The organism is Petralouisia sp. (assembly GCF_056822245.1).
The window spans coordinates 57672-115342 of sequence record NZ_JBQIOP010000001.1 but is presented as its reverse complement, the minus strand read 5'-3'; the positions used below and the strand labels follow the sequence as shown (position 1 = coordinate 115342).

Sequence of the window (57671 nt, the reverse complement as noted above, 5' to 3'; positions counted from 1 at the left end):
GAATATTGTCACCGATGATGAGAATACCGCCAAGAAAATGATTGGCTATCTGAAACAGAACCGGTTTGGGCGGGCTACTTTTCTGCCCTTAACCAGTGTGGGCAAGCGGCCGGTTTCCGTCAATCAGGCTGCCTTAAAGGAGCCCGGCGTCATTGGAATCGGAAGCGAGCTGGTGCGGGCGGACCGCCGGTTTGCGGGACTGAAAACATATCTTTTAGGCAGAACCTATGTGGTGGATACCATTGACCATGCTGTTTTACTGGCCAGGAAATACCAGTACAGCCTGCGGATTGTCACCCTGGAGGGAGAATCCTTAAGCCCCGGCGGTTCCATGACAGGCGGAGCTTTTAAAAATACCAGCAATCTGTTGGGAAGAAAACGGGAAATTGAAGATCTGCAGCGGGAAACGGAGAAGTTAGAGCATACGCTGGCCGGGCACAAAAGCCGGCTGGAGGATATCAGTACGGCAAGAGAGCTGCTGAAGGAAGAGATCCGTCAGAAAGAAGAAAATTTGAAGCAGGCAATGCTGAAGCAGAATACAGAAGAAATGAATCTGGAACGGATCAGAGAGCAGAAAGCGGAAAATGACAGCCGTTTTATCTCCCTGCAGCTGGAAAGCAGAGAGATGGAACGTCAGTTGTCAGAAATCAATGAAAGCCGGGAGCAGATTCGGGAGGAGCTTCAGGCCGCCGGCAAAAGAGAGAGGGAAATTGAAGAAGAAACCGGAGAGTACCGGCAGATTTTGGAGCGGCAGCATAAATTTGCCCAGGAGAGCCAGAATGACGTTTCCCGGGTGCAGCTAGAGGAGGCCAACCTGCAGCAGAAAGCAGAGTTCCTGAAGGAGAATCTCTCCCGTATTGCATCGGAAATCCGTAAGCTGGAAGAGGATTTGCGGGAGGCAGATCAGGAAAGGGGCCAGTCACAGACTGATATTTGCCAAAAAGAGCGGGAAATTGAAGAGCTTGCAAAGGCCATGGAGGATTCGGAAATCAACCGCCGGAAACTGGAAGAAGAAATGGTCCGGGGACAGAAGGCCAGAGAAGAGATGTCTGTGAAATACAAAGGCTTTTTCCAGAAGCAGGAGGAGCTTTCCAAACGCATCCATGATCTGGATAAAGAAATGTACCGGTTGGGCAGCCAGAAAGAGAAGCTGAATGAATCGGCGGAACATCAGAACAGCTATATGTGGGAAGAATATGAACTGACCTTCCACAACGCCATGGCGCTGCGAAGGGAAGAACTGAACAATCCGGGAGAGATGAAAAAGAGGATCGCCCAGATCAAAGACGAGATCCGCAAGCTTGGAGATGTGAATGTCAACGCCATTGAGGATTACCGGAATCTGTCAGAACGGTATGTGTTTATGAAAACCCAGCATGATGATCTGGTGGAAGCAGAAAAAACGCTGCTGGATATTATTGAGGAACTGGATACTGGCATGCGCCGGCAGTTTATGGAGAAGTTCGCCCAGATACAGAAGGAATTTGACAAAGTATTCAAGGAGCTGTTCGGCGGCGGAAAGGGAACTTTGGAACTGGTGGAGGATGAGGACATTTTGGAATGCGGCATCCGTATTATTGCGCAGCCTCCCGGCAAGAAGCTGCAGAATATGATGCAGCTTTCCGGCGGGGAGAAATCCCTGACGGCCATTTCCCTGCTGTTTGCCATCCAGAATCTGAAGCCTTCGCCCTTTTGTCTGCTGGACGAGATAGAGGCGGCTCTGGATGATTCCAACGTGGGGCGGTTTGCCAGGTATCTGCATAAGCTGACCAGTCATACCCAGTTTATTGTAATTACCCACAGACGTGGAACCATGGCGGCGGCAGACCGGCTGTATGGAATTACCATGCAGGAGAAGGGCGTGTCCACTTTGGTGTCCGTCAATCTGATTGAAGAAGATCTGAGCGCGTAACATGCGGGATATTTAACGCCGGAGTAATATCCATTACGGAGAGCAGGAAGGAGAGAACAGAAATGGGAAGTGAAGAGAAAGAAAAGAAAGGGTTTTTTAAACGTCTGGTACAGGGATTAACCAAGACCAGAGATAATATTGTGTCCGGGATAGATTCTATTTTCAGCGGATTTTCCAGTATTGACGATGAATTTTACGAAGAGATTGAGGAAATTCTCATTATGGGCGATCTGGGCGTCCATGCCACAGAGGAAATCATTGAAAATCTCAAAGTGAAGGTAAAGGAGCAGCATATCAAAGAGCCTGCCCAGTGTAAGGAATTGTTGATTTCCAGTATCCAGGAGCAGATGGATGTGGGAGAGACGGCTTACCGGTTTGAAAATGAGAAATCTGTGGTACTGGTCATCGGCGTTAACGGCGTGGGCAAAACCACTTCCGTGGGAAAACTGGCCGGCAAGTTAAAGGCCCAGGGCAAACGCGTGGTGCTTGCGGCGGCAGATACGTTCCGGGCGGCTGCCGGAGAACAGCTCAGCGAATGGGCCAACCGGGCCGGGGTGGAAATGATCGGCGGCCAGGAGGGCGCAGATCCCGGAGCAGTGGTCTATGACGCCGTGGCGGCGGCAAGGGCCAGAAATGCAGACGTACTGCTGTGCGACACTGCCGGGCGTCTCCACAACAAGAAAAATCTGATGGAAGAGTTAAAGAAAATCCATCGGATTCTGGAAAAGGAATACCCGGAGGCTTTTCGGGAAACTCTGGTGGTGCTGGATGGAACCACAGGCCAGAATGCCCTTTCCCAGGCCAGGCAGTTTTCAGAGGTGGCGGACATTTCGGGAATTATCCTCACCAAGATGGACGGGACGGCCAGAGGCGGCATTGCAGTGGCCATTCAGTCAGAACTGGGCATTCCGGTGAAATATATCGGAGTGGGAGAAACCATCGACGATCTGCAGAAATTTGATTCCGGACAATTTGTAAAAGCGCTGTTTGACACAGGCGATAAAACCGAGGAGGAAGAGTAAAATGTTGACTCTGGAGAGATTTGAAGAAGCCAGTAAAATTGTAAGAGAGGTAACTTTGGAAACAAAGCTGATATACAGTGACTTCCTTAGCGAGCAGACCGGGAACAAGGTTTATCTGAAGCCGGAAAATATGCAGTTTACCGGAGCTTACAAGGTCCGGGGAGCCTATTACAAAATGAGCACCCTGACGGAAGAAGAAAGGGAAAAAGGACTGATCACCGCCTCTGCCGGCAACCATGCCCAGGGGGTGGCTTATGCGGCAAAGTGCTACGGGGTGAAGGCAACCATTGTGATGCCTACCACCACGCCGCTGATTAAGGTGAACCGGACCAAGGGATACGGCGCAGAGGTGATTCTCTATGGGGATGTGTACGACGAATCCTGCCAGAAAGCCTATGAACTTGCTGAGGAGCATGGATATACCTTTATCCATCCCTTTGACGATCTTGCGGTGGCCACCGGACAGGGAACCATTGCCATGGAGATTTTCAAGGAGCTGCCTCTGGTGGAATATATTCTGGTGCCCATCGGAGGCGGAGGGCTGGCAGCGGGAATTTCTGTGCTTGCCAAGCTGCTGAATCCTAAAATCAAAGTAATCGGCGTGGAGCCTGCCGGAGCAAACTGCATGCAGGAGTCCATCAAGGCCGGAAAAGTGATCACGCTGCCCGGAGTAAGCACCATTGCGGACGGCACCGCGGTGAAAACGCCGGGAGAGCAGATTTTCCCCTATATCCGGGAAAACCTGGACGAGATTATCACGGTGGAGGATGATGAACTGGTGGCGGCGTTTCTGGACATGGTGGAAAATCACAAAATGGTTGTGGAGAATTCCGGCCTGCTGACCGTTGCGGCCATGCGCCACCTGAATGTGGAGAATAAGCGGGTAGTTGCGATTTTAAGCGGCGGAAATATGGATGTGATTACCATGTCCTCGGTGGTGCAGCAGGGATTGATTTTCCGGGATCGGATTTTCACGGTGTCGGTTCTTTTGCCGGATAAGCCGGGAGAATTGAGCAAGGTTGCGGACGCCATTGCCAGAGAACAGGGAAATGTCATCAAACTGGAGCATAACCAGTTTGTTTCCACCAACCGGAACGCAGCGGTGGAGCTTAGGATTACCATGGAGGCTTTCGGCACAGAGCATAAGGAACAGATTCTGGAAGCGCTGGAGCAGAAAGGATATCAGCCGAAGCCGGTAAGGACAAGCCTGTAACGACGGCGCCCTGCAAATTCCGGTAGTTCTGTCCGTATCCAAATATAAAACGTTCGCTGTAGGATTAGTGTTTCTTATATTTTTGAGGGCGAAAGAGAGTTGGCAGCTTCGGTAAGCCCATCAAGACAGGCATCAAAAAACATGCGGTAGCTTTGGCAGAAGTAATTTTGGTATGTCTTTGTTTCCGGGTTCCAGTCCCGGTTACGCTGGCATCCGCCTTTGCACAGAGAATAATATGTACAGAGCTTACAGCTTTGGTCCAGAAGAAGAGAACGCTCCAAAAAGGAGATTTCTCTTCTTTTTGCGTCGATTTCATCTAATCGGCGCTCATTGAAATTTCCCAGGCGGTATTCGTCCGTCATATAAAAATCGCAGGGATATACGCTGCCATCTGCCTCCACTGCATACTGGATACTGCATGTGCCGCGCTGATCGCAGGATTCCGGGAACTGTCCAAGCAAAATGGCTATATAATTTTCAAATTGGCGGATGTAGGGCTGCCGGTTCTTTTTCCAGTCTTTATACCACAAGCGGAACAGTTCGGTAAGGAACTGTCCATAGCTTTCCGGAGGTATGGAATAACTGTTTTGTCCATGAGGTTCCTTTAAAGGGTCCAGGCAGGCGATATACTGCTGGAAATTCCATTTCTGCCGTTTGTAAAAAGCATAGATTTCCTGGATATTTTGGGACACTGTCTGATTGACAACGGTGAGAATGTTGAACTCCACATGGTGCGTTTCCAGCAATGCAATGGATTTGCATATGCGGTCAAAGGTGGGGGCATTGTCTTTTCTGCTGTGGCGGCAGGCGTCGTGGGTTTTTTGGATTCCATCCAGAGAAATTCCGGTCAGAAAGCGGTTTTCCCTGAGGAACCGGCACCAGGTTTCGTCCATGGAAAGTCCGTTGGTCTGCAGGGAATTATATACCTGAACACCCTTTTTATTATATTGTTTTTGGTAGAACAGGACTTTTTCAAAAAAATCCAGTCCCCGCAGGGTTGGTTCCCCTCCCTGGAAGGTGTAGCAGGCCGTACCCTCGGCCCGCAGCATAGTTTTCCGAATCACATTTTTTAAAGTTGCCTCGCTCATGAACCCGTAGGATTTCTGAGTACGCTTTTGAGTCTCGTCACAGTAAAAACAATAATCGCACGTCATGTTGCACATGCCGGAAGATGGTTTGATCAATACGCTGATGGGCGGCATAATGAGTCCTCGCTTTTCTTTCTAGTATAACATATTAATTCCCAGATAAGATACCCCGCACAGGGCCATAATAAGGATGGGATTGCATTTTCGTTTGCGCAGGATTACAAACGCTGCAAGAAAAATGACTGCGCCTGTCCAGTCTGTATTTTGCAGCCTTAGCTCCCTTTCTGCGAACAGGGCGGTTTGGGCAATGGAGAGTCCTGCTGAGAAGATCAGGGCGACCACCGCCGGGCGCAGGCAAAAAAGCACACTTTGAATCAAAGATGAACCTTTATAATGGCAGTAAAGAAATGCAAGAAAAGTCACAATCATTAATGAGGGAAAAATGCACCCAAAGGTTGCAGCCAGGGCGCCGCCGATTCCGGCAATGCGGATGCCGACAAAAGTGGCGGAATTGACGGCAATGGGCCCCGGGGTCATTTCGGCAATGGTGATCAGATCTGTAAATTCGCCCATGGTCATCCAGGAGTGCAGTTCTACGATCTGATTCTGGATCAGCGGCAGGGCAGCATACCCGCCTCCGATGCTGAACAGCCCTACCTGGAAAAAACTGATAAATAATTGAATGTAAATCATGCTTCTCCTTTCTTTCGGCGAAAAATTTCCCGGATGATCCCAAAGGAAGCTGTGGCCAAAATGATGTAAATGACGTTGATATGACAGAAAAAGGCAGCGATAAAAGCAATGGACATCAAGAGGATACTGGCGATTGACTTTTCCTCCCATACATTTTGTCCCAGGTTCCATACCACGTCAAAAATTACGGCGGCAACCCCGGCCTGCATACCCTTTAATGCCAGAACGATATATGGGTTTGAAATAAAGGAGGCATAAAAAAAGGAGATAACTGAAAGGAGACCCAAGGGCGGAAGGATGGTCCCGGCAACTGCGGCTGTAATCCCGGCGGCGCCGGCAGTGCGCCAGCCCACAAGGATAGCTGCATTTATTGCAATTGCCCCTGGGGAAGCCTGGGACAGCGCGGTGAGATCCAGCATTTCCTGTTCATCGAGCCAGCCCAGTTCATCTGCAAATTTCTGTTTCATCAATGTGATGATCACGAAGCCGCCGCCGAAGGTAAAAGCGCTGATATAAAGCATATTGAAAAAGAGCTGCAGTAATTTTTTGCCTGACATGTATCTGCCTCCTGAGATTTAAAATATATTTTAATTATAAGGCTTGCAATGATATATGTAAAATGTTATTATTTTATGGTAATCATATCAATTTTGGTATAAATAGTGAAATGGAGATGAGATATGACGATCCGACATATGAAAATCTTTCTTCAGGTCTATTCTCTGGAAAGCATTACAAAGGCTGCAGAAATTTTAAATATGACCCAGCCCAACGTTACCCGCGCCATCCAGGAAATGGAACGCTACTATGGCGTTTGCCTGTTTGAGCGGATTGGCCATCGCTTAAGCCGTACGGCTGTTGGACAGGAGTTTTATGCGCATGCTTTGCACATCGTGGAAGCGTTTGACAGAATGGAAAAGGAATTGCGGGATTGGGATGAAATTGGGAAAATCCGGCTTGGGGCCACCAATACCCTGGGCTGCTTTTTTTTGCCGGATCTGCTGCTTCAATTTCAGAAACAGTACCCCAAATTGGAGATCGTTTCTACGGTCACCAATGCGGACGCGCTCCAAAGCGGCCTTTTAAACAATCAATATGATCTGGCGCTGATTGAAGGAATTGTCAGTATGCCTGGGCTGCATGCCGAGCCCTTTGCCGCAGACAAGCTGCTGCTTGTTCTTCCGCCCGGACATGAGCTGGCAAAGAAAGAAAAGATTTTTCCTTTCGATATAGAGAAATATCCGCTGCTTCTCAGGGAACAAGGGAGCACAACCCATTCCCTGTTAGAGCATTTTTTCTTTCTGCACCACATAGAAGCAGCGCCTGTGTTCGAAAGCTGTAATCCCCAGGCCCTGATCCAAGCGGTCCAATGCGGGCTTGGCATTTCATTTTTACCGGAACGGTGGGTAAAAGAATTGGCAAAGGAAGGGAAAATTGTGTTGCGGGAGATGCCGGAGGAGAGTTTTAAAAGAGAGAATTATGTGGTATGGCATGAAAACAAATTTTTAACGAAAACAATGAAAATGCTGATTAACGTAATCAAAGAGAAAGGACAGGGATACTTAAATGAATAAACCCAATATTTTGTTTTATTTTTCGGATCAGCAGCGCCCGGACACGTTAGGATGTTACGGGCAAAGGATGGACATCAGTCCGAATTTGGACAGGCTGGCAGCAGAAGGAGTGGTATTTGAAAATGCGTTTACCGCTCAGCCTGTATGCGGCCCCTGCAGGGCATTGTTTCAGACAGGGCGTTATCCGACGGAAATCAATTGCTATCGAAATGGACAGCCTCTTCCGGCCAACGTGAAAACGGTGGCAAATTACATGGATGAAGCAGGCTATGACAATGCCTATGTGGGAAAATGGCATCTGGCAAGTGAGCGGAACAGTTATTCGGCTCCTCCCAGTATTGATTATGAGACGGCTCCTATTCCTCTGGAGCGGCGGGGCGGCTATCATGGGTTCTGGAGGGTTTCTGATGTGCTGGAAGCCACTTCCCATGGATATGACGGATATGTTTTTGATGAAGATATGCAAAAAAGAGAATTTAAGGGATACCGTGCAGACTGCATCACAGATTTTGCCATGGAATATTTGAATCAGTACAACGGCGAAAAACCATTTTTTCTGACCATATCCCATATTGAACCCCACCATCAAAACGACCGGGGCTGTTATGAGGGACCCAATGGTTCAAAAGAGCGGTTTGCAGGCTATGAGATTCCTGAGGAGCTGAAAGCCCTTGGCGGAGATGCAGCTGAAATGTATCCGGATTATTTAGGCTGCTGTAAGAGCCTGGACGATAACTTAGGGCGTATCATAGAAAAGCTTAAGGAAAAAGGGCTTTATGATAACACAGTGATTATTTATGGTTCAGATCACGGCTGCCATTTTAAAACCCGCAATAAGGATGAACATCTTATGGGGGCGGACGACTATAAACGCTCCTGTCATGATTCTGCTCTGAAAGTGCCCCTTGTAATTTCGGGACCCGGATTCAGAGGAGGGAAGAGGGTCAGGGAGTTGGTAAGTACAGCCAGTCTCCCCAAAACATTCCTTGCCATGGGAGGCATAGACATTGGAAATCTGATGATAGGAGAAAACCTGAAAGACGTAGCGGATGGAAAAACCCATCACAGGGAAAACAGAGTTTTTGCCCAGATCAGTGAAAGCCGTACCGGAAGATGTATCCGGACAGAAGATTATCTTTACAGCGTATATGCCCCGGACTCAGATGGATGGCAGGAGGGAAGCAGCGATTACTATGCTGAGGATTTCTTATACGATCTGAAAAAGGACCCATATCAATTAAAAAATCTGGTGGGCGATTCAGAATATAACGAAATAAAGAAGGAGCTGTCCAGGCAGCTTTTGGATGAAATTGAGAAGGCGGAAGGGGTGCGGCCTGTGATTGAGTACAGATCAGACCTGGAGGGAGATTTGTGCCGAATATAGGGAGGCGTAGAGGGCTGCGTTGACCAAATGAAGTATAAATGTCACGCAAATTGGGGGATGCAGATGTCCGGAATGATTTTTTAAACATGTTTTAGTACTACAGCGAACAATCCAAATATAAAACGTTCGCTGTAGTATTAGTGTGAGTTATTAGATACAGGCATTGTCTAAAAAAGAAACGCGTGCTATACTTAGAATATGGGAAACCATAGAGCCAGGCGGCTGCCCTCCGAAACGGAGGGGCTGACCCTCCAGACGAAAGAAAGGAGGGCGTTGCTAATGATGATTACATATTCTGATTTGGTTCAGACTGGAATATTCATTGTTGCCCTTATTGGATTGTGTTACACAGTTTTTAAGGGAAAACGAAAATAGCCGCCACTACTGCGAATAGTGACGGCTGACACCATGTGTTAGTTTGATTTGTTCGAGGGTAGCCGCTTCTATGGCTTTCCCTTTTTATATCTCTAATATAGCATATTCGGCAGCAGGATTCAAGAGCTGAACGCAGAATTGCGACAAATTCAAAAAAGGCAGATAAATACAAACAACAGTTCGTAAAGAAAAAACACTTGACACCCGCTTTCTTTTATAGTATGATACCCAAGGTGATAGAAATGGAAAGAAAATTGATGCAGACGTATCTGTATGATTTTTATGGAGAGCTGCTGACGGATCACCAGAGAGAAGTTTATGAGGATTTTGTGCTGAATGATTTATCCCTCAGTGAGATTGCCCAGGAAGAGGGAATCAGCCGCCAGGGCGTGCATGATCTGGTGAAACGCTGTGACAGGATTTTAGAAGGATATGAGGAAAAACTGCATCTTTTAGAGCGGTTCTTAAGCACAAAAGAGAAGGTCAGCAGAATTCAGTCACTCAGCCGGAATTATCAGCAGCAGAAGGAAGCCGTGGTGATGGCAGAGATTGAAGCTATTTCCAATGAGATATTAGAGGAGTTATAAGATGGCATTTGACAGCTTATCGGAGAAATTACAGAATGTATTCAAATCTTTGCGGAGCAAGGGGCTTTTGACAGAAGATGATGTGAAAACAGCATTGAAGGAAGTAAAACTTGCGCTGTTGGAAGCGGACGTCAACTTTAAGGTTGTAAAGCAATTTGTGAAATCTGTACAGGAGCGGGCAGTAGGACAGGATGTGATGAACGGCCTGAATCCGGGGCAGATGGTAATTAAGATTGTAAACGAGGAACTGGTTACTCTGATGGGGTCTGAGACAACGGAGATTGCCTTAAGGCCGGGCAGTGAAGTGACAGTGATCATGATGGCGGGCCTGCAGGGAGCAGGTAAGACCACAACCACCGCCAAGATTGCCGGAAAGCTGAAGCAGAAGGGAAGAAAACCTCTTCTGACAGCCTGTGATATTTACCGTCCTGCAGCGATTCAGCAGCTTCAGATTAACGGTGAGAAGCAGGGGGTGGAAGTGTTTTCCATGGGCGACAGCCATAAGCCTGCCAATATCGCCAAAGCAGCCATTGAACATGCCAGGGCAAAAGGATTTAACACAGTGATTCTGGATACGGCGGGACGTCTCCATGTGGATGAAGAGATGATGCAGGAGCTGCAGGAAATCAAAGAGCAGGTGGAGGTGCATCAGACCATTCTGGTGGTGGACGCCATGACAGGCCAGGACGCAGTGAACGTGGCCACAACCTTTAATGACAAAATCGGCATTGACGGCGTGATTCTCACCAAGCTGGACGGAGACACCAGAGGCGGAGCAGCATTGTCCATCCGGGCAGTTACCGGCAAACCGCTGTTGTACGTTGGTATGGGTGAGAAATTGTCTGACCTGGAGCAGTTTTATCCGGATCGGATGGCCAACCGGATTCTGGGCATGGGAGATGTTCTGACCCTGATTGAGAAGGCCCAGGAAACCATTGACGAAGAGAAGGCAAAAGAACTGGAACAGAAGATGAAGAAGGCGGAATTCGGCTTCGACGATTATCTGGAATCCATGAACCAGATGAAGAAGATGGGCGGGATTTCCAGTCTGCTCAGTATGATGCCCGGAATCGGAGGCTCCCAGATTGCCGAGATTGAGAATGCCATGGATGAAAAGAAAATGGCAAGAATTGAAGGAATTATCTATTCCATGACCCCAAAGGAACGGGCCAATCCCTCAATCCTGAATCCCAGCAGGAAGCGCAGAATTGCCAAAGGCGCAGGCGTGGATCTCAGTGAGGTAAACCGGCTGGTAAAGCAGTTTGAGCAGAGCCGGAAAATGATGAAGCAGATCCCGGGACTGATGGGCGGCAAAGGAAAGGGCAGGCGCAGAGGCGGGTTCAAGTTGCCCTTTGGCTTTTAACATAACAGTCAGTAACAGGACAATATGTTCTGATTACAGAATAAATAGAAAGATATATCAGGAGGTGATATGCGATGGTAAAGATCAGATTAAAGAGAATGGGCCAGAAGAAAGCGCCTTTCTATAGAATCATTGTTGCTGATTCCAGATCTCCGAGAGACGGTAAGTTTATCGAGGAAATCGGAACATACGATCCAACGAAAGATCCAAGTGAATTTCACGTAAATGAAGAATTGGCGAAAAAATGGTTAGCAAATGGTGCGCAGCCTACAGAAGTAGTAGGGAAGATCTTTAAGGCAGCCGGTATCGAAAAATAATCTTCGTGAGGTGACGTAATGAAAGAATTAGTAGAAGTAATTGCAAGAGCGCTTGTGGATTATCCGGAAGAGGTTGCAGTTACAGAGACTGAGAACGACAAATCCATTGTGATAGAGTTACGTGTTGCCCAGGCAGATATGGGAAAGGTAATCGGAAAGCAGGGACGGATTGCAAAAGCAATTCGTTCCGTTGTAAAAGCAGCAGCGGCTAAAAGTGATAAAAAAGTAGTAGTGGATATCATGCAATAAGATGGTATTGCTCCGACATTGAACCGCCGGAGTAAAAGTAGCTGTACGCAGAAGAATCGCAGTGAGTTCTGGCTCATTGCGATTTTTTTGGGAAAGGAAGTTCTATGGAAGATTTGTTTCAGGTGGGCGTGATTACAACCACCCATGGCGTGCGGGGAGAGGTAAAGGTATTTCCCACTACCGACGATCCGGCACGGTTTAAAAAATTGAAAAACGTATTGCTGGACACAGGAAAAGAAAAACTTGCACTGGAAATCAGCCAGGTGAAATTTTTTAAAAACCTGGTTATTCTGAAATTCCGGGGCATTGACAATATAAATGATGTGGAAAAGTATAAAGGAAAAAGCCTTCTGATCGCAAGGGAACAGGCGGTAAAATGCGAAGAAGGGGAATACTTCATCGCGGATTTGATTGGCCTTGAGGTTAAGACAGAGGAGGGACAGTTGTTAGGAGAAGTGAAAGATGTGCTGCAGACCGGAGCCAATGATGTGTATATCATCCAGGTAGCCCCGGATTCTCCCTATAGTTCCAGAGTATCGAATAAAAAGAAAGAGCTTTTGCTTCCTGCCATTCAGGAATGTATCAGGAAGATTGACATTGCTGACAAAACCATGCAGGTGCATCTGATGGCAGGATTACTGGAAGAAGGAATGGAATGAGTATGAAATTTTATATTTTGACATTGTTTCCGGAAATGGTTGCAAACGGGCTGAATACCAGTATTATCGGCCGGGCGGCAGAGGCGGGGCTTCTGCAGATAGAAGCGGTAAATATCCGGGACTATTCAGCGAATAAGCATCAGAAAGTAGACGATTATCCCTATGGCGGCGGCGCGGGAATGCTGATGCAGGCACAGCCGGTCTATGATGCCTGGCGCTCGGTGGTGGAGCGGAGCGGCAAAAAGCCCCGGTGCGTCTATGTAACGCCCCAGGGCAGAACCTTTACGCAGCAGGACGCCAAAGAGTTTGCCAAAGAAGAGGAGATGATCCTTTTGTGCGGTCATTATGAAGGGATTGACGAGCGGGTACTGGAAGAAATCGTGACGGATTATATGTCCATCGGAGATTATGTGCTCACCGGCGGAGAGCTTCCGGCCATGGTAATGGTAGACGCTGTTTCCCGGATGGTGCCGGGAGTGTTAGGCAATGAGGAATCTGGCTCTTTTGAGTCTTTTGAGGGAAATTTACTGGAGTATCCTCAGTATTCCCGGCCGGAGGAATGGAACGGAAGAAGAGTGCCGCCGGTTCTTTTGTCCGGCCATCACAAAAATATTGAACAGTGGCGCAGGCAGCAGTCCATTCTGCTGACCGGCAGAAGAAGGCCGGATTTGCTGGAAAAAGCAGAGCTGACAGAGGAAGAGAGGAATTGGCTGAAAGAAGCAGGCCTTTGAAATATTTCAGCAGAGGGGCGGCAAATATTTCTTGCATTTCCATTGGGCCTGTGCTATAATACAAATCTGTGAAAAGAAAATGATGGTCCTCTGTTACGAAGCGTATTAAGAACATCTAAATGAATCAGGAGGTCACAAATGAACGCAACAGACATTATTAAAAGCATTGAACAGGAACAGTTAAAGGCAGAAGTAGACGAATTCCGTGTGGGCGATACCGTGAAAGTTTACGGTAAGATCAAAGAAGGAAACCGTGAGAGAATTCAGGTTTTTGAAGGAATTGTTTTAAAGAGACAGGGCGGAAGCAACAGAGAGACTTTTACCGTAAGAAAGTTTTCCAACGGCATTGGCGTAGAAAAGACATGGCCGCTGCATTCTCCCAATGTAGAGAAGATTGAAGTGGTTCGCCGCGGTAAAGTAAGACGTGCGAAGCTGAACTATCTGAGAGGACGCGTAGGTAAGAGAGCTAAGGTAAAAGAACTGATGAAATAATTCAGGCAGAAGCAAATACCTGTGAGAGCAGCCATGGGGCAGTTTTTCTCAGGAAGGAAGCAAGGGACAAATACGATGGTAGTTGTCCCTTGCTTTGTATACATGCAGGTCGGAAAATGGCAGAAGGGGCCGTTATACAGAGGGAACTATGAGAAGAACATCGGGATTGAATTTTAATCGGAAAAAGAAAAAAGTAAACACCGGACTGGTGCAGGAAGTGATTGTCTGGATCGGAGAGATTCTTCTGACAATTGCGCTGGCAATACTTTTTGTGCTGTCTGTGGGCTTTCGCGTGTCTGTGGTGGGGCCTTCCATGTCGCCTACGTTAGAGAGCGGGGAGAAGATTCTGGTGAACCGCATCGGCTGCAAGCTGTTCGGCCCGGGTCGGAATGATCTGATTGTTTTTTTGCCCAACGGAAATGAGAAATCCCATTACTATATCAAACGCGTCATCGGCCTGCCGGGAGACCGGGTACAGATTAAGGACGGCATTATCTATATCAATGGAGAACCCTTTGAGGAAAAAATAGAAGTTTCCGCCATTGAGAATCCCCTTCTGGCAGAGGAGGAGATTGTGGTGGAAGAGGATGAATATTTCGTATTGGGAGACAACCGGAACAACAGCGAGGACAGCCGGTATGCCAGTATCGGCAATGTGAAAAAAGAATATATCGTTGGGAAAGCATGGTGCATTGTGTATCCCTGGAACCGGTTCGGATTGTTGAAATAAAGGAGATAATATGAATTTTCAGTGGTATCCCGGGCATATGACGAAGGCCAAACGTCAGATGCAGGAAGATATGAAGTTGATAGATTTGGTAATTGAACTGGTGGACGCCAGAATTCCCTTAAGCAGCCGCAATCCTGACATTGATGAGCTGGGGCGGCAGAAAGCAAGGCTGATTCTGATGAATAAGGCGGATCTGGCCAGTGAGAAGCAGACGCAGCGCTGGTCTGATTTTTTCCGGAATAAAGGATATTTTGTGGTGAAATTAGACGCCAGAACCAGGTCAGGAATGAAAGGCATCAATGATGTGATTATGGAAGCCTGCCGGGAGAAAATGGAACGGGACAGAAAGCGGGGCATCAAAAACCGCCCGGTGCGCGCCATGGTGGTTGGAATCCCCAATGTGGGAAAGTCCACGTTTATCAATACTTTTGCAGGAAAAGCCTGTACGAAAACCGGAAATAAGCCGGGGGTCACTAAGGGAAAACAGTGGATTCGGCTGAACCGGAACGTGGAACTTCTGGATACGCCGGGAATTTTATGGCCCAAGTTTGAGGATCAGCGGGTGGGGCTGCACCTGGCGCTGATTGGCTCCATTAAGGATGAAATATTGAATATCGACGAGCTTTCTCTGGAACTGATTAAGATTCTGAAAGAATATTATCCCGGAATTTTGAAAGAGCGGTACGACGCGGCGGAAGAAGCCCAGCCGCCGGAAATTTTAATGCAGATTGCGGAGAACAGAAATTGTATCAAAAAGGGAAATGAGCTGGATTACAGCAAAGCGGCCGCTCTGGCCCTGGATGAATTCCGCAGCGGGCGTTTGGGGAAAATAACGCTTGAATTTCCAGAAGAGCAGCAGTAAAATAGCAGTATGGAAACAGCGGAGTATTATAAATTTTAGCAGATGGCGGGAAGAGAAATTATAGATATGAGTAAAAGGGAAAACGACAATAAGATAGAAGTGAAGCAGGAATCCAAAAAAGACGCTTCAGAAGGAAAATCGGGTGTGCTGAAAGAAACAGTCAGCTTTATTTTGTATATAGCGGTTGTATTTCTGGCCACCTATCTGGTGATTCATTACGTAGGGCAGAGAACCCAGGTAAGCGGAACCTCTATGGAATATACCCTCAGCGACGGGGATAATCTGATTGTGGACAAAATCAGCTACCGGTTCCACGCGCCGGAACGTTTTGATATCATAGTATTTCCCTTTCAGCAGGAAGAGGATACCTACTATATTAAAAGGATTATCGGGCTTCCGGGAGAAACGGTGCAGATTGACGAAGCAGGCAGCATTTTTATTGACGGTGAAGTGTTAGAGGAATCTTACGGCAGGGAAGTGATGCTGGATCAGGGGCAGGCGGCAGTACCCATTGAACTGGGAGAAGATGAATATTTTGTGCTGGGAGATAACCGGAATGCAAGTTCTGACAGCAGAGACCCCAGAGTGGGCGTGGTGCATAGAAAAGATATTATCGGCAGAGCCTGGCTTCGGATTTATCCCTTTGACAACGCCGGGTTTATCAAACACCAGTAGAGGAGAAGCAAGTGGGAGAACAAAAGAAAATCAGTTTGATGAAAGAAGAATTACAGGCGGCAGAGGAGACGATGCTGCCTTCTTTTATATCCAAATACGAAGAAGATGAAAGAGCCGGCGCAAGAAAACTGGTGCAGCAGGCCAGAAACCGTATGGAAGCTCTGGAACGGGAGAGACAGCGGATTTGGAACTTAAAAGAGTACGAAAGAAAATATGAGAGCGCGGGCCTTGTGTGCGGAATTGACGAAGCGGGAAGGGGGCCGCTGGCAGGGCCGGTGGTTGCCGGCGCCGTGATACTGCCCAAAGACTGCAGTATTTTATATATCAATGATTCCAAAAAGCTCAGTGAGAAAAAGCGGGAGGAGCTGTATGAGGTGATTATGAACGAGGCTCTGGCAGCGGGGATCGGAATGGTCAGCCCCCAGCGGATTGATGAAATCAATATTCTGCAGGCAACTTATGAGGCAATGCGCGAAGCTATTCAAAAATTGTCTCTGACGCCCGATATATTATTAAATGATGCGGTGACAATTCCGCAGATTTCCATTCCCCAGGTTCCTATCATCAAAGGGGATGCAAAAAGTATTTCCATCGGTGCGGCAAGCATCATTGCAAAAGTCACCAGGGACAGACTGATGGCAGAGTATGATAAAATTATGCCGGAATACGGATTTGCCAAGAATAAGGGATACGGCACCAAAGAGCATATGGCGGCGATACAGCTCCACGGGCCCTCTCCGATTCACCGAAGGACGTTTATAAAATAAGGAAGGCGTGATGAAATATGTCGTTAGGAGGCATTTTACAGTATCAGACTAATACAGCGTCAAATACACAGACTTTGGGAAGCGTAAAAGAAACGATTGCGGCAAAGCCTGTGGCTCAGGCCCAGGAGCTGATGCCGGGAAAAGTTTTTGAAGGCATGGTGACAGACATAAAGAACGGCCAGGTAACCCTGGGATTAAGCGACGGAAGAACCATATCCGCCAGAATGGAGGCGGGGGTAAGTCTGGAAAAGGGTCAGCCCATGCTGTTTGAGGTGAAGGCAAACACGGGGGATCAGATTTCCATTCGCCCGGTGACCTTAGAAAGCGCGCAGAATCCCACGCTGATGAAGGCATTAGAGGCAGCGGGACTGAAGGTAACGCCCCGGAACCTTTCTATGGTCAATGAGATGATGATGGAGCAGCTTCCCATAGATAAAAGCAGCCTGATGCAGATGGCCCGGGCAGCGGCCAGTTTTCCGGAAGCGAATATGCAGACTTTGGTGCAGATGCAGAAGCTGGGAATTGCCATTACGGAGAATTCCCTGAATCAGTTTCAGAATTATCAGAACGGTCAGCAGGCGGTTTTACCCCAGATGCAGGAGCTGATGGAAGGGATTGCCAACCTTCCGGAGCAATTGTTCGGAAAAGACGGAATCGGGCAGAATACGGCTTTTTCTGAGAATTTTACATTGGGAAATCCGGCGGCGGAAAGCGGCCAGAGTCCGGAAACAGGACAGTTATTGGGACTGCAGCGTCAGCTTTTGTCCATTCTTCTGGGCGGCCAGGAAGCCGGGAATCGGGACGGTGTTCAGGCAGCTCCCGGCCAGGGCCAGGGAATGCAGAATGAAGCGCTTACCCAGACCGTCCCAAAGGGAGGGCAATCCGGAGAGGGAGCCATAACCGGAGAGCAGGCAGTCCAGAATCAGCTGCTGCAGGAAGGAAATGCCGGACAGAACCAGACAGTCTCCAGTCTGTCTCAGCAGAATCCGGAGTCGGTACTGGTTGGCGGTCAGAATCCGGAGTCAGCAGCGGTTGGCGGTCAGCAGCAGAATCCGGAATCTTCAGCAGTCAGCAGTCAGAATCCGGAGCCGGCAGCGGTTGACGGTCACCAGCAACCCCCCATAGACGCTGTTTTAAGCAGGGAGCAGCAGGGAAATCTGGCCAATATGCTGAAAGGATTTCCGGGAGCGGCGGGAAATGAGCAGCTGTTGCCCCAGGGCCAGCTGAACACCAGTCTTTCTGCCGGGGAAATGCTGCAGCAGATTATGAAGTCTCTGGACAACGGCGGGAATCTCAATGGAAATGAGGTAAAGAAGCTGTTTTCTTCCAGGGAATTTAAGGGACTGATGAAGCAGGCGATGACAGAGCAGTGGATGCTCCGGCCGGAACAGCTGAAAGAAGAGGGAGCGGTGAAAGAGCTGTATCAGCGTCTGACCAGGCAGATGACAGAGCTGCAGCAGGCTCTTTCCCAGGCGGGAAAAGAGGGAACGGCCCTTGCCAGAACCGCCCAGTCCGTACAGAGCAATCTGGATTTTATGAATCAGCTGAATCAGATCTATACTTATGTGCAGCTTCCGCTGAAATTGCAGCAGCAGAATGCCCACAGTGATTTGTATGTGTATACCAACAAGAAAAACCTCAGGGATAAAGAGGGCGAACTGTCTGCCCTGCTGCATCTGGATTTGGAGCACTTAGGCTCCACGGATATCTATGTAAAAATGCATGGCTCCTCTGTGCAGACGGATTTTTACCTGGCGGATGATTTGTCGTTTCGCCTGATTGGGAATTTTACCGAACAGTTGGTGGAACGTCTGAAAGAGAAAGGATATAGCTGTGAGGTTAACGTGGAAAACCGGAAGCTTAAGAAGAATACGGTGCAGGATTTTCTGGAACAGGAGAAGCCGGCCGGAAAGCTTCACCGGTATTCCTTTGATGTGAAAGCATAATATAACGAAGGGACGCGAGGGAACCCATCGTCAAAGTTGGCATGTTCCATTTGCGTTTCTGTATCATAGCGGCACAGGGGGCGTGAGGAAATCTATGGCAGAAACAAGATATAAGAATACCCAGGAATTGGTAACCATGGAGACCCTGAAGGGACAGAGGCAGAAAACGGCTGTGGCCATCGCATACAATCCGGGAGAGGCTGCGCCGAAAATTATCGCCACCGGAAAGGGGCATCTGGCAGAAAAAATTATTGAGAAGGCCAAGGAAGAGAATATTCCCTTTTACCGGGATGATAAGCTGGCGAAAACCCTTTCCAAGTTGGAAATCGGAGATATGATACCGCCGGAGCTGTATGAGGTGGTGGCGGAAATCCTGGTATTCGTGGATGATATGGAACGAATGAGAGAAAAAATAAAATAAACGGAGGAGAATTGCATTGGCCAAAACAGGGAATCAGAACCGCCGTCTGGGGATGGGGTATGAACAGCAGGCGGCAGATTTTCTGGAAGCCCGGGGATATCAGATTTTACACAGGAATTTTTACAGCCGGTACGGAGAAATTGATTTGGTGGCCAGGCAGGAGAAAACACTGGTATTCCTGGAAGTGAAATACAGAAAAAGCGAAGCAGGCGGCCATCCCCTGGAGGCAGTGGATCGAAGAAAACAGCGGAGGATCTGCAAAACGGCGGTTTATTACTGTCTGCATTACGGATATGGGGAATATATGCCCTGCCGTTTTGATGTAATCGGGATACTGGGAGAGGAAATCATTCATGTGGAGGATGCGTTTCCTTTTCAGGGGTGATATAATACTACGGCGAATATGTTTTTTGAATACGGACGGAACTGCCGGATTGCCCTTTGGCACGCAAACGGGGCAGCGTTTCGGCAAACTAACTGCTAACTTCGGCTAAGGAAGTCAGGAAAGCCTTCCTTCCTAAGTCTCTGTAAGCAGTGGATTTTGCCTGCACTTAAGAATGCCCGTGAACGGTTTGCTTAGCCAAAGGGCAATCCGGCAGTTCCTGTGTATTGAAATGATAAAAAGTTCGCCGTAATGTTAGATTGTGTTTTAGCAGTTTTTAGGTTAAGAGAGGAGGAAGGATGGAAGATTTTATTATAGAACAAAGGGCGGGTGGAAAGGAGCCGATGCCGGCGCTTGGGCAGGCGGAGACGGGGGAAGGGATGTTTCCCTACCTGTATTTTCCACTGCTGGAGGAAACAGGGATAGTAAAACACTGTTTTACCACCAGAATGGGCGGAGTGAGCCAGGGATATTTTGAGAGCCTGAATTTGAGCTTTGCCAGAGGAGATGACAGGGAAGCGGTAAAAGAGAATTTCCGCCGGGTGTCTCTTGCCCTGGGAACGGATTACGAGGATTTTGTCTTTACCGATCAGACCCATACTGCCAATGTGAAGCGGGTGGGCCGGGACGACGCAGGAAAAGGGCTTACCAGAGAACGGGACTATTCCGATATCGACGGCCTGATTACCGATGAGCCGGGACTGGCGCTGTCTGCTTTTTATGCGGATTGTGTGCCTCTTTATTTTGTGGATCGCAGGCAGCGCGCCATTGGACTGTCCCATTCCGGCTGGCGGGGGACGGTAAGACGCATGGGAAGAGAAACGCTCCTTGCCATGGAACGGGAATTCCGGACCGATCCAAAAGACGTGCTCTGTGCCGTGGGCCCCTCCATCTGCCAGAGCTGTTATGAAGTCAGCGAAGATGTGGCAGCAGAATTTCAGCGGGAATTTCCCGGCCATGAAAGCGAACTTCTGCAGGAGAAAGAAAATGGCAAATATCAGCTTGACCTTTGGCGGGCCAATGAAATCGTCCTGTTAGAAGCCGGCATAAAGCCGGAACATCTGGCAGTTACAAATTTATGCACCTGCTGCAACCATAAGCTGCTGTTTTCCCACCGTGCCAGCCACGGAAAGAGGGGAAATCTGGGAGCGTTTTTGTGCTTAGAATAGAACGTATATTCGGTGTAATAATAAGCAGTTATTGCTGGGGAACGCTGCCCGGTTTGTGTGAAAAAGGACGCTCCCGAATTTCCGTCCGTATTTCAAAAAACAAAAAATAATAGATTAGGAGAGACAACAATGGATAAGATCACAGAATATATTTTAGAACAAACCAAACAATTACTGGCTATCGACAGCCCCACCGGCTACACCAAAGAAGCTTCTGATTATCTGATGCAGGAATACAGTTCTCTGGGCTATCAGCCCGAAAAAACGGTAAAAGGCGGCGTGCTGGTGGATTTAGGAGGCCCAAAAGGGGAAAATCCCCTTTTGCTGGAAGCCCATCTGGATACCCTGGGAGCCATGGTACAGGAAATTAAAGAAAACGGAAGGCTGAAGGTGTCTCCCCTTGGCGGTTTAAATCCCAATAATACCGAGGCGGAAAACTGCAGAGTGATTACCCGGCTGAATGGAAGTTATGAAGGCACCTTCCAATTGGAAAACGCATCCATCCATGTAAACGATGACTATAATGGGACAAAGCGCAGCTTTGACGCCATGGAGGTGGTGTTGGATGAAAAAGTAAATTCCAAGGATGACACGAAGAAGCTGGGAATTATGGTGGGAGATATTGTAGCTTTTGAACCCAGGACGGTTATAACGAAGCAGGGATATATTAAAAGCCGTTTTCTGGACGACAAACTGAGTGTGGGAATTTTCCTTGGATTTGCAAAATACCTGAAAGAAGAAAATATTACATTGAAACGGAAGATTTATCAGCATGCCACTGTATTTGAAGAAGTGGGGCACGGAGCCTGCGGCACAGTGCCCAAAGGCGTGACAGAGATTCTTTCTGTGGATATGGGATGCGTGGGAGACGGCCTGGACTGTACGGAGCATCAGGTGTCCATCTGCGCCAAAGACAGCGTAGGGCCTTACCATTATCAGGTAGTCACGGAGCTGATAAAAGCGGCAAAAGATCATGAGATTGATTTTGCCGTGGATATCTATCCCCATTACGGTTCCGATGCAGATGCGGCTTTAGAAGCCGGATATGACTGCAGGCACGGGCTGATAGGGCCCGGAGTCTATGCTTCCCACGGATATGAGAGATCCCATGTGGACGGCGTGAAAGCAACGCTGGAGCTGCTGAAGGCATATCTGCTGTAGAGAAAAGAGCCACTTGAAAATCAAGCAGCTCTCATGTATAATCTGCTTAGAAGCGAACGGAATTGAATCTCCGATTGCCCTCAGTAAAAACGATTATAAGAAATAAGCATCCAAACTTGAGCGGTAGGGATGCTTATTTCTTTTTATGATTGTCTATGTAACACAGACAAAAGAACCTATGTATAGGTCAAAAAATTAACCTTATCTGGTATCAATCAACTCTGATTCTTTAAAACAGGAAACGTCTGCATTTTCCAATATTTTAAATAAATACATATCTGTTTCTTCCTCTGTAAATATTCCTAAATCCTGCATATTCAGCACACTGAGTGCAAGAGACATCAATTTCGGATTTTTCTTTGCCCATATCTCTATAAGCGCCTCATCTGCCGTTATGGGATTTACAGTAACAATAAACTGTTTACCATCTGTTGACGTGACAAGTATCGTATCTGTTTCATCATCTAATGATATGTTTGAAAACATTGTAGCCTGCTTCTTCATAATGTTAAAAAGAAAGCTTTTTATATCATCTTTGCACATGATAATTCCTCCTAGTCAGTGTGTTTTTAATGTTTCCGCTTTGTTCTCTGTTTCCTTCTGATATTTTCTGAATTCTCAGTTTTATTTTTCCTTTCCCAATTTTATGTATTTGAAGTAAAAAAGAAACATAATAACTCACTACGACTTATATTTTGAGCTTAACTGGAAACTTATAATAAAATATTGGGTGAGGTGAAGAACGTGGACAACATGAAACATAATTTCACTGTAAAATATCCTGAGCGTATCAAAGAATTACGCCAAGATAATGACTTGACTCAAAAAGAAGTTGCCAAAATATTAAAAGTCGCACAAACAACCTATTCTCAATATGAATTATATAAAAGGCCCATGCCCATAGAATGCTTAATGATTCTCTGTAAATTCTATGACGTTTCGGCTGATTATATTTTAGGATTCACAAATAGTAAAATCCATTAGTTTGCATTTATAAATTCTCCTAAAAACAGTTTAACTCACTATGACTTAAAAATCAAGATTTAATTCCTGACTTCCTTAGCTGGAGTAATATAACTACAAGCATGTGGTAAGAACAACAATTGTCGCGTTTAATAGGGCTTTACACCTTTTAAATAATCCGCTATAATAAATACAGGAACAAATCACACTTTATAATAAAAAAGGCGGTGATAAAACATGACCGAAAAAGAGATGTTAAAAATATCAATTGAAGAGTTTGACAGAATACAAGATTATATGTTATGTTGTGAAAAGGATACCGAAGTATACAAAAAAATGAAAAAACGTTATACGGCTTTAAAAGTCATTTTAACGGCTTCCGGTGTTAATCTTACAGAGATTGACTATATAAAAGAATAATACATGACAACCGAATAACAGCAATCAAAATTAAAAAGGTGTAAGGTCTTATGAAAGTGTCAAGGCTTTGCACCTTTTTAATTTTAGTCACAGATTTTAAAGTGTGAGAGTGACAAGCCTCTAAAAATGCCCTAAAACAAAAAGAAGAGCTGTTTGGAAAGAAATCCCTCCAGACAGCCCTGTCCTTGATTGTTGATTTCAGACAATCCAACATGCCCGTTAATCGTCCTCCTCCTGCGCATTGCTGGTGGAGTACACCTGACGTTTTCTTGCCATTTCATCACTTTCCAGATATTCATCGTAAGTGGTAATCTTATCAATCATACTGCCGTTGGGCAGGAATTCAATAATCCGGTTGGCCGTGGTCTGCACCACCTGATGGTCCCGGGACGCAAATAAAATCACGCCGGAAAATTTCATCAGCCCGTTGTTTAAAGCGGTGATGGACTCCATATCCAGGTGGTCTGTCGGCTCATCCAGAATCAGGACGTTTGCCCCGGTAATCATCATGCGGGACAGAAGAACGCGCACTTTCTCCCCTCCGGAGAGGACCTTCATTTTCTTAACGCCGTCGTCTCCGGCAAACAGCATTCGTCCCAGAAAGCCCCGGACATAAGTAGCGTCCTTGATTTCAGAAAACTGCGTCAGCCATTCCACAATCTGAAGATCGTTGTCGAAGATTTCCGTGTTGTCTTTGGGGAAATAAGACTGACTGGTGGTAACGCCCCATTTGTAATTGCCCTCATCCGGCTCCAGTTCTCCGGCCAGGATTTTGAACAGGGTGGTCTTTGCAGTTTCATTGCTTCCCACAAAGGCGATTTTATCATCATGTCCCACAATGAAGGATACGTTGTCCAGTACCTTTACTCCGTCGATGGTTTTGCTCAAGTTTTCCACCGTAAGCACTTCATTTCCGATTTCCCGGTTGGGACGGAAATCAATGTAAGGATATTTCCGGCTGGAGGGCTTGATTTCGTCCAACTGTATTTTCTCCAGCGCTTTCTTTCGGGAGGTTGCCTGTTTGGACTTGGAAGCGTTGGCGGAGAAACGGGAAATAAATTCCTGCAGCTCTTTGATTTTCTCTTCTTTCTTCTTGTTGGCTTCCTTCATCTGCTTAATTAATAGCTGACTGGATTCATACCAGAAATCATAATTTCCGGCATAGAGCTGAATTTTGGCATAGTCAATATCAGCGGTATGGGTGCAGACTTTATTTAAAAAGTACCGGTCATGGGACACCACAATCACGGTGTTGTCAAAGTTAATGAGAAATTCCTCCAGCCATGCAATCGCGTCCAGATCCAAATGGTTGGTGGGCTCGTCTAAGAGAAGAATGTCGGGATTGCCGAACAGCGCCTGAGCCAGCAGGATTTTTACCTTCTGTTCTCCGGTCAGGTCCTTCATCAGAGCGTAGTGGAATTCCGTTTCAATGCCAAGGCCGTTTAAAAGCTGCGCCGCGTCAGACTCAGCATTCCAGCCGTCCATTTCTGCAAATTCCGCCTCCAGCTCACTGGCGCGGATTCCGTCCTCGTCGGTGAAATCTTCTTTCATATAAATAGCGTCTTTTTCCTTCATAATATCATACAGACGCTGATTGCCCATGATGACAGTATCCAATGCGGAAAACTCGTCATACTTGAAATGATCCTGCTGCAGGAAAGAGAGCCGCTGTCCCGGAGTAATAAACACGTCGCCTTTGGTGGGCTCTAACTGTCCGTTCAAAATTTTCAGAAAGGTGGATTTGCCGGCGCCGTTGGCTCCGATCAGGCCGTAGCAGTTGCCTTCTGTGAACTTGATGTTTACATCTTCAAATAATGCTTTTTTTCCAATTCTCAATGTTACGTTGTTTGCACTAATCATATTAAAAACCTCATATTTTCTGAATTTTCTTCCTGTTTCCATGGGCCTTTGCCCTTGCCTATCTATTATACATAAAACTGCCGTATTTTCAAGGAAAAGTTATTTACTTCAGAAGAAAAAGCCGTTGAAATTAAGTTTACATTTTGGTATGATAGAAAATAATGGAAGCACTATAACCAGAGAAAGCAGGAACTGTGCAGAATCAGTAAGGTAGGGAACGATTTTATGAATCAAGTGAAAATGAATAAAACGAATATTCAAAAGAAAGAAAACCTGGAAGAAGCGCTGTGTCTGCAGGCTGAGAGGTATAAATTAATCAAAGAAATTAATCAGGAGCTTGTAAAGCTGTTTTATCAGGGCGGTGACGTGAACGATTCCCTGAATGAGACTCTGGAACGGATCGGGAATCAATATGAGCTGCAGCTTGCGGCAGTATTGGAATATGAGGGAAAGAAGAGAGAACAGGTCTGGACGAACTGCTGGTGTCTGGAAAACGGGGCCTTGACAGACAGCGATTTGAAACAGGAATGTCTCTCACTGCCCGTTTTGACTGAAAGAGGAACAAATGGGCAGCCTTACTGCCAGGGCAGAGAAGGGCTGTTTAAAGGTTCTGAGGAATGCAGCGCACTGTTCTGCGGCAGGGAAGAAGCAGGGGAATGGAGCGATTTTAAGAAAGAGACGCTGGGGGAATTGGCCCATATGGTTTCTTTTCTGGTGGCGCTAAGAAACCATAAGAAAGAGGATCAGAGACAGATTATGTACTTGAAGCGGCGGGATCTGCTGACAGGGCTTTATATCGAAGAGGCATTTAAGAGCAAGGTGAAAGAGGAGCTTGCCAACTGGAGAGATGACCGGCAGTATGCCGTTATTTATACGGATATCAATGATTTTTCCTATATCAATGACAATTTCGGATATGCAGCGGGAAATGATATTTTAAAGGCCCTTGCAGATTTAATCCGCGGAGGCGAAAACAGAATCTCCTGCCGTCTGTATTCTGATTTGTTTATTACCTTTTTCTGGGATACCGATCGGGATACCATTCTGGAGAAAATCGTGAACACAAGCCTGAATTTCAGCAGAAAGCAGAAAGAGATATACCCATCCTGCAGCATCAGACTGACCACCGGAATTTATTTTATGGAAGATAAAGATGAGAATCTGGACATTGCCATAGAAAACGCCAATCTCACCAGAAAGAGCATCAAAGGCAACAGCAGCGCATTCTGCCGGGTGTATGAGAGTAATATGAGAAAACAGCGGGAAGAGGAAAAACAAGTGTTGGCAGAGTTTCAGAGAAGCCTGGAGGAGGGGGGATTTCAGGTCTATGTGCAGCCGAAATTCCGCCTGTCCGGATTTGAAATTTCCGGCGGGGAAGCGCTGGTGCGGTGGAAAAAGAAAGACGGCAGAATAGAATCCCCCGCATGGTTTATTCCTGTTCTGGAGCGTTCCGGCTATGTGGTGGAACTGGATTTCTATGTGTATGAACAGGTGTTGATTTATATGCGGAGCTGGTTAGAGGCGGGAAAAGAGCCTCCGGTGATTTCTGTGAACTTTTCCAGAAGCCATTTTGAGCGGGAAGGGATTTACCGGCGGATTATGTCTCTGACCAAAGCGTACCGGATTGAACCGAAATATATAGAAATTGAGATTACAGAAAGTCTGTTTGCCACCGGGTATGAATTGGTCAAGACAGAGGTGCGGCAGCTTCGCCAGGCGGGATTCCGGGTAGCCATTGATGATTTCGGAACCGGGTATTCCTCTCTTGGAATGCTCCTTGATATTCCGGCAGACATTGTGAAGGTGGACCGGAGTTTTCTGAACCGGGAGAATCATGAAAATGAGAAGGAATTTATTCAGCATATGGGCAGGCTGATTGAAAGCGTGAAGGAGGAAGTGATTTTTGAAGGAATTGAGACAGAAGAGCAGCGGGAGTTTCTGGTAAAGTGCGGGTTCAGGTTCGGACAGGGATTTTTATTTGACCGTCCGATGCCCATTCAGGTGTTTCAAGAAAAATACATGAAATAAGCTGAAAACTATTGATTTTTTCGGCTATAATTATTATAGTATAAAGGAAGAATTTGTTACGGTTTTCTGTTCCGTCCCGGAGTTATATGCCGGATGGGAGGGGAGCGGTAATAGATTAATACAGTAATAGATTAAATTCAGGCAGGAGGAAAAATGTAATGAAAAGATCTATGAAAACCATGGATGGAAATCATGCAGCAGCCCATGCATCTTATGCATACACTGATGTTGCAGCCATCTACCCCATCACACCGTCTTCTGTTATGGCAGAAGCTACCGACGAATGGGCAACCCAGGGAAGAAAGAACATTTTCGGACAGACGGTTCAGGTAACTGAAATGCAGTCTGAAGCGGGTGCAGCAGGCACTGTACACGGCTCCCTGGCAGCAGGCGCTCTGACAACCACTTACACCGCATCCCAGGGATTACTGCTGATGATCCCCAATCTGTACAAGATTGCCGGTGAAGGGCTTCCAGGCGTATTCAACGTATCTGCGCGCTGCGTGGCAACCCATGCGCTGAACATTTTCGGTGATCATTCTGACGTATATGCCTGTCGTCAGACCGGTGCAGCAATGCTCTGCGAATCTTCCGTACAGGAAGTTATGGACTTAACTCCGGTGGCGCACTGCGCTGGATTGGAAGGACATCTTCCTTTCATCAACTTCTTCGATGGATTCCGTACTTCTCATGAGATTCAGAAAATTGAAACATGGGATTATGAAGATCTGAAAGACATGGTAGATCTGGATGCTATCACAGCATTCCGCAAGAATGCGCTGAATCCAAATCATCCCCGTCTGGACGGTTCTGCACAGAATCCGGATATTTTCTTCCAGACCAGAGAGTCCTGCAACTCCACTTATGATGCGCTGCCGGCAATTGTTCAGAAATATATGGACAAGGTGAATGAGAAGATCGGCACAGATTATAAGCTGTTCAACTATTACGGAGCTGCTGATGCTGACAGAATCATCATCGCTATGGGTTCCGTATGCGATACCATTGACGAGACCATTGATTACTTACTGGCAAAGGGCGAGAAAGTGGGCGTTGTAAAAGTACGTCTGTACCGTCCGTTCAGCAAGGACGCATTGATTGCAGCAATTCCTGACACTGTTAAAACAATCGCTGTATTAGACAGAACCAAAGAGCCCGGATCTCTTGGAGAGCCGTTATACCTGGACGTTGTGGCAGCATTGAAGGGAAGCAAATTCGATGCTGTTAAGATTACAAGCGGCCGTTACGGATTAGGCTCCAAAGACACCACACCGGGACAGATTATCGCAGTATACAACAACACAGAGAAAGAAAGATTCACCATCGGTATCTATGATGATGTTACCAACCTTTCCCTGGAAGTAAAAGAAGATCCGGTAACCACTCCGGAAGGAACCATCAACTGCAAGTTCTGGGGACTTGGCGCTGACGGTACGGTTGGAGCAAACAAGAACTCCATCAAGATTATCGGTGACAACACAGATATGTATGCGCAGGCATATTTTGACTATGATTCCAAGAAATCCGGCGGCGTTACCATGTCTCACCTGCGTTTCGGTAAGAAGGCAATTAAGTCCACTTACTTAATCAAACAGGCGAACTTCGTAGCATGCCACAATCCTGCCTATGTGCGCAAATACAACATGGTTCAGGAATTAGTGCCGGGCGGAACCTTCCTTCTGAACTGCTCCTGGAGCCCGGAAGAACTGGAAACACATCTTCCCGGACAGGTAAAGAGATACATCGCTGAAAATGATATTAAGTTCTATACCATTGACGGTATTAAGATTGGTAAGGAAATCGGACTTGGCGGACGTATCAACACTGTGCTTCAGTCTGCATTCTTCAAACTGGCAGCAATCATTCCGGAAGAGAGAGCAATCGAACTGATGAAAGCTGCTGCAAAGGCAACCTACGGCAAGAAAGGCGATAAGATTGTACAGATGAACTATGACGCAATCGACGCCGGCGCAACCGGAGTTGTTAAGATTGAAGTTCCTGCAAACTGGAAAGACGCTCAGGATGAAAGCTTTGCAAAAGTTGCAACCGGAAACAGAAAAGACGTTGTTGATTTTGTCAATGACATCCAGATTCCGGTAAACGGACAGGAAGGAAACAAGATTCCTGTATCTGTAGTAAAGAAATATGAAAATGGACAGACTCCTTCCGGTTCCGCTGCATATGAGAAGCGCGGCATCGCAGTTGACGTTCCTGTATGGAATCCGGAGAACTGTATCCAGTGTAATATCTGTTCCTATGTATGTCCACACGCAGTCATCCGTCCGGTTGCATTGACCGAGGCAGAAGCTGCCAATGTGCCGGAAGGAATGCAGACGCTTCCAATGACCGGAATGCCGGAATACAAGTTCAGCATGACAATTTCAGCTCTTGACTGTACCGGATGCGGCTCCTGCGCAAATGTATGCCCGGGCAAGAAGGGTGAGAAAGCTCTTACCATGCAGAACTGCGAAGCAAATGTGGGCGAGCAGGCATTCTTCGATTATGGTTTAACCACAGAGAAGAAGATAGACGTAGTAGAGAAATTCAAAGAGACAACCGTAAAAGGTTCTCAGTTCAAACAGCCGTTGCTTGAGTTCTCCGGAGCCTGCGGCGGATGCGGCGAGACACCTTACGCAAAATTGATTACACAGTTGTTTGGTGACAGAATGTACATTGCCAATGCAACCGGATGTTCTTCCATCTGGGGCAACTCTTCACCGTCCACACCTTATACTGTAAATGAAAAAGGTCATGGTCCTGCATGGTCCAACTCCTTATTCGAAGATGCTGCAGAGTTCGGCTATGGTATGCTGCTGGCTCAGAAAGCAATCAGAGCAAAATTAAAAACCAAAGTAGAAGCATTGGTAGCAGAAGGCAAGAATGCAGACGTTGCAGCAGCAGGTAAAGAATGGCTTGACACTTACGGAATCGGCGCTGTGAACGGAACAGCTACAGACAAGTTAGTGGCAGCATTAGAAGCATGCGGATGCGACGCTTCCAAGGAAATCCTGGATGAAAAAGACTTCCTGGCTAAGAAGTCCCAGTGGATCTTCGGCGGTGACGGATGGGCATATGATATCGGATTCGGCGGCGTTGACCATGTTCTGGCAAGCGGACAGGATATCAACGTAATGGTATTCGATACCGAAGTTTACTCCAACACAGGCGGACAGTCCTCCAAGGCTACACCTACCGGAGCGATTGCACAGTTTGCAGCAGGCGGAAAAGAAGTGAAGAAGAAAGACCTTGCTTCTATCGCAATGAGCTATGGCTATGTATACGTTGCACAGATCGCAATGGGCGCTGACTACAACCAGTGTATCAAGGCTCTGGCAGAAGCAGAAGCATATCCGGGACCGTCCCTGATTATTGCTTACGCTCCATGTATCAACCATGGTATCAAGGTTGGCATGAGCAAAGCCCAGACAGAAGAGAAGAACGCTGTAGAAGCTGGTTACTGGCATAACTTCCGTTTCAATCCTGCATTGAAGGAAGAAGGAAAGGCAGCATTCTCCTTAGACAGCAAGGCTCCTACCGGAGACTACAAGGCATTCTTAAACGGCGAGGTACGTTACAATGCGCTTGCAAGATTCAATCCGGAACGAGCAGAAGAGCTGTTTGCAGTATCTGAGAAACATGCAAAAGAGCGTTATGAGTATCTGAACAAACTGATTACTCTTTACGGCGAGAACTAAAATAAAATCCTGCATGCAGGGTTAGAATAGAAGGGGCTGTCCTGGAAGTTTCAGGACAGCCCCTTTTGGCTATATGAAAAAGAGCAGGAAAGGTTGTCTGCTCTTTTTCTGAGGAAAGGATTTGTATATATTTAACCGCCGGAGTAATATGTAAAGGAAAGGTCTATTTGCTATATTCTCCATAACGCCCTTTGGTATGGCGTTTGATGTCATATAACGCTTCATCTGCCTGGGACAGAAGCTGATGGATACTGCTGAAGGAGTCGGAGGTCTGGGCAAATCCGCAGGATGCGCTGATGATTTTGGACTGATTCGGCCCCAGGGGCGCCGGATGGTTTTGCAAGGCTTCATAGAACCGATCCAAGTGGCTGATAATCTCCTCCCGGCTGCAGCAGCCGAAAATCATCATGCAGAACTCGTCTCCCGAACGCCTTGCAGTCAGAAAATGCTCCTCAGGCATTGACTGCATCACCGCGGAAAAACTCTGCAGATAAGTGTCTCCCACATCATGGCCGTAAGTGTCATTGATGGATTTAAAATAGTCCAAATCCAGCATAACAGCAGCGCAGATCTGATCTTTTGGCATGTTTTCCAGTATTTCTGAAGCAAGCTGCTTGAAATAGGGGAATTTGCATAATCCGGTAAGGGAATCATGGGTATTCTCGTAATGCAGCTGCTGTTTTTTCTGAATATCGCTGCTGACATCCATAACCACGCCCAGATGTTTTCCGGAGGATTCGGAAATATGGATGCGCACATATCTGGATTCCCGGATATGGAAAATATCAGTTTCCCCAGGGATAGGGGCTGTCATAATTTCACGGATATACCGGTCAAACAAAACGGAATTGCTGAAAAAACGTTCTGCCATCTGTTCCGGAATGGCCAGTAATTCTTTCAGGCCGGAGGTTTGGAATACATGATTCAGGCCCAGTTCATATTCGAAAGCGGCCAGAGGAACCCCGCTGATTTCAATAATGGCAGAGATACGGTCTGTACTGGTGACAATGCTTTTTACCATAGTATTGATCCTGCGGCTTAATTCCTGAAATTCCCGGTTTCCGCCTACGTTTACCTCAGTGTCCAGGTGACCGTTGGTAATGGAGGTAAGGTTTTCAATGATTTGGTGAATGCCGTCAACGGCTTTACGGCGGACTAAATGGTTTAACAGAAGCAGAACTACCACTTCTATGAATAGCAGATACAAAAATGTGGTAGAAATCTGTTCCCAGAGCTTTTCAAAAAGAATCTTCCGGGGCAGCGCGGCGCAAATCAGTTTGTTCTCATAGGAAGTGGAAGTGAGGTACATGGTTTGATTCTGGGGTCCCTTTCGGTATGCCCCCTGGGCGTAGCCTCTGAGCTGCTCCAACTGGTAACATTCTTCATTAAAGCGCTGATTCAATCCGCCGGAGTGTCCCAGAATGGTTCCTGTGGTGTTGTCTATGATAAAAAATTCTTCTCCGATATCTGCCGGAAACAAGGTGAATATGGAGTCGTAAGTGTTTCTTGCCTGGGCCTCCATCTGTCTGGTGGGCTTAAACCCTACCTGGACAATGCCTTTTTTTACCTTCCGGACAACGCCTACATACTGCATCACTTTATTTTCAGCGGCATTGGGCTGTGAATCCTGAATCAGATAAGCGTTTTCGTCGTCGCTTTCCAAAAGGGAAAGAAAAGGCCGGGTCTGCTTATGATTTGCCATATCAATGCCGATATATTGAGAGACAGAGCCGGCCACGATAATGCCGTTTTCATCAATGACATGGACTTCGTCTACATTGAGCAGATTGGCAAGATATTTCATTTCCCCCACATTCAGGGATAATTCATCTTCCCGGTCTAACACATAAGCGGCTGCTTTGGCCCGGGTCAGGTAATCCTCGTCCAGATTTTCCCGGATAATTGCAAGCTCCTCCTGATTCATTTCCAAAGTGTGGATAATCTGATCCGTTTTGGTATGAAAGGTGTTAAACTGCTGGGATTCTAAAGAGCGCAAAGTGAATAAAAAATTTATAAAAAAAGTCAGCAGGATCGCGGCTGTCATAATTGCGAAGGTATAGCGGATAAAAATTTTCTGCATGCAAAAACCTCCCATTATCAAAAATGTGCTCTTAGATATTATAGCATTTTCTGTAATTCAGAGAGAATTTAATATTGCACAAAAAAGTGTTATTTTGTAACAGAGTCAGAACACGGTTATGGAAATTTGGCAAAGAGAATGATAAAGAACATGCCGTTTTCTAAAAAACAGTCAATATTGCCGTCAATTTTTTCAGAGAAGGCCAGGATGCTCTGCATTCCCAGTCCATGCGCCGCGCCTTTGCTGCTTTTGGGAAGGCCGGTGGCCGGATTAAATACAAGGGCTTCCTGGCATTCGTTTTTCATCTGAATCAGCAGGTGTTCTCTGCAGCAGTTGATTCTGATATCAATGTACCGTTTCTTCGGCTCGAAATTTTTGACGCAGATAATTGCGTTTTCAAAGAGATTGGCAATCACGGCGGCAAGCTCATAATGGTTAACGGGAATTTCTCTGGGGATCTGAAGCTCCAGATTTGTCCGGATATCAGAAGCCCCGGCCTGTTCCATCAGCTTGGAGATAATGGAATTGACTATTAAGTTGTCACAGTATCTCACAATTCTGCTGTCGTCCGCCGCAGCATTAATGTGGGTTGTGATATGGCGGATTTCCCCGTATTTTCCTTCATCCAGAAGATGCTCGATCATACTGGTGTAATGCCGGATATCATGGCGCAGGATACGGATGCTTTTTTCGGATTGCTCCACCAGGTAGTATTGATCCTCCAGACCTTTGATATAAGATTCAAAGAGCACGTTTTTCCAGTAGATGTCGTGTCTTTTAGAGTCGCTTTCCATATACCGGAGCACCACAATGTAAGATACGGGCATGGTGATCATCAGGCACAGGATTCCGAGAATATTGCGGGGATCTTCCTGAAGCGTATGAGGGAAAAAGGCAAAGCAGGAAAAACTGCAGTAAAAGAAAGAAGGGATCAGGCATAATTCCCACCAGCTTTTGGAGTTGGAGTGCTCGTATTGTCTGAGCCAAATCTTATGTATGCTTTTGTACAGGATAAGCAGAATGGCGGCATGGCTCAGGAAATTTCCCGCCAGTGAAACCGGGATATTGCTGGTGTAGATATAGAGAATTGAGGCAATGACGCTTCCGATAATCGTGTAATTGGAAGCGCTTAGTCCGATAAAGAGAATTTTGCTGCTGATTTCGGGAGCCAGAAAAAGACCTGTGGATTGTGTCACGATAATTTGAAAAACTGTAACGAGCAGATAGCAGAGATCGCTGTCCGGAAAAATATTTAATTTCAGGATATCGGTGCTGCTAAGAAGCAGGAAAGAAGTCAGGCAGATCATCCTGGATATCGTTTTGGAGTAGCGGTGGGGAATAAACAGGTAGATAAACAGCATTAAAAATATATGGCTGATCAGATAAGATAAATTATTAAAATAGTCCATGATTCCCCCCCTACCTGTAGTTTAATGAAATAAACAGGAGATATTGTCTCTTCACGTTGGCGGTATTCTTTTTGCTGACCGGAATGTCGGCGCCGCTGTCCATGATAATGCTGCTGCCTTCTAATTTCCTTACATAACTGAAATTGACAAGAAACGACTTGTGCACCTGCATGAAGCATTTATTCTCGGTCAGAACCCTGATTTCTTCATCGAAAGATTTCCGGATGAAAATACTGGTTATGACAGTCTGGTCGGTCAGGTGAACCCGCAGCATGCGCGAGGCGTTCTCTATGTATTCTATTTTGGAATAAGGAACAGACACCAGTCCGTCTCTGGTTTTCACCGGAAAAATAGGATCTTCTGTATGTTTCTGGTGCTCCAGAGCATAATTCAGAGCTTCAAAAAAGGGTTCCTCCTGCACCGGCTTCAGCAGGTACAGGAGAGCGCGGACGCCGTAAGCGTCCAGCGCAAATTCATCCGAAGAGGTGGTGTAAATGATAGCGGCCTGTTTGCTGAAACGTCTCAGGAGGCTTCCAATGTCAATTCCCGTAGTTCCGGCCATGATAATGTCCAGAATGTAAATGTCAGCCAGTTGTTTTTCCTGTATTTTCCGAATCAGGAGAGAAGGATCGGTATAGGATTCCAGCTCAAAATCGTTTCCGGGATAAAGGGTTTTGTAGTTTGTAATTAACTGCTCTATTCTTGTCAAATCTTTTTTGTTGTCGTCGCAGATTATAATTTTCATGTACGTTTCCTCAAAAAATCAATTTGTCGATATTATAATACAGGTTTTAACAAAAAGCAAGTAAATAGTAAATGTTTACTTAGCAGCCTGTTATTCTTAAAAAACGAAAAAATAAGTTTTCATTCCGATGATTTTGTGGTAAAATACACTCTGATTGCAATATTGTGTTTGAAAAGAAGAATTAAAAGAAAGGAAGATAAGGTTTACCTTATTTTGTGGAAAAAAAGATGACAAAAGTAGTGAAATTCGGCGGAAGTTCTCTGGCAAGCGCAGGCCAGTTTGCAAAGGTCGGAAAAATTATCCGTTCTGACGAGAGCCGCAGATATGTGGTGCCCAGCGCGCCGGGAAAACGCAATGCCAAGGATACGAAAGTAACGGATATGCTGTATCAGTGTTATGAACAGGCGGAGGCGGAAGAAAAATTTACGCCGCTGCTGAAAAAGATTCAGGAGCGGTATGACGCCATCATCAACGGGCTGAATATGAACTTTTCCCTGAACAAAGAATTTGAAGTGATTGCGGACAATTTCAGAAAAAAAGCAGGGGCGGACTATGCGGCTTCCCGGGGCGAATATTTAAATGGAATTATTATGGCAAATTACCTGGGCTTTGAATTTATTGATGCTGCGGAGGTAATTGTATTTAAAGAAAGCGGCGAGTTTGACGCCGATAAGACCAACGAGATTTTATCCCGGCGTCTGAAAGAGTGTGAGTATGCGGTGATTCCTGGGTTCTACGGAGCCAAAGAGGACGGTACGGTAAAGACTTTTTCCAGAGGCGGTTCGGATATTACAGGTTCCATCGTGGCAAAAGCGGTGCGGGCGGATATTTATGAAAACTGGACGGATGTTTCAGGCTTTCTGATTGCAGATCCCAGAATTATTGAGAATCCGGAAGTGATTAAGGTGATTACTTACAGAGAGCTCAGGGAGCTTTCCTATATGGGTGCCACTGTGCTTCATGAGGATGCGGTTTTCCCGGTGCGCAAGGAGGGAATTCCCATCAATATCCGCAATACCAATGCGCCGGAGGATGAGGGAACTCTGATTGTGGAGAGCACCTGCAGGCAGCCGGATTATACTATCACCGGAATTGCAGGAAAGAAAGGCTTTGTGGCAGTCAATATTGACAAGGACATGATGAATGCGGAAGTCGGATTCGGCAGAAAGGTGCTGTCAGCTTTCGAAGAGCATGGAATTTCCTTTGAGCATGTGCCTTCCGGCATTGACACCATGACGGTGTTTGTCCATCAGGAGGAGTTTGAGGGAAAAGAGCAGCAGGTATTGTCGGCCATCCACCGTCTGGCGCAGCCGGACAGCATTGATCTGGAAGGCAATCTGGCGCTGATTGCCGTTGTGGGACGGGGCATGAGATCCACCAGAGGAACGGCAGGGCGAATCTTTTCCGCCCTTGCCCATGTAAATGTGAATGTAAAAATGATCGATCAGGGCTCCAGTGAGCTGAATATTATTATCGGTGTGCAGAACAGTGATTTTGAAGAAGCTATCCGGGCCATTTATAATATTTTTGTGATGACCCAGATTTAAATTCGGTGTGAGGAACAAATATGGAAAATGGAATGTTTGATGAAAATATCAGAATGAACCATATCCTTTTTGATGCAAAAGTAGGGTTGTGGTCTATCGAAATAGAAGAAGGCAAGCCGGAACGGATGTATGCAGACCGGGCAATGATGGAATTGCTTGGCCTGAAAGAAATTCCAACGCCGGAGGAATGTTATGTTCACTGGCGCAGCAGAATCGAAAAACCCGCTTTGGAATTAGTGCAGAAAGCGGTAGATACCATGGCTCAGGGTCAGCATGGGGAAGTCAGTTACGGCTGGGATCATCCCGAGACAGGGAAAATGTACGTGCGCTGCGGCGGGACACTGGATCAGGAATATACCCAGGGCCTCAGGTTCTGGGGATACCATCAGGATATTTCAGAGATGGTTTCCATGAAAAAAGAGACAGAGCAATTGCGCAGCTTTAATGAATCCATGCTGATTTCTTTGAAAGATTTGTATTTCTCTGTTATGATGCTTGATTTGGACAAGGGCAAAATCTATCCTCTTTATCATACGAAAGAGGCGGAGCCTATTTTTTCAGACGGAACTGTGATAGAAGGCGCCGTATGGAACATGGTGCGGCATTACCATCCTCAGGATCGGGTGCAGCTTCAGAAGGAAATCAGCATAGAGAACCTGCAGAGGCAGTTGGAACGGGGAAAGGTAAAATGCATTCGGGAATACCGAAGAAAGATAGATGGAGAATACCGGTGGGTCAGCTTTACCTGTTATTTTATTGCAAAAACTCCCCAGGATCGCCGGGTATTGATAGCGATTCAGGATATTCACGAGCAGAAAAAACAGGAAAAGGAATACCAGAAATATTTAGAGAATCGTTTCGAAGGCAATATGGAAATTCTTCGGATGTCTTTAAAAAACACGAATATTTTTGAATATTTTTATTACCCCAAAGAGGAAAAGATTCTGCTGCCGGAGCAGACAGCCCAGTATTACGGATGTAAGGAAGAGTATCGGAATGTGAAGCATGATTTTGCCGAAGATCTGGTGGATCAGGAATATCATGAGCTGTTCTGCCGGGTTCATGAATTTATCCGGGACGGCGGGAAGAACGATTATTTCTATTACAGCGCAAAGCAGGGAACTTTCTGGTGTAAATGCAGTATTTCCAGTGTGAGATTTGACGAGTGGGGGAATACTGTATTTGCAGTGGGAATTATTGAAGATTTGACCAGGCAGCGGGAAATAGAACTGGAGAATGAACGGTATCAGTCTTTGTATAAGTTTACCGTAGATTCAGAATATGACGGGATCGGCATTATTGACGTGAACAGCGGCAATACGGAGGTTAAGGTTGCCAGGCATATCAATCCCAGACGAACCATCAGCCAGGGGGATTTCGAAGATATTAAGACGAGGTTTATCGCTCTGTTTATCTGTGAGAACGACAGAGATTTTTTTCAGAACCGGATTACGCTGCCAATCGTTCTGGAACGTCTGGAACGGACCCAGGAAGCGGTGCAGTATTATTTTACAAGCAATGAAGAATACGGAAAACGGCATAAACTGGTGACAGTCCGTTATTTTAATGAAAAGCATACCAAGCTGTTTGTCTGCGTCCGGGATATTGAACTGCAGATTCAGACGGAAGCAGACAATAAGGCGGCCCTGCAGAAGGCTTTTGAAGCGGCAGAGCAGGCAAACCGGGCCAAAAGTGAATTTTTAAGCAAAATGAGCCATGACATCCGCACCCCCATGAATGCGATTGTGGGAATGTCGGCCATTGCAGAGGCGAACATTGACGACAGGGAACGGATGAAGGACTGTCTGAATAAGATAAAAATTGCCAGTCACCATCTGACCAATCTGGTAAATGAAGTGCTGGATATGAGCAGGATTGAAAGCGGCAAAATAAATCTTGTCACCGAAGATTTTGATCTGGCGGAACTGGTGGAAGATGTAATGAGCATTTCCCAGACAAAAGCGGAGGAAAAGCAGCAGGAGCTTATTTTAAACATGAATATCAGAAACCGGAAGGTGATGGGAGACAATCTGAGCCTGCAGAAGGTATTTAACAACATTTTAGGCAATGCCGTAAAATATACCCAAAAGGGCGGGCGGATTCGCTTTCAGGTGGAGGAGCTTTCCTCCCTGCATCAGAACTACGGATATTACCGGTTTATCATTGCAGATAATGGATTCGGCATGTCAGAGGAGTTCCAGAAGAAACTGTTTGAGCCCTTTGAGCGTTCCGGGGACCCAAGGGTAGAGAGCATCGAAGGCACCGGCCTTGGCATGCCTATTGCCTACAACCTGATTCAGCTGATGAAGGGGGATATCCAGGTGAAAAGCGAGCTGGACAAAGGCTCTGAATTCACCATAACGCTGTTTTTACCGCTGCAGAGCGAAGAGGAAAAGAAAGAACAAGAGAACAGAGAGGAAAAAGAAGAAACGGCTGCATTCCCGGGCAAACGGGTGCTGCTGGTGGAGGACAACGAATTAAATATTGAAATTGCAATGGAAATACTGAAAATGTTTGAACTGGAAGTAACGCTGGCTTCAAACGGCAAAGAGGCGGTTGAGATTTATCAGAGCCGGGAGGCAGGCAGCTTCGATATTGTTTTTATGGATATCCAGATGCCGGTGATGGACGGCTATACGGCGGCAAAGAAGATCCGTGACAGCGGCCGTAAGGACGCCGGGACCATCCCCATTGTGGCAATGACAGCCAATGCATTTTCCGAGGACGTGCAGAAGGCAATACATACGGGAATGAATGACCATCTGGCGAAGCCCATTGACATTCAGCTTCTGGTTAAGATACTGAAAAAATGGCTGTCTTAGAGCATTTTAATACACGCTCCGGTACCAAGCGGACAATCTATATTTCGATACACAGGAGCGCCCTTCCTGACGCAAAAGGGCAGAAGATTATGGGGTAAGAAAACGGCTGTTTTATCACAGCAGATCAGGAGTTTTGCAAAATGGCAGAAAGAAGAGAAATTAAATGGGATAAACTGGACAATACGGCGCATTTGTTTCCGGTGATTGCAGGAGAAGGCATGAGCAATGTCTACCGTATTTCCGTTGTCCTGAAAGAAGAGATTCAAAAGGAGCTTTTGCAGCAGGCATTGGAGAGGGTCCTGCCATGGTTTGACGTTTTTCGGGTGCGGATGCGTTATGGGATTTTCTGGTATTATTTTGAGACGAATCAAAAGCCGGCGCCGGAGGTAAAGGAGGAATACCGTTATCCCTGCCAGTTTATCTCTCCCAACCGGAACCGAAATTATCTGTTTCGGGTCAATTTCTACAAAAATCGAATTAATCTGGAGGTTTTTCATGTGCTGACAGACGGCATGGGAGGAATTACCTTTCTGAAGGAGCTGACTTATCAGTATCTTCGGCTTGCGCATCCTGCGCTGCAGGAGAAAATGGGAGACGGGCTCTGCAGCGACACTTCCCTGAACCGGGAGGACAGTTATCTGAAAAATTATAAAAAGAGCCATAAAAAAGGATATAAAACGGAACGGGCCTATCATGTGAAGGGAGAGAAGCTAAGGCCTTCGGAGCTTGGGGTGATGCATGGCCTTATGCCTATCCGACAGCTGAAGGAGGCCTGTAGTCAGTACCAGGTGTCCATCAATGAGTATCTGGTGGCGGCTTTTTTGTGGAGCATTTATCAGGAATGCCTTCATGGAATGCCCGGGAAGCGGCCCATCAGTTCCTGCGTTCCGGTGAATCTGCGGCCCTACTTTGACTCCATCACCATGAAGAATTTTTTCGTGATTGTGTCGGCAGTATTTCGTCCCAAAAAGGAAGGCTATACCTTTGCAGAGGTGGCGGAGATTGTGGCGGAAAGCCTGCGGAGCCAGATTAACCGGGAGAATCTGGAGAACCTTTTTGCCTATAACGTATCAAATGAGAAAAATTTTATTCTGCGGGCAGTTCCGCTGTTTCTTAAAAATATTGCCATGCGGTATGTGTATCACAGCAGCGCCCTGGCCAACACCACAACGGTGACAAATATCGGGAACATTCAGGTCCGGGAGGAGTATCAGGACTATATCGAAGGATTCCGGGCTTTTTTGTCCATGTCGGAAGGACAGAGCATTAAAGGCACCATCTGCTCCTATCAGGATACGCTGGTTTTTACGATTACCAGTAATCTGGCGGATGTGTCTGTGCAGCGGGGATTTTTCCGGAGGCTTTCGGAGGATGGGATACCGGTGAAAATAGAGACGAATGGAGTTTATAGCCAATGAGAGAGTGCAAAAAATGCAGGGTGAATATTTTAGATGACACGGCTGTCTGCCCGCTGTGCAGCAGTGTTTTGGAAATATCCGGGGAAGAGGAGCAGATCACCGGATATCCGGATGTAACATCTGTCTCCAGAAAACTGAGTTTTATTGTAAGGCTGTACAGTTTTCTGGCCATTGTGTCAGAGGCGGCTCTGATTGTGATTAATTATCTGTATTTTCACGGAATCTGGTGGTCTGCGGTTACGGGAATCTGTATTTTGTATTTTTACATTACGCTGAAATACTCACTGCAGAAGAACCGGGGCTATCAGACAGTGATACTGATTCAGGTCATCGGCGCAGTGCTTCTGGTTATTGCGGCGGATCATATTGTGGGATACCGGGGCTGGTCTGTGAATTATGTGCTGCCCGGGGCGATTTTACTGCTGAACGGAACTATAGTCACATTGATGATTATGAATGCATCTAACTGGCAGAGTTATATTCTGATGCAGATTTTAACGGCGGTGGCTTCTGTGGCATGTATGATTCTGTGGAGGTTCGGGGTGATTACCAAACCCGCGTCTGCCCTTACGGCCCTGGCTGTGTCTTTGTGCCTGCTTCTGGGCACGCTGATTTTCGGCGACCGGAAGGCCAAGGCGGAGCTGAAGCGGAGGTTTCATGTGTAGCAAATTTATCTGCTGAATGATAGACGGTTTGTATTGTGAGAATGAAAAACAGCCGGCAGATCATTTGGCTTACAGGGATTAAGAAAGGACAGGCAATGGGAGAAGTCAGCGTGATGGGCAGGGTCATTCGGGATATGATCGCCCATGTGACCAATGATAACCTGATTGGAAGAAAGATTAAAACCGGAGAACTGCGGAAAAAGCTTGTGGAGCCGAAATGGCGGTGCCCCGACTGCTTCTATATGGAAGAGATTGAAATGCCCCGGTTTCGGATGGAATATCTCAGCAGCCGTGAAGCTCCCAGAAGTGACTATGTGATTCTGCAGCTTCACGGCGGCGGCTATATCGGAGCCATGCGCAACGCTTACCGTTCCTTTGCAGGCCTGTATTGCGAAGTCAGCAGGGGCATGAGCGTGCTGACCGTGGATTACCGGGTGGCGCCGGAGAATCCCTATCCGGCGGCTTTGGAGGATGCAGCAGCGGCCTTTGACTGGCTGAAGGAGAATGGATGGCACAGCCGGCAGATTATTGTGGCCGGAGATTCTGCAGGAGGCGGCCTTGCGCTGGCTCTTTGTATGTATCTGAAGGATCATAACCGGCGGCTGCCCGGAGGGCTGATTCTCATGTCTCCCTGGGCTGATTTGACGGCAAGCGGCCCTTCCTATGAGGACAATTATGAGAGAGATCCCCTTTTTGGAAATACCAGGGACAGCCTGATTTACAACCGGGAGTATATCGGATGGCACAATCCCAAGGAACCGTATATTTCTCCGATGTTCGGGGATTACTGGGGATTTCCGCCCATGCTGATACAGGCCGGCTCCGTGGAAATGCTTTTAAGCGATTCCGTGGGAGTTGCCTATAAAGCCCAAAAACAGGGGGCGAAGGTGCGTCTGAGCATTTACGAGGGAATGTTCCATGTGTTTCAGATGGGCATGATGATGATGCCGGAATCCAAAGAAGCCTGGCGGGAAATCGGCAGGTATTTTGAGGTTGTGACTGGTTTGGGTAAGGAGAGATGATTCTGAATCGTTCTGCCTTGCCAAAATGTTTTCCAAAACTCATACCTCTTATTTTAATACATTAAATACACAGAAACTCCAATGCTGCATACTGTAATTATGAAATGCAGTTCTGGAGTTTTTATGATTAATTTGAATACATTTTTACAGGTGTTATTAGGCACCGGCTTTACGTTTTTTATGACATCCTTAGGGGCGGCGGTGGTCTTTTGCTTCCGGGGAGCCGTCAGCGATACCATGAACCGGGCGTTTCTGGGGTTTGCCTCTGGCGTGATGATGGCGGCTTCCGTCTGGTCCCTTCTGATCCCCTCCATAGAACAGAGCGGGGAACTGGGCCTGGCGCCCTGGTTTCCGCCGGCTCTGGGGTTTGTATTCGGAGGTTTGTTTTTGTATCTGGTGGATAAGATGCTTCCCTGGCTTCACGGATGCGGCCTGGCAGGAGACAGCTGCGGAATCGGCGGTTCTGCCGGGGATCTTCATTCCTGCGAAAGTGCGGATGTTTTAAAGCAGCCGGCAGGCGCCTGTCTGCCCCAAAGAAAGGCAGGAGCGAAGCTTCTGGTGCTGGCGGTCACTGCCCACAATATTCCGGAGGGAATGGCAGTGGGCCTGGCCTTTGTCCTGGCTGGCCAGCATCCCGGAGATCCGGCATATCTGGCTTCCGCCATCGGTCTTGCAGCGGGAATCGGCATTCAGAATTTCCCGGAAGGAGCGGCTATTTCCCTGCCGGTCCGTCAGTCCGGAGCCGGCGTGGGCAAGGCGTTTCTGACCGGGTGTTTGTCCGGAATTGTGGAGCCTCTGGCCGGAATCGCCGTATTTCTCACGGCCGCCGCTGTGGTGCCTTTGATGCCCTGGCTTCTGGCTTTTGCCGGCGGGGCCATGATTTATGTGGTGGCGGATGAACTGATTCCCCAAGCGCAGCCGGATGAAACCTCCAATGTGGGAACCATCGGGGTGATGGTGGGATTTCTGGTGATGATGATCCTGGATGTGGCGCTGGGATAGCTGCCTTAGTTCGCCGGAGTAATATCTGTGATAATTTAAAATTAGGGGCTGTCGCACGACAAGCTAAGCATATAAATGCGGCACAGGAAGATAGCGGGGAATTCCCTGGTCAAAGGCCAGCTTGGGCTGTCCCTGAATCAGCGGCCGCAGGTAGGAAAGAATTTCCGGGGTCACGTCGTTTCCGGCAGCGTTGATGTATGCTTTAGGAACGGATTTTACCTGGTTGGCGATGTCACATACCGGTGAGGAGCCATAGGAAACCTGGTAAGGCTCATTGCCTGTGCGCTGAATAATTACCATTTGGCCGGTTATGCCCTGCGCAGCCAGAGAAACGCCCTGCTGTCCCTGGCAGAAGGATTCTTCCAGATCTGTGAGGGAAGCTATATGGGCGCCGCACCGCTGAAGGATATTCAGCTCAATGGAGCGCACTTTTACATTCAGACGCTCCTGCACCAGATATTCCAGTGTTTTGCCTGCGCCGCTTAACTGGCTGTGTCCGAAATTGTCTGCAGAGCCGGTGGAAGCGCTGATGTAATTGCCTTCTTTGTCGCGGATTCCTTCAGAGACGGCCACGATTACATTGCTGCGTGTTTCCAGAAGGCTTCCCACGTCTTTCAGAAAGGCTTCTTTGTCAAAGGCTGCCTCCGGCAGGTAAATCAGATGAGGCGCCGTGCAGTATTCATTGCGGGCCAGTGCGGAGGCTGCAGTGAGCCATCCGGCGTCTCTTCCCATGATTTCCACAATCGTTACGCTTTTGGGAGCATAAATGGCGGTATCGTGATAAATTTCCAGAAGGGAAGAGGCCACATATTTTGCGGCAGAACCAAATCCCGGGGTGTGATCGGTGACGCACAGATCATTGTCAATGGTTTTGGGAATGCCGATGATGCAAACCTGGCTCTGAACCCTGGCTGCGTATGCGGACAGTTTATCCACGGTGTCCATGGAATCGTTTCCGCCGATATAGAAAAAGGCAGTGATTTCCATTTTTTCAAAAAAACGGAAGATGGTTTCATAAACAGCAGGGTCATCTTCTGGATTGGGCAGTTTATAGCGGCAGGAGCCCAGATACATGGCAGGAGTTACTTTTAAAAGCTCCAGGTTGTCTGCTTCCTGAAAGGTTTCGGTCAAATCCAGAAAACGCTCTTCTAAGATTCCGGTGATTCCGTTGAGGGAGCCGTAGATATGATCGTATTCCGGACGGTCAAGGACGCCCTGGATGACCCCGGCAAGACTGGCGTTAATGGCGGCGGTGGGGCCGCCGGACTGAGCTGCAATACAATTGTTCATTTGAGTTCTCCTTTTCTGGTTAAAAATAGTACATGTTGATTTTATAACAGATGGAGGGAAATGGCAAATATGGATTTTTCTTTGAAAAACAGGAAGCGGGGGTCTGTCTAAGTGGCATTTTGTATTCTTATCTGGTTTGCAAAGTGTAAAAATCACAATATAAATACTATATTTGTAAAAATAGAAGAATAATACAATTGACATAGTGAAAAAATCACAATATAATAAAATGGGAGTTGCGAAAGGCAGGTACGGGTATGTTAATTGGTTTTTCTGTAAGTAATTACAAATCTTTTTATGAGCCGCAGCATATTTCATTGTTGGCAGGTAAAGTAACCAGACATAAAGAACATGTGTCATTGGCCGGGAATCGGAAGATCTTAAAGAGCGCTTTGATTTTTGGCGCGAACGCCAGCGGAAAGAGTAATTTGATAGAAGCTGTGGGTTTTTCGAGAGAAATTATTTTATATGGACTTGACAAAGTGAATCTGGAAAAAAAGTATTTTCGGATTGAAAAGGAAATGTATGGAAGGCCGGGAGTATTCGAATACAGAATAGATGTAAATGGAATAGAATATTCTTATGGCCTGGTTATTTCCTATATGAAAAGAGAAGTATTATCGGAATGGCTTGTCAGGGTGGAAGCCAGCGGAAAAGAAATTTGTATTTTTAACCGTGAGGTGGATGAAAAAGGAAACAGCCTCACCAGCACGGAGGCGTTTCATGCGAAAACTGAAGAAAGTATGAGGATGAAGGTCTATCTTGAGGATTTTGATCAGAATATTTCGGATGCTTTTCGGAGGAAAACAATTTTAAGTGATCTTGCGGACAGGGGAAAAGAGCCGGCAGGAATATTTGCAGAAATTACAGAAGTGCAGAAATGGTTTAAGCGCATGATTGTTTTATTTCCTAATTCAAAGTATAAAAAAATTAATGAGATTGCTTCCAATGAAAATACAAGAGAGCTTTTTTCAGATTTGATCTCTTTTTTTGACACAGGGATAGAATCAATAGAAGGTCAGCAGCAGGAGATGGATTTTGAGAAAATTCTGGAAAATATGCCGGAAGAAAAAAGAGAGGAAATCAGAATTGAACTGTCAAATAAAGTGAATGAGCGGCCTTACATGATTAAAATCAATCGAAATGTGTATTTTCTGCGTAGAAATGAGGAAGGAAATATAATTTATAATAAAATGCTTATAAATCATGGTAATCTGGAAGAACTGTTTGAGTATGAGGATGAATCGGACGGAACGAAAAGGCTGTTTGATTTGATTCCTCTTTTTTATGAAAGATGGGAAGACAGTGTGTTTTTGATCGATGAGATAGACAGAAGTCTCCATACGAAAGTCACACAGCAGTTTTTGAAATTGTTTTATGCCCTGAAAGGGGAGAAAAGGTGTCAGATGATTGCAACCACCCATGATTCTAATTTGCTGGATCTGGATTTGGTACGGCAGGATGAAATCTGGTTTGTGGAACGGCAGGATAACCACAGTTCGAAGGTTTATTCGCTGAATAAATTCCGGGCAAGATTTGACAAGAAAATTGATAAGGAATATTTGCTGGGAAGGTATGGCGCAATTCCTGTGTTTAAAGAGGAACTGGATTTGGAGGGAATGTATGAGGAATAAATACCGCCTGTCATCTTCGGTATTTGAACGGGAGTCAGAGGAAGAGAAGGAGGAACTGGAGAAAATCTTTTTTATTTCTGTTGAAGGGAATAGAACAGAGATGGAATATTTACGGGGCGTTTCTGATAATCGTGCACATCTGGGCATGAGTGGGAGAATTGATGTAAAGGTTCTGGGAAGAAGCAGGAAAGATACAAACAGCGCGCCTTTGCAGGTAGTCGAATTATTGGAAGAATATCTTAGTCTGCGTGCATTGGGAAGGGAAAATTTGATAGAAGATATTCCGGAACAATTTATAGAAAAATACGGCGACGAATTTGTTGAAAAATACCTGGATGATCCGCAAAAGATACCGAGAAGGAAGAGAAATGCTTTTGAAACGGATTTAATGAAAATAGGCTATAACATTAACTATCGAAAATATTTGCATGAATATAGACATGAATTAGATGAATTTTGCATACTGATTGACAGAGATAAAGAGGCACATTCAGAAGCTGATATGTTAGAGCTTATGGAATATTGCAAGGAAAAGCAATACAAATGTTACGTTGCCAATCCGTGTTTTGAGTTTTGGCTTTTACTGCATTTATCAGACGTGGAAAAGGAGTATGCGGACGAAATAGAAAAAATCCGGGAAAATAAAAAAATCTCGGATCATCATACTTTTGTCAGCGGGGAAGTTTCAAAGAAAGCTCATCATGGGAAAAAGGGAATTCACTTTAAAGAGAACTATCTGCCCAATGTAGATATGGCTATACAAAGAGCAAAATGTTTTGCAAACAGTGAGGAAGAATTAGTCAGGGATATTGGATGTAATTTATGGCAGTTGTTTGAAAAAATGAAAAGCGGCTGTTGAAACAGGCGGCATCAGTTGAAGGAACATTGACTGTCGCTGATTTCTTATATCATAAAGCTGTGAAACTTATTTTCGTAAAGGAGAAAAGCCATGGAAAAGCAAAAGTCCGTGCTGGACACGATTCATATTTTATATGACAATTTTTTTGAACAGGAAAAAAAAATCGCAAATTTCATCATCCAGAATCATACAGAAGCCGTCAACATGACCATCGGGGAACTGGCCAAATCCTGCGGGACAAGCGTTGCCACTGTTTCACGCTTCTGTCATAAATGCGACGTGGAAGGGTTTCACCAGCTTAAAATCCAGCTTGCAAAGGAAATTGTAGACAGCGGACTGGAAACGCCTGTTTCGAACCATATTTCAAGAGAGGATATCGGGCAGTCGCTGCAGAATATCCTGGCAAATAAAATAGACGAAATCCGCCAGACCATATCTCTGATGGACGAAAAGCAGCTGAATACAATTCTGGATCATATCAAACAGGCGGGAGTTGTCCAGTTTGTGGCTGTTGGGAACACCATACCCGTTGCCCTGGACGGCTGCTTTAAATTTAATGAAATCGGCATCCGGGCTGTGGCAGGTACAATCTGGGAAACGCAGCTGGCATTTTCCCTGTCACTGGGCAGAGATGATATGATGATTGCCATATCCAATTCGGGGGAATCCAGACAGGTGGTAAAAATGGTGCGGGAGGCGAAAAAACGCGGCGTGGTAACGGTAGGAATCACAAATAATCCCAATTCCACTGTTGCAAACAGCGCAGATTATCATATTCAGACTGCAACCAGGGAGAAACTGTTTCTAAATGAAATCTGTTTTTCCAGAGTATCGGCCATGACGGTAATGGAAGTTTTGTACCTGTTTCTGACTGTAGGGGAGAAACGGAGTTATGACTGCATCAATTATTGTGAAAACCTGATTGCGGATGAAAAGCTTTAGTTTTCTAAAAGCCTGGGCTGTCGGAACATGCACGAAAAGATTGTTTTCCGGCAGTTTTTTATGTCCAAATTTTGGGGTTTTATGCAATATGCTGTAAAAGTACCCTTGAATTCCGAAATATCATCCACATATTTATTAAATCTGTAGAAAAATAATTTTCGTAATGAATGTAATTGACAATAATTAATTACGTGATATACTAAATATACAAAAATAAATATCGCGATATAAAAAAATACGAAAATAATTTACGCAGCAGATAACCGGACAGATCAGCTGTAAAAATAATGTGGATTGAGGAGGAAATAAGTATGAGGATCAGTGACTTGCTCAGCCTGAATGCGATTGATGTAAATGCAAGTCCTTCGTCGAAGGCAGAAGCCATCGACTGCATGACCCGGCTGATGGAGAAATCAGGGAACTTAAATGACAGAGAAGCCTACAGGCAGGGGGTTCTGGCAAGAGAAGAGGAGGGAACCACAGGAATCGGGGAAGGAATTGCCATTCCCCATGCCAAATGCGCTGCGGTAAAACGGGCGGGACTGGCGGCTGCAGTAATCAAAGGAGGGGTGGACTATGAATCCCTGGACGGAGAACCGGCAGAATTGATTTTTATGATTGCCGCGCCGGAAACCGGAGCAAACGTGCATTTAGAAGCTCTTGCAAAGCTCTCAACGATTCTGATGGATACAGAGTTCAAGGACGCTCTGGTAAAGGCGGAAACACCGGAACAGTTTGTGAGAATGATTGATGAGAAGGAGGACGAACTGGACGGAAAGAAAGCAAAGAAAGCTTTAGAGCAGCCCGGAAGCGGATACCGGGTACTGGCAATCACCGCATGTCCCACAGGCATTGCCCATACGTTTATGGCAGCGGAAAGCCTGGAGATGAAAGGGAAGCAGATGAATATTTCCATCAAGGTTGAGACTCAGGGAGCGGACGGGGCCAAGAACGTGCTGACGCCGGAAGATATTGCTCATGCAGAATGCATTATCATAGCGGCTGATAAGAACGTGGATCTGGCAAGGTTTGACGGAAAACCGGTTCTTATCACAAAAGTGGCGGACGGCATACATAAGGCAGAGGAGCTGATCTCCCATGCAGTCAGCGGAAGCGTTCCCATTTACCGCCATACCGGCGCTGCCCAGGCAGAAAGCGAAGCCGGGGAATCTGAAAGTATGGGACGTCAGATTTATAAGAATCTGATGAACGGCGTATCTCATATGCTTCCCTTTGTGATTGGCGGCGGCATATTGATTGCCCTGGCGTTTTTGTTTGACGATTACAGCATTGATCCGGCGAATTTTGGAAAAAACACGCCGCTGGCGGCTTATCTGAAAACCATTGGGGAATTTTCCTTCGGCATGATGCTTCCGGTATTATCCGGATACATTGCAATGAGCATTGCAGACCGGCCGGGGCTTGCAGTAGGCTTTGTGGCAGGGCTTGTGGCAAAAAGCGGCTCAACCTTCCTGAATCCGGCTGGCGGAGAGGTGAATGCGGGATTCTTAGGGGCGCTGTTTGCAGGCTTCGCGGCGGGATATCTGGTGCTGCTGCTTAAAAAACTGACGTCAAAGCTGCCCCAGTCGCTGAACAGCGTACGTCCGATGATTATTTATCCTGTAATTGGCATTTTATCCGGTTCTGTGGTTACGACGCTGATTAATCCGCTGATGGGAATGATTAATGATGCGCTGACAAATGCGTTAAACAGCATGAACGGAACCAGCAAAGTGCTCCTTGGTATCGTGGTGGCAGGTATGCAGTCCGTTGACATGGGCGGCCCGGTGAATAAGACTTCTTATGTATTCGGTACCTCCCAGCTGGCGGAGGGGAATTTTGAAATTATGGCTGCAGTTATGGCCGGAGGCATGATTCCGCCTTTGGTAATTGCATTGTGCACCACATTTTTCAAGAACCGTTTTACACAGAAGGAACGGGAATCCGGTCTGGTGAATTATCTGCTGGGACTTTCGTTTATCTCAGAGGGGGCCATACCTTTTGCAGCAAATGACCCAATCCGGGTGCTTCCCTCCTGTATCATAGGTTCTGCCACAGCAGGAGGACTGTCCATGCTGTTTGGCTGTACGCTCCGTGCGCCCCACGGGGGAATCTTCGTACTGCCCACCATCGGAAATCCTCTGCTGTATGCGCTGGCCATTCTGGCAGGTTCCGTGGTTGGCTGCCTGATTCTGGCATTTTTGAAAAAACCGCTCAAAGAAGGAGATTCTATATGAAGAAAAAATGTGCGCAAAAGGCCCTTGAAATGATAGAAAACGGTATGATTGTGGGATTAGGCGGCGGCAGTACGGTAGCCCTTTTAATAGAAGAAATCGAGAAGCATCAGAGACGCATTCAGGCGGTAACGCCGTCCCGGGATACCTTAAGGCTCTGTATTCAGCATCACATTCCCGTTCTTCCCCTGGAACTGACAGAAGAAACAGACCTTGCTTTTGACGGGTGCGACGAGCTGGACGCAGAACTGAATGCGCTGAAAAGCTGCGGCGGAATCCATACCCAGGAGAAAATAGCCGCCTGTATGGCAAAAGAGTATGTGCTGCTGGCGGATGAAGGAAAATATCATGAAACACTGACTTTTTCTTATCCGGTTACCGTGGAAGTTCTTCCGCCGGCATATGCCTGTGTAAAAAAATGTCTGGAACAAATGGGAGCAGTCGTGACGGAGCGCAGGTCTGCCCAAAAGGCCGGCGTCCTTGTCAGCGATTACGGAAATTACTTGCTGGAAGCAAAATTTTCTTCGGTAGAAAATATAGGAGAATTGTCGCTGAAATTAGATCAGGTGCCGGGGCTGACAGGGCATTCCCTGTTTTACCGTATTGCGTCAAAAGCCATTATAGCAGGGTCAGACGGAATGGAAATCATAAAATCAGAGCAGCCTGGCTTCAGGCGTAAAGAAATCAGGAGGAAAACCAATGCAGAAATTTAACTGGGGAATATTAGGAACCGGATGGATCGCCCATGATATGGGGCAGGCCCTTAAGTCCGTAAACGGCGAAATCTACGCCGTATGCGGCACAAGCCTGGAAAAAGCAGAAAAATACGCGCAGGAACTGGGCGCAGTTCACTCATACGGCAGCGCAGAAGAAATGCTGGCGGATGAAAATATAGACATTGTCTACATTGCAACGCCCCATAATTCCCATTACCAGTGGCTCAAACGGTCTTTAGAGGCAGGAAAGCATGTTTTCTGTGAAAAGTCCATCACGGTAAACAGCAGGCAGTTGGAGGAATGCGCCGCAATCGCAGAAGAAAAAGGACTTGTCATCTGTGACGGCACAACGCTTTTTCATATGCCGCTGTATAAAAAACTGAGCCGGATGATTGAGGAGGGCGTTATCGGCAGCGTTAAAATGGTGCAGGTGAATTTCGGAAGTTGCAAGGAATATGACAGGAATAACCGTTTCTTTTCCAAAGAACTGGCCGGCGGGGCGCTGTTGGATATCGGCGTCTATGCAGTTTCTTTTGCAAGATATTTTATGAAAAGCAAACCCAATACGGTTCTCACCACCGCTAACTATTTTGAAACCGGCGTAGATGAAAGCAGCGGCATTTTGCTGAAAAACCCGGATGGGGAGCTGGCGGTTATGGCTCTTACCATGCGCGCCAAGCAGCCCAAGCGGGGCGTAATCGCAGGCGAGAAGGGATACATCGAAATCGACAATTACCCAAGGGCAGAGAAGGCAGTGATAACCTATACCCAGGACGGGCGGACAGAAGTGATTGAGGAGGGAAAATCAGAACTGGCGCTGCAGTATGAAGTGCAGGATATGCAGGATTATATCAGAGCCCGGAGCGGAGCGGATAACTTTCAGATGGTCCGCGATGTGATGGAAACGCTGACGTCTGTGCGCAGCCAGTGGGGAATGACGTATCCGTTTGAATAATATGTTTTGTTACTGTTCACTCAGTTCACAGTAACCTTCGCAAATCCATTTAAAATTCGCTTTGCGAATGGGATTTACTCGCCACTGAGTCATTTTCTTACGGACTTTGCAGTAAATGCAAAGTCCTGTGTGAACAGTAACTATGTTTTTTAAATTTTTTGAAAAATTTAAAAAAAAGTGTTGACAAATTTCCCCTTAGTATATATAATAGCTATTGTCAGTGTTGCGCAGGAGTGGCGGAATTGGCAGACGCGCAGGCTTCAGGTGCCTGTGGTAGCAATATCGTGTGGGTTCAAGTCCCATCTCCTGCACGCAAAGAAAGAGCTGTTGCAAATAGCAATAGCTCTTTTCCTGTTTTTAAAATTTCCAGTGCACAGGCAGAACGTTCCCGCTTATGGAGGTATATCACCGTCAAATTTTCATGTGTTTTATTTTTCGGAACAGTTTTGGGCAGTTTTGTAAAATTCTGCGGTTTTTTGCGAAAAAATAAAGGAAATGGAGAATTTGTGCGGAATATATCATTATAGAGGTGATGGGAATGCTCATTAGAGAGAATATGGAGTTGTTGGAACGGACCTATTTAAGTCCTTTTGCCACGCTCAGCGAGAATTCCAGAGGACGGGACAGAGAGGAGCCCCAATGCGATATCAGGCCGGTATTTCAAAGAGACAGGGACAGAATTCTTCACTGCAAATCCTTTCGGCGTTTGAAGCATAAGACACAGGTTTTTCTGACGCCCCGGGGCGATCATTACCGCACCAGGCTGACGCATACGCTGGAGGTATCCCAGAATGCAAGAACCATTGCAAAAGCCCTGCGTTTGAATGAGGATTTGGTGGAGGCTATTGCCCTGGGACATGATTTGGGACATACCCCTTTTGGACATGCAGGGGAATATATGCTGAATTCCATTTATGAGGGCGGTTTTAAACACAACGAGCAGAGTGTGCGGATTGTTGAGACTCTGGAAAAGAACGGAGAGGGGCTGAATTTGACCTGGGAAGTGCGGGACGGGATTTTAAACCACCAGACCAGGCTGATGCCTTCCACCATGGAGGGAAAAATCGTCCGCCTTTCTGATAAAATTGCATATATTAATCATGATATTGACGATGCAATCCGGGGAAAAGTGCTGTCTGAGAAGGATCTGCCCGCAGAGTACCGGGAGATTTTGGGCAATACCACACGGAAACGTTTGAATACCCTGATACATAATATAATAACAAACAGTTTGGGGAAGAATGATATCTGCATGTCGGAGGATGTGGAGCAGGCCATGAAGGGACTGCGGAAGTTTATGTTTGAGAATGTGTACCGGAATTCAATGGCAAAGGGGGAGGAGGAACGGGCCAAGGATTTACTGAACCGGTTGTTTTACTATTATAATAAGCATATCGACTGCCTTCCCAAACAGTATCTTCTGATGCTGGAACAGGGAGAAGAACGGGAGCGGGTGGTCTGTGATTATATTGCAGGAATGACAGACCGCTATGCCATAGCAAAATTTGAGGAGTATTTTATGCCGAAGGCGTGGCAGATTAATTAATCTGAGAGATTTCATCCGGGAATATTGTACGCTAAAACGGCGCGCATGGATGAATGGAAAGGAGCAGAGATGCCTTATTATTCAGATGAACTGATTGAAGAGGTTCGTTCGGCCAACGATATCGTGGATGTGATTTCCGGTTATGTGCGTCTGCAGAAAAAAGGCAGCACTTATTTTGGCCTCTGTCCGTTTCATAACGAAAAGACGCCCTCTTTTTCGGTGTCTCAGGGCAAACAGATGTATTACTGTTTCGGCTGCGGGGCAGGGGGAAACGCCATTACATTTTTGATGCAGTATGAGAACGCCACATTTCCGGAGGCTTTAGAGACTCTTGCCCAGAAGGCGGGGATAGAGCTTCCCCGGCAGGAATTGTCAGGCCGGGCCAGACAGGAGGCGGACAAAAAAGCAAGGCTTTTGGAAATCAATAAGGCGGCCGCCAAATATTTCTATGCCCAGCTGCGGATGGAGCAGGGGCAGACAGCCATGAAGTATTTTGCAGACCGGGGCCTCAGCGGGGAGACTATGAAGAAATTCGGACTGGGCTATTCCAATAAATTCAGCGACGATCTCTATCAATATCTGCGCAAACAGGGATATGGGGATGAGATTTTGAAGGATTCCGGACTGGTGACCCTGGATGAAAGCAGGGGCGGCCGGGATAAGTTCTGGAACCGGGTCATGTTTCCCATTATGGATGTGAATCACCGTGTCATCGGCTTCGGCGGCCGGGTGCTGGGGGATGGAGAGCCCAAGTATGTAAACTCTCCGGAAACCATGATTTTTGACAAGAGCCGGAATCTTTACGGATTAAATATTGCTAGATCTTCCAGAAAACAGGGGATTTTGCTGTGTGAGGGCTATATGGATGTTATTGCGCTGCACCAGGCGGGATTTGACAATGCGGTGGCGGCTTTGGGAACCTCATTTACCCAGGGCCATGCGGCGCTGCTGAAACGGTACACGAAAGAGGTGTTCTGTACCTTTGACAGCGACGGCGCCGGGATCAAAGCGGCTTTGCGGGCAATTCCCATGCTGAAAGAGGCCGGGATCAGCGTGAAAATAGTCAATATGAAGCCTTACAAAGATCCGGATGAATTTATAAGGGCAGAGGGAGCCGAAGAATATCAGAAGCGGATCGGGCAGGCCCAGAACAGTTTTATGTTTGAGACAGAGACCATGGAGCGGGACTATGATCTGAAAGATCCGGAGGGCAAAACTGCATTTTATCATGCTGTGGCCCGGAAAATCCTGGAATTTGAGGAAGAACTGGAGCGGGAGAATTATATTGAGGCAGTAGCGGAAAAATACCAGACAGGGTTTGACAATCTGCGCAGGCTGGTGATGCGCCTGGGAACCCAGGGAGGGTTCGGCAGGGAGAGACAGCCCTTGAAATCCGGCGTCCAGGATAAGAAAAAACGGCAGAAAGAGGACGGCATAAAACAGTCGCAGAAATTAATGCTCACCTGGCTGATTGAAAAACCAGAGCTGTTTGAGGTGATTGAGCCTTACATCGGCCCGGAGGATTTTACAGAAGAGCTGTACCGGCAGGCGGCAGAAGAGGTGTTTGCCCAGCATCGGGCAGGAGAGCTGAATCCGGCCAGGATTATCAGCATGTTTACGGAAGAAGAGCAGCAGAGGGAGATTGCCGGCCTGTTTAACGCCAGGATTCTCCAGATTGAGACACAGGCGGAGAAAGAGAAGGCATTGAAGGATACAGTCATTCGGATGAAGGAAAACAGTATCAATGAGAGGTCGAAGCGCTTGGAGCCTGCGGATTTGGAGGGGCTGCAGAAATTGGTTGCGGATAAGAAGAATCTGCAGCTGCTGCGGAAGATGAGGTTTAGCTGAGAGCTGTTGGGTCCCTCCTCATGGTAAAGCACCTCATGGTAAACTGTATATTTCCACTGATTAGGGATAAAATATAAACAACGAATGGAAGGATGAAACGAAATGGAAGAAAAAAGTGTGAAATTTATCGAAAAGCTGCAGGAATTGTTAGCCATCGCCAAAAAGAAAAAAAACGTCCTGGAATATCAGGAAATCAACGACTTTTTTCATGACATGGAATTGGACGCGGAACAGTTTGAGAAAATTCTGGACTTTCTGGAATCCAATAACATTGATATACTGCGGATTTCTGATGATGACGATGACGATATCCTCATAGACGAGGAGGAAGAAGTAGAAGTTGAAAACATTGACCTTTCCGTTCCGGATGGAATTTCCATCGAAGATCCTGTTCGTATGTATTTAAAGGAAATCGGTAAGGTTCCCCTGCTGAGCGCGGAAGAAGAAATTGAACTGGCCAAACGGATGGAGCTGGGAGACCAGGAGGCGAAAAAGCAGCTTGCGGAAGCGAATTTACGTCTGGTGGTGTCCATTGCAAAGCGTTATGTGGGCCGGGGAATGCTGTTTTTAGATTTGATTCAGGAGGGAAATCTGGGTCTTATTAAAGCCGTGGAAAAGTTTGATTACCGCAAAGGCTATAAGTTTTCCACCTATGCAACCTGGTGGATTCGTCAGGCCATTACCAGGGCCATTGCAGACCAGGCCAGAACCATCCGGATTCCGGTGCATATGGTAGAAACCATCAACAAATTAATCCGTGTGTCCAGGCAGTTATTGCAGGAATTGGGCCGGGAGCCTTCTCCGGAAGAGATTGCAGAAGAAATGAATATGCCGGTGGACCGTGTGCGGGAAATTCTGAAGATCTCCCAGGAGCCGGTGTCTTTGGAAACTCCCATCGGCGAGGAGGAGGACAGTCATCTGGGCGACTTTATTCAGGATGACAATGTGCCTGTTCCGGCAGATGCGGCGGCATTTACACTGTTAAAAGAGCAGCTGGTGGAGGTGCTTGGCACGCTGACAGAGCGGGAGCAGAAGGTGCTGCGCCTGCGGTTTGGATTAGACGACGGCCGCGCAAGAACCCTGGAAGAAGTGGGCAAAGAATTTAATGTAACCAGAGAGCGGATTCGCCAGATTGAAGCAAAGGCGCTGCGCAAACTCCGTCATCCAAGCAGAAGCCGGAAACTGAAGGATTATCTGGATTAAATTTAAGGAAAGAATGAACAGGAGCTTGTGTTTGCATATGTTACAGTTATCAAAAAGGCTGCAGGCAGTAGCAGAGCTTGTGGGGGAATGCAGCGTGGCGGCAGACGTGGGGACAGATCACGGATACATACCTGTCTATCTGGTGGCAGCTGGGAAAGCCCAAAGGGCCATTGCCATGGATATCAGGGAAGGGCCTTTAAGCCAGGCCAGAGAGCATATCTTACAATATGGACTGGAACAGGCAATTGAAGCCAGATTATCAGATGGATGTTTGGGGTTAAAGCCCAGGGAAGCGGATGTTATTGTGATTGCAGGTATGGGCGGCGCCCTGATGCAGCGGATTCTGATGCAGGGAGAAGAAGCTGCAGCGGCAGCAGAAAAGCTGGTTTTGCAGCCCCAGTCTGAAATTGCGTCTTTTCGGGAATTTCTGTTGCAGCAGGGATATCAGATTACAGCGGAGGATATGGTGCTGGAGGACGGCAAGTATTACCCCATGATGGCTGCAAAATTTCTGGGAAAAGACGCATACGGGACTGTGAGAAACGCAGGAAAAGAAGAGCAAGCGGACTTATTTGAACACAGAATTGCCTGTAAGTTCGGCCCGCTGCTGTTAGAACAGCGCCATCCTGTGCTAAAGCAGTATTTGCTGGGTCAGCAGAAGCAGAAACAGAAGATACAGAAGAATTTGAAAACCAATGCCAGACAGAATGTGGCAGCCCGGACAGAAGAGCTGTCCCGGGAGCTTATGGACATTGAAAGGGCATTGGAATTTTTTGCCGGGAAGGAGTCAGGTCTATGAATTGCCGGAACATCATAGAAATATTACAGGAACAGTCGCCGGAGCATTATGCCTGCAGTTGGGATAATGTGGGACTTTTGGTGGGAGATTATGAGAAAGAGGTAAAGACCATTTACATTGCGCTGGACGCCACAGACGAAGCCATTTGGCAGGCGGCTGCAGCCGGGGCAGATTTATTGCTGACCCATCACCCTATG

General features: G+C 46.8%; 51 protein-coding genes, 1 tRNA gene and 1 pseudogene (2 of these 53 cut by a window edge). 44 read left to right on the top strand and 9 right to left on the bottom strand.

Annotated features, from left to right (window positions below; genetic code table 11):
• The 3 genes from smc to ilvA all read left to right on the top strand — a co-directional run.
• A protein-coding gene (gene smc, locus ACTO17_RS00510) for a chromosome segregation protein SMC (RefSeq protein WP_482556491.1) crosses the window boundary here: on the top strand, positions 1-1912 show its 3' portion. It extends 1649 nt beyond the left edge of the window; the window shows 1912 of its 3561 coding nt (coding positions 1650-3561); its start codon lies off the left edge, out of view; the stop codon is at positions 1910-1912.
• Positions 1913-1974: 62 nt separating this feature from the next.
• Positions 1975-2934, top strand: a complete 960-nt coding sequence (gene ftsY, locus ACTO17_RS00505; protein WP_172537657.1) for a signal recognition particle-docking protein FtsY — start codon at positions 1975-1977, stop codon at positions 2932-2934.
• A gap of 1 nt (position 2935) precedes the next feature.
• Positions 2936-4147, top strand: coding sequence for a threonine ammonia-lyase (ilvA, locus tag ACTO17_RS00500; RefSeq protein WP_482556490.1), 1212 nt, complete (start codon positions 2936-2938; stop codon positions 4145-4147).
• A gap of 74 nt (positions 4148-4221) precedes the next feature.
• On the opposite strand, the gene ACTO17_RS00495 is transcribed toward ilvA, so the two are convergent.
• The 3 genes from ACTO17_RS00495 to ACTO17_RS00485 are packed head-to-tail and all read right to left on the bottom strand — an operon-like array spanning position 4222 to position 6485.
• On the bottom strand, positions 4222-5349 hold the full coding sequence (locus ACTO17_RS00495; RefSeq protein WP_482556489.1) for an anaerobic sulfatase maturase: 1128 nt from the start codon (positions 5347-5349) through the stop codon (positions 4222-4224).
• Between the two features lie 21 nt (positions 5350-5370).
• Positions 5371-5928, bottom strand: coding sequence for a chromate transporter (locus ACTO17_RS00490; RefSeq protein ID WP_172537654.1), 558 nt, complete (start codon positions 5926-5928; stop codon positions 5371-5373).
• Positions 5925-6485, bottom strand: coding sequence for a chromate transporter (locus ACTO17_RS00485; protein WP_482556488.1), 561 nt, complete (start codon positions 6483-6485; stop codon positions 5925-5927). Before ACTO17_RS00485 ends, ACTO17_RS00490 begins: the two co-directional genes overlap by 4 nt.
• A 123-nt stretch (positions 6486-6608) precedes the next feature.
• Between ACTO17_RS00485 and ACTO17_RS00480 the strand changes: the two genes are divergently transcribed.
• The 19 genes and pseudogenes from ACTO17_RS00480 (at position 6609) to ACTO17_RS00390 (ending at position 21772) form a co-directional block, all read left to right on the top strand.
• Positions 6609-7502 (top strand): LysR family transcriptional regulator, encoded by an 894-nt coding sequence (locus ACTO17_RS00480; protein WP_482556487.1) that lies wholly within the window; start codon positions 6609-6611, stop codon positions 7500-7502.
• Positions 7495-8886: a sulfatase family protein gene (locus ACTO17_RS00475; RefSeq protein WP_482556486.1), complete on the top strand. Its 1392-nt coding sequence runs from the start codon at positions 7495-7497 to the stop codon at positions 8884-8886. The genes ACTO17_RS00480 and ACTO17_RS00475 overlap by 8 nt, the downstream gene beginning before the upstream one ends.
• A 12-nt stretch (positions 8887-8898) precedes the next feature.
• Positions 8899-8970: pseudogene (locus tag ACTO17_RS00470) on the top strand (DUF6783 domain-containing protein); the annotation flags it as partial.
• A 533-nt stretch (positions 8971-9503) separates the two neighbouring features.
• Positions 9504-9848, top strand: coding sequence for a YlxM family DNA-binding protein (ylxM, locus tag ACTO17_RS00465; RefSeq protein WP_172535920.1), 345 nt, complete (start codon positions 9504-9506; stop codon positions 9846-9848).
• Position 9849: 1 nt separating this feature from the next.
• Positions 9850-11211, top strand: a complete 1362-nt coding sequence (gene ffh / locus ACTO17_RS00460; protein ID WP_482556485.1) for a signal recognition particle protein — start codon at positions 9850-9852, stop codon at positions 11209-11211.
• 74 nt (positions 11212-11285) lie between these two features.
• Complete coding sequence (gene rpsP, locus ACTO17_RS00455) at positions 11286-11528, top strand: 30S ribosomal protein S16 (RefSeq protein ID WP_172535922.1); 243 nt, start codon at positions 11286-11288, stop codon at positions 11526-11528.
• Between the two features lie 18 nt (positions 11529-11546).
• Entirely contained in the window at positions 11547-11777 is a 231-nt protein-coding gene (locus ACTO17_RS00450) for a KH domain-containing protein (RefSeq protein WP_135990685.1), read from the top strand.
• Between the two features lie 104 nt (positions 11778-11881).
• Positions 11882-12436, top strand: a complete 555-nt coding sequence (rimM, locus tag ACTO17_RS00445) for a ribosome maturation factor RimM (RefSeq protein ID WP_172535923.1) — start codon at positions 11882-11884, stop codon at positions 12434-12436.
• A gap of 2 nt (positions 12437-12438) precedes the next feature.
• Positions 12439-13167, top strand: coding sequence for a tRNA (guanosine(37)-N1)-methyltransferase TrmD (gene trmD, locus ACTO17_RS00440; protein WP_482556544.1), 729 nt, complete (start codon positions 12439-12441; stop codon positions 13165-13167).
• A gap of 138 nt (positions 13168-13305) precedes the next feature.
• Positions 13306-13659: a 50S ribosomal protein L19 gene (rplS, locus tag ACTO17_RS00435; RefSeq protein WP_482556484.1), complete on the top strand. Its 354-nt coding sequence runs from the start codon at positions 13306-13308 to the stop codon at positions 13657-13659.
• A 148-nt stretch (positions 13660-13807) separates the two neighbouring features.
• Entirely contained in the window at positions 13808-14389 is a 582-nt protein-coding gene (gene lepB / locus ACTO17_RS00430; protein ID WP_172535925.1) for a signal peptidase I, read from the top strand.
• Between the two features lie 10 nt (positions 14390-14399).
• Positions 14400-15251, top strand: coding sequence for a ribosome biogenesis GTPase YlqF (ylqF, locus tag ACTO17_RS00425; protein WP_482556483.1), 852 nt, complete (start codon positions 14400-14402; stop codon positions 15249-15251).
• 66 nt (positions 15252-15317) lie between these two features.
• A complete protein-coding gene (lepB, locus tag ACTO17_RS00420; RefSeq protein WP_482556482.1) occupies positions 15318-15926 on the top strand; it encodes a signal peptidase I in 609 nt (202 codons plus the stop codon).
• 38 nt (positions 15927-15964) lie between these two features.
• Entirely contained in the window at positions 15965-16693 is a 729-nt protein-coding gene (rnhB, locus tag ACTO17_RS00415; RefSeq protein WP_482556543.1) for a ribonuclease HII, read from the top strand.
• A gap of 17 nt (positions 16694-16710) precedes the next feature.
• The gene (locus tag ACTO17_RS00410) at positions 16711-18639 is read left to right on the top strand and encodes a hypothetical protein (RefSeq protein ID WP_482556481.1); all 1929 of its coding nucleotides are present in this window, start codon (positions 16711-16713) and stop codon (positions 18637-18639) included.
• 136 nt (positions 18640-18775) lie between these two features.
• The gene (locus tag ACTO17_RS00405) at positions 18776-19060 is read left to right on the top strand and encodes an EscU/YscU/HrcU family type III secretion system export apparatus switch protein (RefSeq protein WP_172535935.1); all 285 of its coding nucleotides are present in this window, start codon (positions 18776-18778) and stop codon (positions 19058-19060) included.
• 16 nt (positions 19061-19076) lie between these two features.
• Complete coding sequence (locus ACTO17_RS00400) at positions 19077-19445, top strand: YraN family protein (protein WP_482556480.1); 369 nt, start codon at positions 19077-19079, stop codon at positions 19443-19445.
• Positions 19446-19786: 341 nt separating this feature from the next.
• Positions 19787-20611, top strand: a complete 825-nt coding sequence (gene pgeF / locus ACTO17_RS00395; protein ID WP_482556542.1) for a peptidoglycan editing factor PgeF — start codon at positions 19787-19789, stop codon at positions 20609-20611.
• 129 nt (positions 20612-20740) lie between these two features.
• Positions 20741-21772, top strand: a complete 1032-nt coding sequence (locus tag ACTO17_RS00390) for a M42 family metallopeptidase (RefSeq protein WP_482556479.1) — start codon at positions 20741-20743, stop codon at positions 21770-21772.
• A gap of 201 nt (positions 21773-21973) precedes the next feature.
• Here ACTO17_RS00390 and ACTO17_RS00385 read toward each other — a convergent pair whose 3' ends face one another.
• Positions 21974-22315, bottom strand: a complete 342-nt coding sequence (locus tag ACTO17_RS00385; protein ID WP_172535931.1) for a hypothetical protein — start codon at positions 22313-22315, stop codon at positions 21974-21976.
• Between the two features lie 210 nt (positions 22316-22525).
• Between ACTO17_RS00385 and ACTO17_RS00380 the strand changes: the two genes are divergently transcribed.
• Positions 22526-22756: a helix-turn-helix domain-containing protein gene (locus tag ACTO17_RS00380; protein ID WP_172539629.1), complete on the top strand. Its 231-nt coding sequence runs from the start codon at positions 22526-22528 to the stop codon at positions 22754-22756.
• 216 nt (positions 22757-22972) lie between these two features.
• Entirely contained in the window at positions 22973-23155 is a 183-nt protein-coding gene (locus ACTO17_RS00375; protein ID WP_172539623.1) for a hypothetical protein, read from the top strand.
• A 219-nt stretch (positions 23156-23374) separates the two neighbouring features.
• Here ACTO17_RS00375 and ACTO17_RS00370 read toward each other — a convergent pair whose 3' ends face one another.
• Positions 23375-25015 (bottom strand): ABC-F family ATP-binding cassette domain-containing protein, encoded by a 1641-nt coding sequence (locus ACTO17_RS00370; protein WP_172539624.1) that lies wholly within the window; start codon positions 25013-25015, stop codon positions 23375-23377.
• 225 nt (positions 25016-25240) lie between these two features.
• On the opposite strand from ACTO17_RS00370, the gene ACTO17_RS00365 reads away from it, so the two are divergent.
• Positions 25241-27043, top strand: a complete 1803-nt coding sequence (locus ACTO17_RS00365) for an EAL domain-containing protein (protein ID WP_482556478.1) — start codon at positions 25241-25243, stop codon at positions 27041-27043.
• 158 nt (positions 27044-27201) lie between these two features.
• Entirely contained in the window at positions 27202-30738 is a 3537-nt protein-coding gene (gene nifJ, locus ACTO17_RS00360) for a pyruvate:ferredoxin (flavodoxin) oxidoreductase (RefSeq protein ID WP_482556477.1), read from the top strand.
• A gap of 163 nt (positions 30739-30901) precedes the next feature.
• Here the strand turns inward: nifJ and ACTO17_RS00355 are convergent, their stop codons facing one another.
• From ACTO17_RS00355 to ACTO17_RS00345, 3 genes are all read right to left on the bottom strand, one after another.
• Complete coding sequence (locus ACTO17_RS00355) at positions 30902-32818, bottom strand: sensor domain-containing diguanylate cyclase (protein ID WP_482556476.1); 1917 nt, start codon at positions 32816-32818, stop codon at positions 30902-30904.
• Between the two features lie 116 nt (positions 32819-32934).
• Positions 32935-34227, bottom strand: a complete 1293-nt coding sequence (locus ACTO17_RS00350) for a GHKL domain-containing protein (protein ID WP_482556475.1) — start codon at positions 34225-34227, stop codon at positions 32935-32937.
• 10 nt (positions 34228-34237) lie between these two features.
• Positions 34238-34972 (bottom strand): LytR/AlgR family response regulator transcription factor, encoded by a 735-nt coding sequence (locus ACTO17_RS00345; protein WP_482556474.1) that lies wholly within the window; start codon positions 34970-34972, stop codon positions 34238-34240.
• Positions 34973-35199: 227 nt separating this feature from the next.
• Here ACTO17_RS00345 and ACTO17_RS00340 point away from each other — a divergent pair, with 227 nt between their 5' ends.
• The 6 genes from ACTO17_RS00340 to ACTO17_RS00315 all read left to right on the top strand — a co-directional run bounded on the left by ACTO17_RS00340 (position 35200) and on the right by ACTO17_RS00315 (position 43448).
• Positions 35200-36519 (top strand): aspartate kinase, encoded by a 1320-nt coding sequence (locus tag ACTO17_RS00340; RefSeq protein WP_482556473.1) that lies wholly within the window; start codon positions 35200-35202, stop codon positions 36517-36519.
• 20 nt (positions 36520-36539) lie between these two features.
• A complete protein-coding gene (locus ACTO17_RS00335) occupies positions 36540-39341 on the top strand; it encodes a PAS domain-containing hybrid sensor histidine kinase/response regulator (protein ID WP_482556472.1) in 2802 nt (933 codons plus the stop codon).
• A 140-nt stretch (positions 39342-39481) separates the two neighbouring features.
• Positions 39482-40759, top strand: a complete 1278-nt coding sequence (locus ACTO17_RS00330; RefSeq protein WP_482556471.1) for a hypothetical protein — start codon at positions 39482-39484, stop codon at positions 40757-40759.
• Positions 40756-41424: a DUF6320 domain-containing protein gene (locus ACTO17_RS00325; RefSeq protein ID WP_482556470.1), complete on the top strand. Its 669-nt coding sequence runs from the start codon at positions 40756-40758 to the stop codon at positions 41422-41424. The genes ACTO17_RS00330 and ACTO17_RS00325 overlap by 4 nt, the downstream gene beginning before the upstream one ends.
• A gap of 95 nt (positions 41425-41519) precedes the next feature.
• Entirely contained in the window at positions 41520-42446 is a 927-nt protein-coding gene (locus tag ACTO17_RS00320; protein ID WP_482556541.1) for an alpha/beta hydrolase, read from the top strand.
• A 123-nt stretch (positions 42447-42569) separates the two neighbouring features.
• On the top strand, positions 42570-43448 hold the full coding sequence (locus ACTO17_RS00315) for a ZIP family metal transporter (RefSeq protein ID WP_482556469.1): 879 nt from the start codon (positions 42570-42572) through the stop codon (positions 43446-43448).
• Between the two features lie 63 nt (positions 43449-43511).
• Here ACTO17_RS00315 and ACTO17_RS00310 read toward each other — a convergent pair whose 3' ends face one another.
• Entirely contained in the window at positions 43512-44738 is a 1227-nt protein-coding gene (locus ACTO17_RS00310; protein WP_482556468.1) for a 6-phosphofructokinase, read from the bottom strand.
• 257 nt (positions 44739-44995) lie between these two features.
• Here ACTO17_RS00310 and ACTO17_RS00305 point away from each other — a divergent pair, with 257 nt between their 5' ends.
• The 12 genes from ACTO17_RS00305 to ACTO17_RS00250 all read left to right on the top strand — a co-directional run.
• The gene (locus ACTO17_RS00305) at positions 44996-46372 is read left to right on the top strand and encodes an AAA family ATPase (RefSeq protein ID WP_172539342.1); all 1377 of its coding nucleotides are present in this window, start codon (positions 44996-44998) and stop codon (positions 46370-46372) included.
• The gene (locus ACTO17_RS00300) at positions 46362-47231 is read left to right on the top strand and encodes an RloB family protein (RefSeq protein ID WP_482556467.1); all 870 of its coding nucleotides are present in this window, start codon (positions 46362-46364) and stop codon (positions 47229-47231) included. The genes ACTO17_RS00305 and ACTO17_RS00300 overlap by 11 nt, the downstream gene beginning before the upstream one ends.
• Before the next feature lie 90 nt (positions 47232-47321).
• On the top strand, positions 47322-48173 hold the full coding sequence (locus ACTO17_RS00295; protein WP_172539344.1) for a MurR/RpiR family transcriptional regulator: 852 nt from the start codon (positions 47322-47324) through the stop codon (positions 48171-48173).
• A 311-nt stretch (positions 48174-48484) separates the two neighbouring features.
• Complete coding sequence (locus ACTO17_RS00290; RefSeq protein ID WP_482556466.1) at positions 48485-50410, top strand: PTS fructose transporter subunit IIABC; 1926 nt, start codon at positions 48485-48487, stop codon at positions 50408-50410.
• Positions 50407-51120 (top strand): ribose 5-phosphate isomerase A, encoded by a 714-nt coding sequence (gene rpiA, locus ACTO17_RS00285; protein ID WP_482556465.1) that lies wholly within the window; start codon positions 50407-50409, stop codon positions 51118-51120. Before ACTO17_RS00290 ends, rpiA begins: the two co-directional genes overlap by 4 nt.
• Complete coding sequence (locus ACTO17_RS00280; RefSeq protein ID WP_172539347.1) at positions 51107-52078, top strand: Gfo/Idh/MocA family protein; 972 nt, start codon at positions 51107-51109, stop codon at positions 52076-52078. The genes rpiA and ACTO17_RS00280 overlap by 14 nt, the downstream gene beginning before the upstream one ends.
• A 227-nt stretch (positions 52079-52305) precedes the next feature.
• Positions 52306-52389 (top strand) — tRNA-Leu (locus ACTO17_RS00275).
• Between the two features lie 227 nt (positions 52390-52616).
• On the top strand, positions 52617-53624 hold the full coding sequence (locus ACTO17_RS00270; protein ID WP_172539348.1) for a deoxyguanosinetriphosphate triphosphohydrolase: 1008 nt from the start codon (positions 52617-52619) through the stop codon (positions 53622-53624).
• A gap of 69 nt (positions 53625-53693) precedes the next feature.
• Entirely contained in the window at positions 53694-55472 is a 1779-nt protein-coding gene (gene dnaG, locus ACTO17_RS00265) for a DNA primase (protein ID WP_482556464.1), read from the top strand.
• Positions 55473-55574: 102 nt separating this feature from the next.
• Positions 55575-56675, top strand: coding sequence for an RNA polymerase sigma factor RpoD (rpoD, locus tag ACTO17_RS00260; protein ID WP_172536664.1), 1101 nt, complete (start codon positions 55575-55577; stop codon positions 56673-56675).
• A gap of 37 nt (positions 56676-56712) precedes the next feature.
• A complete protein-coding gene (locus tag ACTO17_RS00255; RefSeq protein WP_482556463.1) occupies positions 56713-57474 on the top strand; it encodes a class I SAM-dependent methyltransferase in 762 nt (253 codons plus the stop codon).
• Positions 57471-57671, top strand: the 5' end (the start) of a protein-coding gene (locus ACTO17_RS00250; RefSeq protein WP_172536666.1) for a Nif3-like dinuclear metal center hexameric protein. 582 nt of this gene lie beyond the right edge of the window; only the first 201 of its 783 coding nucleotides appear in the window; the start codon lies at positions 57471-57473; its stop codon lies beyond the right edge, outside the window. Before ACTO17_RS00255 ends, ACTO17_RS00250 begins: the two co-directional genes overlap by 4 nt.

Coding starts and splice junctions, on each gene's coding strand:
- ACTO17_RS00295 (WP_172539344.1), top strand. CDS start 47,322: ATGGAAAAGCAAAAGTCCGTGCTGGACACGATTCATATTTTATATGAC.
- ffh (WP_482556485.1), top strand. CDS start 9,850: ATGGCATTTGACAGCTTATCGGAGAAATTACAGAATGTATTCAAATCT.
- ACTO17_RS00365 (WP_482556478.1), top strand. CDS start 25,241: ATGAATCAAGTGAAAATGAATAAAACGAATATTCAAAAGAAAGAAAAC.
- ylxM (WP_172535920.1), top strand. CDS start 9,504: ATGGAAAGAAAATTGATGCAGACGTATCTGTATGATTTTTATGGAGAG.
- lepB (WP_482556482.1), top strand. CDS start 15,318: ATGAGTAAAAGGGAAAACGACAATAAGATAGAAGTGAAGCAGGAATCC.
- dnaG (WP_482556464.1), top strand. CDS start 53,694: ATGCCTTATTATTCAGATGAACTGATTGAAGAGGTTCGTTCGGCCAAC.
- ACTO17_RS00480 (WP_482556487.1), top strand. CDS start 6,609: ATGACGATCCGACATATGAAAATCTTTCTTCAGGTCTATTCTCTGGAA.
- ftsY (WP_172537657.1), top strand. CDS start 1,975: ATGGGAAGTGAAGAGAAAGAAAAGAAAGGGTTTTTTAAACGTCTGGTA.
- lepB (WP_172535925.1), top strand. CDS start 13,808: ATGAGAAGAACATCGGGATTGAATTTTAATCGGAAAAAGAAAAAAGTA.
- pgeF (WP_482556542.1), top strand. CDS start 19,787: ATGCCGGCGCTTGGGCAGGCGGAGACGGGGGAAGGGATGTTTCCCTAC.
- rimM (WP_172535923.1), top strand. CDS start 11,882: ATGGAAGATTTGTTTCAGGTGGGCGTGATTACAACCACCCATGGCGTG.
- ACTO17_RS00290 (WP_482556466.1), top strand. CDS start 48,485: ATGAGGATCAGTGACTTGCTCAGCCTGAATGCGATTGATGTAAATGCA.
- rplS (WP_482556484.1), top strand. CDS start 13,306: ATGAACGCAACAGACATTATTAAAAGCATTGAACAGGAACAGTTAAAG.
- ACTO17_RS00485 (WP_482556488.1), bottom strand. CDS start 6,485: ATGTCAGGCAAAAAATTACTGCAGCTCTTTTTCAATATGCTTTATATC.
- rpsP (WP_172535922.1), top strand. CDS start 11,286: ATGGTAAAGATCAGATTAAAGAGAATGGGCCAGAAGAAAGCGCCTTTC.
- ACTO17_RS00390 (WP_482556479.1), top strand. CDS start 20,741: ATGGATAAGATCACAGAATATATTTTAGAACAAACCAAACAATTACTG.
- ACTO17_RS00300 (WP_482556467.1), top strand. CDS start 46,362: ATGAGGAATAAATACCGCCTGTCATCTTCGGTATTTGAACGGGAGTCA.
- ACTO17_RS00355 (WP_482556476.1), bottom strand. CDS start 32,818: ATGCAGAAAATTTTTATCCGCTATACCTTCGCAATTATGACAGCCGCG.
- ACTO17_RS00490 (WP_172537654.1), bottom strand. CDS start 5,928: ATGATTTACATTCAATTATTTATCAGTTTTTTCCAGGTAGGGCTGTTC.
- ACTO17_RS00330 (WP_482556471.1), top strand. CDS start 39,482: ATGGCAGAAAGAAGAGAAATTAAATGGGATAAACTGGACAATACGGCG.
- ACTO17_RS00350 (WP_482556475.1), bottom strand. CDS start 34,227: ATGGACTATTTTAATAATTTATCTTATCTGATCAGCCATATATTTTTA.
- ACTO17_RS00280 (WP_172539347.1), top strand. CDS start 51,107: ATGCAGAAATTTAACTGGGGAATATTAGGAACCGGATGGATCGCCCAT.
- ACTO17_RS00375 (WP_172539623.1), top strand. CDS start 22,973: ATGACCGAAAAAGAGATGTTAAAAATATCAATTGAAGAGTTTGACAGA.
- ACTO17_RS00370 (WP_172539624.1), bottom strand. CDS start 25,015: ATGATTAGTGCAAACAACGTAACATTGAGAATTGGAAAAAAAGCATTA.
- ACTO17_RS00320 (WP_482556541.1), top strand. CDS start 41,520: ATGGGAGAAGTCAGCGTGATGGGCAGGGTCATTCGGGATATGATCGCC.
- rnhB (WP_482556543.1), top strand. CDS start 15,965: ATGAAAGAAGAATTACAGGCGGCAGAGGAGACGATGCTGCCTTCTTTT.
- ylqF (WP_482556483.1), top strand. CDS start 14,400: ATGAATTTTCAGTGGTATCCCGGGCATATGACGAAGGCCAAACGTCAG.
- ACTO17_RS00255 (WP_482556463.1), top strand. CDS start 56,713: ATGTTACAGTTATCAAAAAGGCTGCAGGCAGTAGCAGAGCTTGTGGGG.
- ACTO17_RS00310 (WP_482556468.1), bottom strand. CDS start 44,738: ATGAACAATTGTATTGCAGCTCAGTCCGGCGGCCCCACCGCCGCCATT.
- ACTO17_RS00305 (WP_172539342.1), top strand. CDS start 44,996: ATGTTAATTGGTTTTTCTGTAAGTAATTACAAATCTTTTTATGAGCCG.
- rpoD (WP_172536664.1), top strand. CDS start 55,575: ATGGAAGAAAAAAGTGTGAAATTTATCGAAAAGCTGCAGGAATTGTTA.
- ACTO17_RS00345 (WP_482556474.1), bottom strand. CDS start 34,972: ATGAAAATTATAATCTGCGACGACAACAAAAAAGATTTGACAAGAATA.
- ACTO17_RS00475 (WP_482556486.1), top strand. CDS start 7,495: ATGAATAAACCCAATATTTTGTTTTATTTTTCGGATCAGCAGCGCCCG.
- ACTO17_RS00335 (WP_482556472.1), top strand. CDS start 36,540: ATGGAAAATGGAATGTTTGATGAAAATATCAGAATGAACCATATCCTT.
- ACTO17_RS00325 (WP_482556470.1), top strand. CDS start 40,756: ATGAGAGAGTGCAAAAAATGCAGGGTGAATATTTTAGATGACACGGCT.
- ACTO17_RS00270 (WP_172539348.1), top strand. CDS start 52,617: ATGCTCATTAGAGAGAATATGGAGTTGTTGGAACGGACCTATTTAAGT.
- ACTO17_RS00495 (WP_482556489.1), bottom strand. CDS start 5,349: ATGCCGCCCATCAGCGTATTGATCAAACCATCTTCCGGCATGTGCAAC.
- rpiA (WP_482556465.1), top strand. CDS start 50,407: ATGAAGAAAAAATGTGCGCAAAAGGCCCTTGAAATGATAGAAAACGGT.
- nifJ (WP_482556477.1), top strand. CDS start 27,202: ATGAAAAGATCTATGAAAACCATGGATGGAAATCATGCAGCAGCCCAT.
- ACTO17_RS00450 (WP_135990685.1), top strand. CDS start 11,547: ATGAAAGAATTAGTAGAAGTAATTGCAAGAGCGCTTGTGGATTATCCG.
- ACTO17_RS00340 (WP_482556473.1), top strand. CDS start 35,200: ATGACAAAAGTAGTGAAATTCGGCGGAAGTTCTCTGGCAAGCGCAGGC.
- ACTO17_RS00315 (WP_482556469.1), top strand. CDS start 42,570: ATGATTAATTTGAATACATTTTTACAGGTGTTATTAGGCACCGGCTTT.
- ACTO17_RS00385 (WP_172535931.1), bottom strand. CDS start 22,315: ATGTGCAAAGATGATATAAAAAGCTTTCTTTTTAACATTATGAAGAAG.
- ACTO17_RS00405 (WP_172535935.1), top strand. CDS start 18,776: ATGGAGACCCTGAAGGGACAGAGGCAGAAAACGGCTGTGGCCATCGCA.
- ACTO17_RS00380 (WP_172539629.1), top strand. CDS start 22,526: ATGAAACATAATTTCACTGTAAAATATCCTGAGCGTATCAAAGAATTA.
- trmD (WP_482556544.1), top strand. CDS start 12,439: ATGAAATTTTATATTTTGACATTGTTTCCGGAAATGGTTGCAAACGGG.
- ilvA (WP_482556490.1), top strand. CDS start 2,936: ATGTTGACTCTGGAGAGATTTGAAGAAGCCAGTAAAATTGTAAGAGAG.
- ACTO17_RS00410 (WP_482556481.1), top strand. CDS start 16,711: ATGTCGTTAGGAGGCATTTTACAGTATCAGACTAATACAGCGTCAAAT.